Below are 56,671 nucleotides of genomic sequence, written 5' to 3' on the forward strand. Positions count from 1 at the left end.
ACGGTTCGCCCTCCGCTGACCCGTGTGAACTGCTCACCCGCGGGCGGTTGAGAAGTACTCACGGGCGCGAAGCGCAAATGAAAGCGACACCGGACCGGCCGATCCGCGTGATCACCACACTGAGCGAACGGCTTCCACGCAGCTTCAGCTTGGGCCGCAGCACCGCGGGGTCGACGTCGACGCCGCGCACCAGGATTTCCGCCGCACCGCAATCGTGACGGGCCAGTTCCTGCCGCAGCGATTTCTCCGAATACTTCACCTGGTCGAGGATGCGAAAGCCCCGCACACCGTCAGGAACGGAATCGCCGGTGAGATAGGCGATCCGGGGATCGAGCTGCCACAGCCCGTGCCTGGCGGCGTAGTGCCGCACCAGTCCCGCACGCACGACGGCGCCGTCCGGGTCGACGATCCATTCCCCCGGAGCGCGTTCGGGGATGTCGTCGTCCTCGGCGTCCGTGACCGTCCAGGCGGATCCGTCGGAGCCGAGCACACTCGCCCGCCGCGTGACACCGTCGCCGGACAGCCCCGGCGACCACAGGCAGGCCTCGCGCACACCGCCGTCGAGGGACACCACCTCCACCTCGCCGTCCCAGCCGAGCCGGTCGAAATCGAGTCCGGGGGCGCACTTCACGGCCAGATCGCGTCCGCGGTACGCATCGATCAGATCGGGCAGCGGCGGTTCCAGCGCGGCGGGATCGTGCGTGCGCCTGCCGCCGGACCGTCGCGCCGGATCCGCGAGGACGACGGTGCCGCGGGTGCACGGGACGAGCGCGTCGGCGCGCACCACCGTCGCGCCGGGAACGTTGTGCCGCGCCATCAGGAGCCGGACGGGGTCGAGGTCGCTGCCGATCACCGTCGCCGCCGTCCCGACCACCGCGTCGAGTTCCGCACCGATGGAACAGGTGACGTCGTGGACGTTCCGGTCCGTCAGCCGCGTCGCCCGGTGCGCGGCGACCGCACGCGGGGTCGCCTGTTGCAGTGCGTCGTCGGTGAAGAACCAGGTTTCGGTGCCGGGCAGTTTGGCGGCCGCCTTCCGCCGCAGCAGGACGGTCTCCACCAGCAACGCCACGCGCGCGCCGAAACGCGTACGCGCCCGGCCGATGTCGGCCAGGCGCGTCGACGCGGTCAGGGCGAGCGCGTCCACTTCCGCGAGAGCGCCTGCCCCGTCCGCACTCTGCAGGAACTCCACGTCCCCGGGAGTGAACGCATAGCCCAATTCAGTTGCCGGGCTTCACGCCGGTGATCATGACGTTGTAGAAGAAGCCCCGCGGCACCACGTGCCGGAGAAGCTTCTCGTCGACCCAGCTGAGCGTCTTCCATCCGGTGAACGCGAAACGTCCCCAGCCCCAGCCCAGCTTCTCCGGGGGCACCGCGGCCTCGAACGTGCGGACCGGCCAGCCGAGCAGAGCGGCGGCGAATTCCTCGGTGGCCGCGTGCACCTGGTCGGCGCCTGCCGATTTCGCGATCTTCTCGAGGTCGCTCGGATCGAACGTGTGGAGGTCGACGACGGCCTCGAGCGCGGCGGCGCGGGAGGACTCGTCCAGTTCCGCCTGCGGGCGACGCCAGTCGGCGAGGAACGGCAGCTTGGTGATCCGGGTGGTGGCCTCCCACGTCGCGCGGCCGAGCCAGCGGGCGTAGAAGTTCCCGATCGTGGTCGGCTCGCCGGCGAACACGAAGCGACCGCCCGGCTTGAGGACGCGCAGAACCTCGCGCAGCGACTGCTCGACGTCCGGGATGTGGTGCAGGACCGCGTGTCCCACGACGAGGTCGAACGTGTCGTCCTCGTACGGGATGGTCTCGGCGTCGGCGACGCGGCCGTCGACGGACAAACCGAGGCCCTCGGCGTTGCGGAGCGCGACCTTCACCATGCCGGGCGACAGGTCCGTGACCGAACCGGTCTTCGCGACCCCGCCCTGCATCAGGTTGAGGAGGAAGAATCCGGTGCCGCAGCCCAGTTCGAGCGCCCGCTCGTAGGGCAGCGGCTGATCGCCCGCAACGGCGTCGAAACGTCCGCGCGCGTAGTCGATGCACCGCTCGTCGTACGAGATCGACCACTTCTCGTCGTACGTCTCGGCTTCCCAGTCGTGGTAGAGCACCTGGGCCAGTTTGGTGTCCTTCAGCGCAGCCTCGACCTCTTCGGCGGTGGCGTGCGGATGAGGAGCTGGGTCGTCATGGGCGCTTGCAGTCATGCGGCAAATCCTACTCGCTGGTAAGAGTGAACAGGTTCTAGTTTCGGGCTTCAGACTACTCGCCCGTGAACTGAGCCTTACCCGGGCCGTTCTCGATGAACGATTCCATCCCGATCTTCCGGTCCCGGGTGGCGAACAGCGCGGTGAACAGCTGACGCTCCACCGCCAGGCCGGTGCCCAGGTCGACGTCCAGCCCGCGGTCGACGGCAGCCTTGGCCGCGGCCAGTGCGCGGCCCGCGCCCTTCGTGAACTGCGATGCCCAGGTGCGCGCCGCCTCGTACACGTCGTCCGGTGCCACGACCTCGTCGACCAGGCCGATCGCCAGCGCCTCCTCGGCGTCGACGAACCGGCCGGTGAACAGCAGATCCTTGGCCTTGGATGGTCCGATCAGCCGGGCGAGGCGCTGGGTGCCGCCGCCTCCGGGAATGATGCCGAGCAGGATCTCCGGCACGCCGAGCTTGGCGTTGTCTCCCACGATGCGCCGATCCGCAGACAGCGCGACCTCCAGGCCGCCGCCGAGCGCGTACCCCGTGATGGCGGCGACGGTCGGCTTCGGGATCTCGGAGACCGCCGCGAGGTCGGACTGCAGGTCGCCGATCACGTCGGACATCTGCCCGAACTCCATCTCGGACATTTCCTTCACGTCCGCGCCCGCAGCGAAGACCTTCTCGCCGCCGTAGACGATGACGGCCTTCACGTCGGAGTCGACGGTCGCCGCCCGCGCCGCGGCCCGCAACTCCTGCTGAACCTGACGGTTCAGCGCATTCATCGGGGGGCGCGCGAGCCGGATCGTGCCGATGCCTTCGGATACCTCGAGGGTGACAAACTCAGCCATGAGGCAAAAGGCTACTTGTCTGCCTCCGACCCGGTTTCGCGGCCCGTCCCGTCGCGATCAGCCGCGCGACGCCCACGGATGCGGACCGGCTTCGTAGTAGCCGTCCTGTCCCGGGAACTCGACGCGAAGCTGCTCCTCGCCGGTGATCAGCGTCGGCAGGATCACCGGAATCTCCGGCTCCGCGGCCAGCACGTCCGCGACCGAGCCGAACGCGCTGAGCGCCGTGAGCTGACTCCACGTCGGAGGCAGCAGGATGCTTCCGCCGCCCTGCCAGTGCGCGAGCGCCGCGGCCGGACTCTGCCACTGCACCTCCTCGGCCTCGGACGTCGCGCCGTCCGCGATCTGGCCCTGCGGCGCGGCGGCCACGAAGAACCTCGTGTCGTAACGGCGGCCCTCACCGACCGGGGTGATCCAGTTGGCCCAGGGCCGCAGCAGATCGGCCCGCAGGACGAGGCTCTCGCGTTTCAGGAAGTCGCTGAACGACAGTTCGCGCGACTCGAGCTGCGTACGGGCCTGCGCGTACCGCGACGTGTCCGCCACGACCGTGTCCGCGCTCGGTCCCGCGAGGAGCACGCCGCACTCCTCGAACGTCTCGCGCACCGCCGCGCACACGAGCGCCTTCGCGTGCGCCGCGTCGGTGGAGAACCGCCCGGCCCACCAGTCGACGGACGGGCCCGCCCAGTCGACCTCGGCCTCGGCGTCGGACGGATCGACGCCGCCGCCGGGGAACACCGTCATGCCGCCGGCGAACGCCATCCCCTTCACCCGCCGGAGGAGGAACACCTCGATGCCGGACGCCGCGGCACCTGCCGCGGCGTCACGGATGAGAATGACGGTGGACGCGTCCTTGGGCGCCACGTCGGTACTGTCGCGGGGCGTCTGCTCTTGCTTCGAGACCATGCCTCGGAACCTACGCCGCCGGGTGACGCGCGTCGCAGTCGGTCCCCTGCGCGGGTCGCGCCGACCAGTCCGGTCCTCAGCCTCTCCGGTGCGCGCCGGGGGCGCGGGTCCGCCGCGCGAAGAACCGGCCGTCCACCTTGTCCAGGCTGATGGACTGGCTGAACGCCTCGCTGAGGTTCTCGGCCGTGATGACCTGGTCCAGGAGACCCTGCGAGACCACCGCCCCCTCCTTGAGGAGCATGGCGTGGGTGAATCCCGGCGGGATCTCCTCGACGTGGTGGGTGATGAGGACCGTCGCGGGGGCGTCGGGGTCGGCGGCGAGGTCGGTAAGACGCGCGACGAGTTCCTCGCGCCCACCGAGGTCGAGCCCGGCGGCGGGCTCGTCGAGCAGCAGCAGTTCCGGGTCGGTCATCAGCGCACGGGCGATGAGGACGCGCTTGCGCTCACCCTCGGACAGCGTGCCGTAGGTCCGCTTGGCGAGATGTTCGGCGCCGAGGCTCTCGAGCATCTCGACGGCACGGTCGGTGTCCATGTCGTCGTAGCGCTCACGCCACCGCCCGAGCACCGCGTAGCCGGCGGAGACGACGAGATCGCTCACGACCTCCTCGGACGGCACCCGGTTCGCGAGGGCCGAGGAGGACAGTCCGATCCGCGGCCGCAGTTCGTTGATGTCGACGCGGCCGAGCCGCTCACCGAGGAGGTAGGCGCTTCCGCTCGTGGGATGCAGTTCGGCGGCCGCGATGCGGAGCAACGACGTCTTCCCTGCCCCGTTCGGCCCGAGGACGACCCATCGTTCGTCGAGTTCCACCTTCCAGGTGACCGGGCCCACCAGAGTGTTGCCCCCGCGGCGGAGGAGAACGTCGTCGAATTCGATGAGGAGATCAGGATCAGGTTCATGCACGGACCCATCTTCCCGCACATCTTCCGGGCATTCACGGCAGGATCAGTTGCGTGTCGCCTCACATCGATCCGTACCCCGGCGAGATGTCGTCCCTCCCGCCGAGTCTGCGGCTGCCCGGGTCGCCGTTTCCCCTGGGAGCGAAAGTGCGTGGCACCGGAACGCAGTTCGCCGTCCACGCCCCCGACGCCGAACTGGTACAGGTGTGCCTGATTTCGGAGGGGGGCGACGAGACCCGGATCGACCTGGTCCAGCGGACGTACGGCATCTGGCACGGCGTCGTCGAGGGTGTCGGTGCTGGGCAGCGCTACGGCTACCGCGCGCACGGTCGCTGGGATCCCGCGTGCGGCGTTCGCCTCAACCCCGCCAAACTACTTCTGGATCCGTGGGCCACACGCATCACCGGCGAACTCGGCGACCACGAGGCGCTGCTCTCCCACGACGGCGACCCGTTCGGCGGCCCGTCGCTCATCGACAGCCTCGGCCACACACCACTGTCGGTGGTGACGGCCGACCACGCCCGCACGAGCGGACCACGCATCGAAAGGCCGTGGGAGGAAACCGTTGTCTACGAACTCCACGTGGGGTCGTTCACCGCACGGCACCCCGACGTGCCGCCGCGGTACCGCGGAACGTATCTGGGTCTCGCCGAACCGGCCGTCGTCGGTCATCTCGTGCGCCTCGGCGTGACCGCGGTCGAACTGCTCCCGGTGCAGGCGTACGTCTCCGAGGCCACCGTCCGCTCGCGGGGGATGCGCAATCACTGGGGATACTCCACCGCAGCGTTCTTCGCCCCCCACCCGGGGTACGCGGTGGTGCCCGGCGAGGAGATCGCCGAGTTCCACACCATGGTCGACGCGCTCCACGCCGCGGGGATCGAGGTCGTTCTGGACGTGGTCTACAACCACACCTGCGAACAGAGCGTCGACGGCATCAGCCTCAGCTGGCGCGGCCTCGACGCGCCCGGCTACTACCTCCTCGACGCTGAGGGCCGCGACATCGATCTCACCGGTTGCGGGAACACCGTCGACGCGCAGTCGCCCGTCGTCGTCCGGATGATCGGTGACAGCCTGCGTTACTGGGCGCACGAGATGGGTGTCGACGGTTTCCGGTTCGACCTCGCGTCCGCGCTCGGCCGGCCCGGCGGCGGCCGATTCGATTCCCGCGCTGCGATCTTCTCCGCGATCACCGCGGATCCCGTTCTCTCGCGCTGCAAACTGATCGCCGAACCGTGGGACGCCACACCCGACGGATACCGGGTCGGGCACTTCGGCTCGCAGTGGTCCGAGTGGAACGACAAGTACCGCAACACCGTTCGGCAGTTCTGGAACGGCGGCACCGGGGTACGCGAACTCGCCTCCCGGGTGGCGGGCTCGGAGGACGTCTTCGGCACCCGGCGCCCCTGGGCTTCCGTCAATTTCGTCACCGCCCACGACGGGTTCACCGCAGCGGACCTCGTGTCGTACACCCGCAAACGCAACGAAGCCAACGGCGAGGACAATCGGGACGGCGCCGATTTCAACGACTCCGTCGACCACGGCGTCGAAGGCCCCACCGACGACCCGGCGGTCACCGAGGCGCGGTCCCGGCACGTCCGCGCGCTGCTGGCCACCCTCGCGCTGTCCACCGGCACACCGATGTTCACCGCCGGCGACGAATTCGGTCACACCCTGGGCGGCAACAACAACGCGTACTGCGTTCCCGACGGCACTCCGCGCGAAGATTCCTGGCCCCTCGACTGGAGCGCCGGGGATCCGGCGCTCGTCGCGTTCGTCACCCGCGCCCTCGATCTCCGGCGCGCCTCCCCCGCCCTGCGTCAGCCGGAATTCTTCGAGGGCAGGCGCACACCCACCGGCCATCCCGACCTGGTGTGGTTCGGCGCGGACGGCGCGGAGATGGACGATTCGGCGTGGCACGACGACTCCCGGCGCACCCTCCAGGCGTGGATCGACGGTTCCGACATCCGCTCCCACACCGAGGACGGGCACCAGCTCACCGACGACAGCTGGCTTCTCGTCTTCCACTCGGGCGGGCCTGCCGCGATCACCCTGGGGTGTCCCGAATGGTTCTACGGGACGGTGCTCGCCGAGTTCGACTCGGCCTCACCGGACGGTGCACCGGAACCGGGCGGCCCGATCTCCGGCGACGCCACGATCCCGGTGTCCGGTCCCGCACTGCTCGCCTTCCGCGCGGTCGGGTAGATGCCGCCGACACGCATCATCAACTGGATGAGCGGGCCGATGCCCAGCGCGTAGACGACGGTGCCCACCCCGACGGTGCCACCGAGCACCCAGCCGGTGGCCAGCACGGTCACCTCGATCGACGTCCGGATCACCCGCACCGACAGCCCGGTCCGCGCGACCAGCCCGGTCATGAGGCCGTCCCGCGGGCCCGGGCCCATCCCCGCACCGATGTACAGCACGGTGGCGAGCGCGTTGAGGACGACACCACCGAGCATCACCGCGATCCGCACGGCGAGAGAGTCGGCAGGTTCGAGCCACGCCAGCGACGTGTCCACCGACACCGCGACGACCACCACGTTGGCGACCGTGCCGAATCCTGGTTTCTGGCGGATCGGAATCCAGAGTGCGAGCACCACAACGCCGGTCAACGCGGTCACGGCGCCGAAACTGAGTGGCGTGCGGCCGGCGACGCCCTGATGGAACACGTCCCACGGGTCGAGGCCGAGGCCGGCGGTGATCATCATGGCCATCGAGAAGCCGTACAGCCACAGTCCGGCGAACAGTGCGATCAGGCGTCGAGCGAGCATGACCACCAGTCTGTCGTGAACCAGGGCGGTACCCCATAGCCATGACGGCGTCACTGGACTGTCGACGCGTCGGCCGCTGCTCTCAGGGGCAGGCGATCACGGTCATGGATCCGGGTGCCACCTCGGTGAAGCCGGCGTCGCGCACCGCGATCGCCCTGCCCCGCACCACCTCGATGGTCAGCGTCTCCCACAATCCGACGTCGGCGTCACGCACGGCGCAGCGGTAGCCGGTGGCCGCCCAGGCGCGGGCCTGTTCGGTGGTCATCGCGCCGGCGAGCAGCATCGACGCGTGACCGACCTGCGCGGCGGCCTTCCCGACAGTCATGTCCAGAACGGAGTTGATCCACAGCACCGGAACGCCGTCCGGGATCTCCCCGGGATCGTCGTGGTCGAGGTCGGTGCCGCCGATCTGCAGCTTTCTGATGCGGGGATCGAGCGCGCCCACGGCAACGGGCACGAGCGCGCGGGCCTGCGCACCGTCGACGTCGACGGTGATCCCGTCGACCTCCTGCGCCGCCCGCCAGCCGGCGCCCCGCGCCCGCCGCGACACCTTGCGGATCCGGGACCCCACCCACGCCTGGTAGTCCGCCTGCCACGGTCCGGGCGCGCCCGTTTCGTCGGGGCCGACGCGCGGGTCGAGGCACAATGCCACCGTCGCGGTTGCGGCTGCCTCCAGCAGGGCAGTGCGCGGCGGGGGGTCGGCCTTCGGGATGTGCAGCACGATCGGCATGGCGAGGACCTGCGCCGGGTCGTCCGGATCCGGCCGGCCGCCGTATCCGGCCGCGAGGACGGCGTGACGCGCCGCCCACCCGGAATCGGCGCCGGCCTCCCCGGCGACCGCGTCGCGGCACGATTCCGTCACGGCAGCGGGACTCGTCGCACCACGCCGTCCACCGCGTCGGCGGCCTCGACCTCGTCGCGGGTGACCCCGAGGATGAACAGCACGGCGTCGAGGAAGGGGTGCGACAGCGCGGTGTCCGCGACCTCCCGTAGCGCGGGCTTGGCGTTGAACGCGATTCCCAGGCCGGCCGCGTTGAGCATGTCGATGTCGTTGGCGCCGTCGCCGACCGCCACCGTCTGTTCCATCGGGACGCCGACCTGACCGGCGAACTTGCGCAGCGCGGTCGCCTTCGCCGCCCGGTCGACAATGTCGCCGATCACCCGGCCGGTGAGCTTGCCGTCCACGATCTCGAGCGTGTTTGCCTGCACGAAGTCGAGTTCCAATTCGTGGGCCAGCCCCTCGATGACCTGCCGGAAACCGCCGGACACCACACCGCAGTGGAAGCCGAGCCTGCGGAGCGTCCGGATGGTGGTGCGGGCGCCCGGTGTCAGCTCGAGACCGTCCGCGACGTCGTCGATCACGGACGCGTCGAGCCCGGCGAGGGTTGCGACCCGCTGGTGCAGGGATTCGGTGAAGTCGATCTCCCCACGCATCGCGGACTCGGTGACGGCACGCACCTCGTCCTCGACTCCCGCCCGGGCGGCGAGCATCTCGATGACCTCACCCTGGACGAGCGTCGAGTCGACGTCGAACACGATGAGCCGCTTGGCGCGACGGGCGAGGCCTCCGCGTTCGACCGCGATGTCGACGTTCTCCCGCACGGCCACCTCGGCCAGCACGGTGCGCAGACTCTTGTCCGCCTCCGCCGTGCCGGGAGCGCTCACCAGGAGTTCGAGGCCCGTCACCGGGTAGTCGGCGACTCCGCGGATCGAGTCGATGTTGACCCCGAGGGTCGCCATCTCCCGGGCCACCGAACGCAGCGCGCGAGCCGACACGGGGCTGCCGAGGACGACCACGGCGTGCGTGGACAGCGACTGCCTGCCCGGATCCGCACCGATCTCGACGTCCACCGACATCCCGACGGTGGCCATCGCCTCCTCGAGCTCCTCCTGCAGCGCTTCCCCGTTCTCGGGGCACGCCACGAGGACACCGAGGGTCAGTCGCCCACGAATCACCACCTGCTCCACGTCGAGAAGGCTCACGTCGTGGCGGGAGAGCGACCCGAAGAGCACCGAGGTGACGCCGGGTCGGTCGGGGCCCGTCACGGTCACCAGGACAGTGGTGTCAGCTGCACCCACCGATGTACTCCGATCATGTTGCTCGCGCGGCTTGTCCGGCACCCATTGTGCCAAGTCAAAGGCCCCGCCCGTTGCCGGGGCGGGGCCTTTCTCACACTGATGTGTCAGCGACCGGTGTCGGTGCCGGGGTCGCCTTCGTCGCCGACGGTCAGCGGCTCGTGACGTTCCTTCTCGAGCACGGTGCTGGCGTGCTTGCCACCGTGGCCCGGTCCGACGTGCGCCTCGGCCTTCATCCGCTCGACCATGTGCGGGTAGTGCAACTCGAACGCGGGACGCTCGGAGCGGATGCGCGGCAGCTCGGTGAAGTTGTGCCGCGGCGGCGGGCAGCTGGTGGCCCACTCGAGGGAGTTGCCGTAACCCCACGGGTCGTCGACGGTGACGACCTCGCCGTACCGGTAGCTCTTGAAGACGTTCCAGATGAACGGCAGCGTCGACGCACCGAGGACGAACGCGAAGATCGTCGAGAACGAGTTCAGGAACGTGAACCCGTCCGAGGGCAGGTAGTCGGCGTAGCGACGGGGCATGCCTTCGTTACCCAGCCAGTGCTGGACGAGGAACGTGCCGTGGAAGCCGATGAACGTGGTCCAGAAGTGCCACTTGCCGAGACGCTCGTCCATCATGCGACCGGTCATCTTCGGGAACCAGAAGTAGATGCCGGCGTAGGTGGCGAACACGACGGTGCCGAAGACCACGTAGTGGAAGTGGGCGACCACGAAGTAGGTGTCCGTGACGTGGAAGTCCAGCGGCGGGCTCGCGAGGATGACGCCCGACAGACCACCGAAGAGGAACGTGATGAGGAAGCCGATCGAGAACAGCATCGGCGACTCGAACGTCAACTGGCCCTTCCACATGGTGCCGATCCAGTTGAAGATCTTCACACCCGTCGGGACGGCGATCAGGAACGTCATGAACGAGAAGTACGGGAGCAGCACGGCGCCGGTGGCGTACATGTGGTGAGCCCACACCGCGATGGAGAGCGCGGCGATCGCCAGGGTCGCGTAGACCAGGCCGCTGTAACCGAACACCGGCTTACGGCTGAAGACCGGGAAGATCTCCGAGACGATGCCGAAGAACGGCAGCGCGATGATGTACACCTCGGGGTGACCGAAGAACCAGAACAGGTGCTGCCACAGCAGCACACCACCCGTGGCCGGGTCGAAGATGTGGCCACCGAGGTGACGGTCGACGAACAGACCCATGAATGCGGCGGTCAGCAGCGGGAACGCCAGCAGAATCAGGATGCTGGTGATGAAGATGTTCCACGTGAAGATCGGCATCCGGAACATCGTCATGCCGGGGGCACGCAGGCAGATGACGGTGGTGATCATGTTGACACCACCGAGGATGGTGCCGAGGCCGGCGACCGCGAGGCCCATGACCCAGAGGTCGGCGCCGACGCCCGGGGAGTGCAGCGCACTCGTCAGGGGCGTGTAGGCGGTCCAGCCGAAGTCTGCGGCTCCACCGGGGGTGATGAAGCCCGCGGTCGTGATGATCGCGCCGAACACGTACAGCCAGTAGCTGAACGCGTTGAGTCGCGGGAACGCCACGTCGGGGGCGCCGATCTGCAGCGGCAGGATGTAGTTGGCGAACCCGAACACGATCGGCGTCGCGTACAGCAGCAGCATGATCGTGCCGTGCATGGTGAACAGCTGGTTGAACTGCTCGTTCGACAAGAACTGCATACCGGGCACAGCGAGCTCGGCGCGCATCATCAGGGCCATGAGACCACCGATGAGGAAGAACGCGATCGAGGTCGTCAAGTACATGATTCCGAGCACCTTGGGGTCGGTGGTCGTAATCATTTTGAAGATGAACGAGCCCTTGGGTCCCTGCCGCGGCGGGTAAGGCCTGGCTGCAGCTATCGCGGGGACTGGCTGGGGCGCTACGGCAGTCACTGATCCTCCTGAATGCGCGTCCGACCCCGGGCTGCGAGGCGAACGGTCTCTGGCTTGCGCTCATCGAATCGTAGACCGTGCCCTCTGCGGCCTCCGACTGGGTCCTACCCACTGTCGTACTTACCCGGACTCAGAGCAAACCGGGGCGCGGTCGACCTGCGGTTTGTTCCACCGGGGAGCACCGGGGAGTGCTCACTGTCACGCGGTCCGGCGTGTCGCGTGGGGGGCGGTCGAGGCGGTCCCGCGGAGGCTCCGGCACGCCGGAACCGGGCTGTTAAGGTTTCGCTCACCTAACTTCTATCAGGAGCTCCATGTGAACGTTCTCTCCCGCCGCCGGGTCGTCGCCGGCGCGGTCGCGCTGGCCGCGGCAGCCACCCTCTCGATCACGTCCTGCTCCAGCGGCGACGACTCCGCCGCCGCCGGCACCACGTCGTCGACCGGACAGTTCCCCCGCACCGTCGACCACTTCCGCGGCAGCACCGAAATCCCGGCCGCACCGCAGCGCATCGTGGCACTCGACAACAGCTTCACCGACGCCGTCCTCCTCCTCGAGGCGCCCCTGGTCGGGTACGTCGACTACCGCGAACCGGGCCTGCCCGACTACCTCGGCACCACCCGCGACGAGTACGCGGCGGATGCGAAGTCCGTGGGCAAGGTCAGCAGCGCGAGCCTCGAGCAGATCGCCGCGCTGCAACCCGACCTGATCATCTCCGCCGAGGTGCGCGACGGAAAGAACTACGAGCAACTGTCGGCGATCGCGCCGACCGTCTTCACCGAGACGACCGGGCCCACGTGGAAGGACAACATCCGGCTCGTCGGCAAGGCACTCGGCAAGGAGGACCTCGCGGAGCAGAAGATCGGCGCCTACGAAGAGCGGGCCGCCGCCGTCGGTGCCGAGATCAACGGGACGGCGTCGAATCCGGTGATCTCGGTCGTCCGGTTCGCGGGCGAGCCGACGGCACGCCTCTACCGCACCACCTCGTTCAGCGGGATCGTCGTCGCGGACGCCGGGCTGGCACGTCCGCAGAGCCAGGGCCCCGATCCTGCCGACCCGGACAACATCATGCAGGCCGTCAGCCCCGAACTGATCAGTGAAGCGGAGGCCGACGTCATCTTCGTCAGCACCTGGCAGGACCCGGCAGGCAAGAGCGCCGAAGCGGCGAAGCCGTTCCTGGAGAGCCCGCTGTGGCAGACGCTGAAGGGACGCAAGGTCGACGTCGACGACGCCCGCTGGATGACGCCGGTCAGCGTTCAGGGCGCGCACCTGATCCTCGACGACCTGTCGGACACGTTCGGGGTGGACAAGCACAGCGGCTAACCTGAACGCGCCCGCACACACAGGAAGTCGCCGAATTGTCCCCTCGTAGGTTTTCCGCCCGCCGCGCGTCCACCGGTCTGGTCGCTGCCGTCGCCGCGCTCACGCTGGCCGGCTGCTCTCAACCGTCCGACGACGATCCCGCAGCGTCCATCGTCCGGACCACCACGCAGATCGCCGGGGCCGGCGTGGTCGGCATCGAGCGGGACACCACGACGGCCTGCGCCGAGCCGGCCCCGGTCGACGCCTCACTCGCGGCCGGCTCGACGCACCGGGTGGTCCACACGAAGGGTGAGAGCGACGTCCCGTCCGATCCGCAGCGGATCGTGGTCCTCGACAGCGCCGCGCTGGACGCGGTGTGCGCCCTCGGCCTGTGGGAGAACGTGGTGGGCGCGGCAACCCTCGACGGCGATTCGCCGCAGCCCGGCTACCTCGGCACCGGCGTCTCCGAGATTCCGAGCGTCGGATCCGTCGACGCCCCGGACGTCAACAGGATCGCGCAGGCGGACCCGGACCTGATCCTCGGATCGAGTCCGGCGTCCGACCAGCTGTACGGCGCGCTCTCCCCCATCGCGCCCACCGTGTTCGTCGGCTCCGACCCCGTGTACTGGAAAGCGCAGTTCCTCCTCGCCGGCAACGCACTGGGCCGGGCCGACGCGGCGACCGCGGCACTCGAGCAGTACCAGCAGGACGCGAAGCAACTCGGCATCGACATCGATGCCGCGCAGACCCAGGCGTCCGTCGTCCGTTTCGACGCCGACAGCATCGAGGTCGAGGGTCCGGCCACATTCGCGGGCCAGGTCCTCACGGACGCCGGGGTGCGGCGGCCCGCCTATCAGAACCTCGACGGCGCCGTCACCGAACCGATCTCCGAAGCCGACATCGACCAGGCCGAGGGCGACCTGATCTACGCCGTCCTGGACGGCGAGGACGGCACCGCGCACGCGGAGGACGTCATGTCCGGGGAAGCCTGGGAAGATCTCGAGGCGGCCTCCGACAAGCGGGTCTTCGCCGTCGAGGGCGACGTGTGGGGCGGAAACGGCGTCGTCGCCGCGCGCGCAATGCTCACCGACCTGCGGAACACGCTGAACGGCTACGTCGGCTAGGAGGCTCGATGCCCGTACCCGAGTTCGTCACCGCCCTGCGCAGCCACGTCGGCACCGCACCGCTGTGGCTGTCCGGGGTCAGCGTCGTGGTGCGCGACGACGGCGGGCGGGTGCTGCTGACCCGGCGCGTCGACAACGGCAAGTGGGCGGTCGTGTCCGGCATCCTCGAACCCGGGGAGGAACCCGGCCCGGCCGCGCTCCGGGAGATCCGTGAGGAAACCGGTGTGGACGCCGAACTGGTCCGGATCACGAGCGTCGACGTCACCGACCCGGTCACCTACCCCAACGGCGACGTCGCCCAGTACCTCGACGTGTGTTTCCTCGCCCGGTACGTCGGCGGGGAGGCCGCCGTGACGGACGACGAGAACCACGACGTGGCCTGGTTCTCCCCCGAGTCGCTGCCGGACGACCTCACCCCGTCGTCGCGGCTGCGCCTCGACAAGGCGCTGCAGGACGTCCCCGAGGCGTGGTTCCGCCGCTGAACGCACTTCGCCCGATGCCGCACCGGTGCAGCAGAACCGGACCGGTGTGACATCGGGCGACGCGAAAAGTTCGTTCTAGAAATCCCAGTCTTCGTCCTCGGTGTTGACGGCCTTGCCGATGACGTACGAGCTGCCCGAGCCGGAGAAGAAGTCGTGGTTCTCGTCGGCGTTGGGTGAGAGCGCCGACAGGATCGCCGGGTTGACGTCCGTCTCGTCCTTCGGGAACAGACCCTCGTAGCCGAGGTTCATCAGCGCCTTGTTGGCGTTGTACCGCAGGAACTTCTTGACGTCCTCGGTGAGGCCCACCTCGTCGTAGAGGTCCTGGGTGTAGTCGACCTCGTTGTCGTAGAGCTCGAAGAGCAACTCGAACGTGTAGTTCTTGAGGTCGTCGCGCTCGGCCTCGGTGAGCTGCTCGAGACCCTTCTGGTACTTGTAGCCGATGTAGTACCCGTGCACAGCCTCGTCACGGATGATGAGGCGGATGAGGTCGGCGGTGTTGGTGAGCTTCGCCCGCGACGACCAGTACATCGGCAGGTAGAAGCCGGAGTAGAACAGGAAGCTCTCGAGCAGGGTGGACGCCACCTTGCGCTTGAGCGGCTCGTCGCCCTGGTAGTAGTCCATGACGATCTCGGCCTTGCGCTGCAGGTTCGGGTTCTCCTCGGACCAGCGGAAGGCGTCGTCGATGTCGCGGGTGGAGCACAGCGTCGAGAAGATCGAGCTGTAGCTCTTCGCGTGCACCGACTCCATGAACGCGATGTTGGTGTACACCGCCTCTTCGTGCGGGGTGATGGCGTCGGGGATGAGGCTGACGGCGCCCACGGTGCCCTGAATGGTGTCGAGGAGCGTCAGCCCCGTGAACACCCGCATCGTGAGCTGCTTCTCCTGCGCCGTGAGCGTGCCCCACGACGGGATGTCGTTGGACACCGGCACCTTTTCGGGCAGCCAGAAGTTGCCGACGAGACGGTCCCACACCTCGGCGTCCTTCTCGTCCTGGACGCGGTTCCAGTTGATCGCGGATACGCGACTCACCAGCTTGACCATTGATTCCTCACTTCGTTCGGCTGTGAGTACTTGTTAACCGCCGGCGGTTAACAAGTACTCACGGGCGGCGGAGCCGCACTACAGCATGCAGGAGACGCAGTTTTCGACCTCGGTACCCTCCAACGCGAGCTGACGCAGCCGGATGTAGTACAGCGTCTTGATGCCCTTGCGCCACGCGTAGATCTGCGCCTTGTTGATGTCGCGGGTGGTGGCGGTGTCCTTGAAGAACAGCGTCAGCGACAGCCCCTGGTCGACGTGCTGCGTCGCGGCGGCATAGGTGTCGATGATCTTCTCGTACCCGATCTCGTAGGCATCCTGGTAGTACTCCAGGTTGTCGTTGGTCAGGTACGGCGCCGGGTAGTAGACGCGGCCGATCTTGCCTTCCTTGCGGATCTCGATCTTCGACGCCACCGGGTGGATGGAGCTGGTGGAGTTGTTGATGTAGGAGATCGATCCGGTCGGCGGCACCGCCTGCAGGTTCTGGTTGTAGATGCCGTGCTTCTGCACCGACGCCTTCAGCTCACGCCAGTCGTCCTGGGTCGGGATGTGCAGGCCCGCATCGGCGAACAGCTGCCGCACCCGCTCGGTCTCCGGCTCCCACACCCGGTCGGTGTACTTGTCGAAGAACTCTCCGGACGCGTACTTGGACTCCGGGAAGCCCGCGAAGTACGTGCCGCGCTCCTTGGCGATCTCGTTGGACGCCCGGATCGCGTGGAACACCACGGTGTAGAAGTAGATGTTCGTGAAATCGATGCCCTCGTCGGAGCCGTAGTGGATCCGCTCGCGCGCCAGGTATCCGTGCAGGTTCATCTGCCCGAGTCCGATGGCGTGACCCTCGTCGTTCGCCTTCCGGATCGACGGGACGGAGTCGATGGAGGTCTGATCGGCGACCGCGGTCAGCGCACGGATCGACGTCTCGATGGTCTGCGCGAAGTCCGGCGAGTCCATCGTCTTCGCGATGTTCAGCGAACCGAGGTTGCAGGAGATGTCCTTGCCGATGTGGCTGTAGGACAGGTCGTCGTTGAACAGCGACGGCGTGGAGACCTGCAGGATCTCCGAGCACAGGTTCGAGTGGGTGACCTTGCCCGCGATCGGGTTGGCGCGGTTCACGGTGTCCTCGTACATGATGTATGGGTAACCGGACTCGAACTGCAGCTCGGCGACGGTCTGGAAGAACTCGCGTGCCTTGATCTTCGACTTGCGGATGCGCTTGTCGTCGACCATCTCGTAGTACTTCTCGGTGACGTTGATGTCCGCGAACGGCTTGCCGTAGATGCGCTCCACGTCGTACGGCGAGAAGAGGTACATGTCCTCGTTCTTCTTCGCCAGCTCGAACGTGATGTCCGGGATGACGACGCCGAGAGACAGCGTCTTGATGCGGATCTTCTCGTCCGCGTTCTCGCGCTTGGTGTCGAGGAAGCGGTAGATGTCCGGGTGGTGCGCGTGCAAATACACTGCGCCTGCGCCCTGACGCGCACCGAGCTGGTTGGCGTAGGAGAAGGAGTCCTCGAGCAGCTTCATGATCGGGATGACCCCGGAGCTCTGGTTCTCGATCTTCTTGATCGGTGCACCGTGCTCACGAACGTTGCTGAGCAGCAACGCAACTCCGCCGCCGCGCTTGGACAGCTGCAGTGCGGAGTTGATGGAGCGGCCGATCGACTCCATGTTGTCCTCGATGCGCAGCAGGAAGCAGGACACGGGCTCGCCGCGCTGCTTCTTGCCCGAGTTGAGGAAGGTCGGGGTGGCCGGCTGGAAGCGGCCGGCGATGATCTCGTCGACGAGCTTGGTCGCCAGGTCCTCGTCGCCCGCGGCCAGCGTCAGGGCGACCATGCAGACACGGTCCTCGAAACGCTCCAGGTACCGCTTACCGTCGAACGTCTTGAGCGTGTACGAGGTGTAGTACTTGAACGCGCCCAGGAACGTCGGGAAACGGAACTTCTTCGAGTAGGCGTGGTCGATCAGCGTCTTGACGAAGTTGCGGGTGTACTGGTCGAGGACCTCACGCCCGTAGTAGTTCTCCTTGACCAGGTAGTCCAGCTTCTCGTCCTGGTTGTGGAAGAAGACGGTGTTCTGGTTGACGTGCTGGAGGAAGTACTGGTTCGCGGCCTCGCGGTCCTTGTCGAACTGGATCTCACCGTTGGGCCCGTACAGGTTGAGCATCGCGTTGAGCGCGTGGTAATCGAGACCGTTCGTCGAGTCTCCACCGCGCGCGTCGCGCTCTACGCTCCCCGCGTCGATGGTGTCTGTGATGGTCGGCGCCACTTCTCGTGCTCCTCGTCGTCTAAGTGATCCCAGAATTCACCCAGACCGGCCTTCACCCGCTCGACGTCCTCGGCTGTGCCCATGAGTTCGAAGCGGTAGAGGTAGGGAACGTGGCATTTCTGAGAGATGATATTTCCTGCAAAGCAATAGGATTCACCGAAATTGGTGTTTCCCGCCGCGATCACTGCTCGGATCAGCGACCTGTTGTGTGTGTTGTTGAGAAATCGGATGACCGGCTTCGGGACGTAACTGGTGTCGCGGCCCATGGCCGTCGTCCCCCCGCCGTAAGTCGGGAGGATCAGCACATAGGGTTCGTGCACCTCGAAGGTGCCCTCGCGGTCATGAATGGGTATGCGCGTCGCAGGCAGCCCGAGCCGCTGGACGAATCGGTGCGTGTTCTCCGAGGCGCTGGAGAAGTACACCAGCGATGTCATCGGTTTCCACCATCTGGACTAGTACTACCGTTTACTTCCGTCCGGGAATCGGCTCGTCCTCCGCCTCGGGCGGTGCGATCGCCTCGCTTCAAGCAGCGTTTGCCGAGAGGGTCTTGATGCGGTCGGGGCGGAAGCCCGACCAGTGCTCGTCACCGGCCACGATCACGGGCGCCTGCAGATATCCCAGTGCCATGACGTAGTCCCGGGCTTCGGGGTCTTCGGTGATGTCGACGACGGAGTATTCGATACCCGCCTTGTCGAGGGCCCGGTAGGTGGCATTGCACTGAACGCAAGCGGGCTTGGTGTAGACGGTGATGCTCATGAAGTCCCTCTTTCCACTGCCGAATGGAGCTGACGAAGTGTGTGTTCAGCGCACTGAGACTTCCCCTGATCGAGATGGCGGTGACCCCCGATGGAGATGCTCACCGAGTCGGTTCTCGTTGTGGTCTCTCAGTGCTCAAGACACTACACCTAGTGGCCGACAGAAACACTTAACCCGAGATGTTGTGAGTCACATTGATGAAATTCCCTGGTCGTCATCCCGCAGACCACAAATTTCGTGCTCGCTCCGGCGTGTCGCACATCACATTTTCGGCGTGACGCGGGACACCCCTGAATTCGCGCTCGTGCACTGGAGGCTCGCGGGAGCTTACGTCACCTCCGACGACACGCCCGCATCGGCGGCGCGGGCGCCGGGAGAGCCCCGTGCGGAGCGGCCGGACACCGCTCCGGCGGGCGATGCAGGCCCCTTCCGGGACCCGTCCCCCGCAGCACCCGGAACCCCCGCTCCACCGCCTGCCGCGTCCGGGCCACACCGGGCGCCGCACCCGACCGGCCCCCCGCTTGCCGGCCGGTAACTGCAGGCCCCGACTCCCCCTCCCGGTACCTTGAGCGCATGTCCGACGACTCCCTGGGCGACCCCGGCTGGTCGGCGCCCGTAGCGCGCACGAGGCGAGTGACGCCGAACATGCAAAGGATCACCCTCGCGGGCGGGGATCTGACCCGATTCGCGTCCAGCGGGACGCCCGACGAGCGCCTGCTCCTCGCGTTCCCGCCGGACGGCGCGGAGAAGCGCAGTTACACCGTGCGCCGCTGGGACCCGGACGCCCTGGAGATGGACATCGACTTCGCCGTCCACGCGGGCGGGACCGCGGCGCACTGGGCCGCGGGCGCGCGCCCGGGCGAGATGGTCGGGTTCTCCACCGCCTCGGGGTGGTACGCGCCGCCCGCGGACGCCGAATGGCAGCTCCTCGTCGCCGACATGACGGCACTGCCCGCCGTCGGACGCATCCTGGAGGAACTACCCGGATCGGCGCGGGTGCACGTGATCGCGGAGGTCACCACCCCGGCGGATCGGCAGCAGTTCGCGACCGGTGCCGCGCTGACCGTGACGTGGCTGGACGGAAGCGGCAACGGCGCCGGGGACAGCCTGCTGGCCGAGGCTGCCCGGGACCTGCCGCTCCCGGATTCACCGGGATACGTGTGGTTCGCGGGCGAGGCGACGGTGTCGCGGGTGGTGCGACGCTGGTTGCGCCACGACCTTCACTGGCCGGCGGACCGCTACGACGTCATCGGCTACTGGCGCGACAACAAGGAGGAGTGGGTCGCGCGGTACGAGACGGTGCGCGAACAGATAGAAGCCGCCAGGAACTCTGCCCTGGCGGCCGGTGAAGACTTCGACGCGGTGCGGGACGCCGTCGACGCAGCCCTGGATCGGACCGGACTGTAGCGGCGACGGCGTTCCGCGCGCGGATCGTCAGGCGTCGACGAGTTCCTTCGTGGCGTCGACCAGGCTGGCGACGACGCCCGCGACCTGCTGCGCGACCTCGGCGTTCTCGCGGGGATGCCGGTCACCGAACTTGTCGATGGTGCCGCCGATGGCGAGGGTGACGTCCTCGAGGACCTTGCCGCCTGCGATGCGGACGGCCTTGCGGGTGTCCTCGTGCGCCCACTGCGCACCGTTGCCGCTGGGCGAGGCGCTGATGACGGCGACGGGCTTGTCCTTGACGGCGCCGGTGCCGTACGGCCGGGAGATCCAGTCGATGGCGTTCTTGAGGACGGCGGGAATGGTGCCGTTGTACTCGGGCGTGAGCAGCAGGAGCGCGTCGGCGCGGCCTGCGGCGTCACGCAGCGCCTCGACGGCGGGAATGGAACCGGCGACGTCGATGTCTTCGTTGTAGAAGGGGACCTCACCGAGTCCGTCGAACACGGTCACCTCGGCACCCTCGGGTGCCACGGCGATCGCGGTCTCGGCGAGCTGACGGTTGACGGAGGCGGCGCGGAGGCTGCCGACGAGAACGAGAACGTTGGTCTGTGACATGTCGATAATCCTTCGATGGTGCGTAGGGCGGCTCGTGAACATGTATAGCAACTAAACGGACCGCGGTCCACTTATGTTCCCGCCGCGGTAGGATGCGGAGTGTGACCAGCCCCCTCCTGCCCCAGATCGGGGTCGACCCCCCGGAACGCGGAGACGCCGCACGTAACCGGCGTCTTCTGCTCGATGCGGCCGCGCTGCTGGTGGCCGAACGCGGTGTCGACGCCGTCACGATGGACGCCGTCGCCTGCAGGGCCGGTGTGGGCAAGGGCACAGTGTTCCGCCGGTTCGGCAGCCGGTCGGGACTCATGCACGCACTCCTCGACCACACCGAACGAGAACTTCAGCAGTCCTTCATGTTCGGCCCGCCGCCCCTCGGGCCGGGCGCCGACCCGATCGACCGGCTGATCGCCTTCGGGCACGCACGCATCGCGATCGTCGAGGTGCAGGGCGAGGTCCAGCGCGCGGCCGAGAACTCTCTCGAGTTCCGTTTCGCCGCCCCCGCACGGGCGGTGTCGGTGCGCCACGTCGTCTCCCTTCTCCGCGCGGCCGGCGTGCAGGGCGATCACGAACTGCTCGCCTGCTCGCTGCTCGCCCCCCTCGAGGCCACACTCGTACTGCACGAACTGCGCGACCTCGGGATGTCCGTCGAACGGCTCGGGGATGCCTGGGAGGACCTGATCCGGCGCGTCACCCGATGTTGATCCCGGATCCGGACATTTTGTCTAGCCTCGGGGAATGCGCACCACCACCGCCGTTCTCGGCCTTCTGACGTTCGCCTCGCTCACCGCCTGCGGCGGGGACGCGCAGCCCGAGCCCCAGGACCCGACCGGCCGCACGTTCGTCTCCACCTCCGTCGAGGGCGACCCCATTCCCGGCGGTGGGCCGCTCGTGCTCGGGTTCACCGACCCCGGCCGACTGTCCGTCGACGCCGGATGCAATCAGGGCAGCGCCGACGTCGACCTGTCCGACGGGAAGATCGTGACGGGACCGCTCGCCATGACGCTGATGGCGTGCCCCGGCGAGGCGGCAGGCGCCGACACCTGGGTGGCGGCTCTGCTGGACGCGCAACCGAACTGGACCCTCGGTGGCGACACGCTCACCCTCACCACACCCACCGCTTCGGTGACGCTCACGGACGAGAAGGTCGCCCGGCCGGACCGGCCCGTCGTCGGGACCACCTGGACGGTGACCGCGCTGATCAGCCCGGACGCGGTCACCACGACAGCGGCGCTGGAGCGGACCGCGCCGCAGTTGCTGATCGCAGCCGACGGTTCGGCGTCCGGTTTCACCGGCTGCAACCGGATGACCGGGACCGCGGACGTGCAGCAGAGTTCGATCACGTTCGGGTCCTGGGCCACCACCCGGATGGCGTGTCCGCCGGACGTGTCGGAGGTGGAGCGCGCGGTGCTCGCGGCGTTGACCGGGGAGACGGGCTACAGCGTCCGTTCGGATGCGATGCGCATGGTCAACGCGGACGGCACCGGGCTGGAACTCCGGGCGAGCTAGAGAGCGGCCAGCCAGCGCCCGAGCTCGCGAGCGCTCGCGTCGATCCGGGCGGGCCAGTCCAGTGCCGAGTCGTCCGCCGTGTCGGAGACGTGCTTGACCAGCCGGCACCGGGCACCGGCGCGGGCGCTGGCATAGGCGACGGCGAAACCCTCCATGTCGACGAGGTCGGCTCTGCGGGCGAGTTCGTCACGCACGCCGGCGTCGGACACGAACAGATCCCCGGTCGCGAGCACGGAACCGTCGCCGTCGGGCAGGGCCAGAAGATCGGCCACGTCGTGCCCGAGCGCCCGGATGGCGTCGCCGCTGATGTCGTGGTTCAGCACGGTCGACGGCGTGAACAGCCCGCTGTGATGCTCGTGCAGCGCGCCCGCGGTGCCGATGTTGACGACGAGCGGCCGGTCGGTTCGCGGATAGTCGGCGAGCGCGGACGCCACGGCCACGGCGGCGCTCACCTTGCCGATCCCGGTGATCAGGACCTCGAACTCGGACGGGACGTGCACCGCCTCCGCCTTGGTCGCGCTGACCACCAGAACGTCCGATCTACTCATGCGCGGAACCGTACCCTGCGCCCGTCAGGGGCACTCGCTAGAGTTCTGGCATGGCGAATCTACGTGCGCAGATCCTCGAGGAACTCGGTGCCCGGCCCACCATCGACGCGGCCGACGAGATCCGCAAACGTGTTCAGTTCCTGAAGGACTACCTGCTGTCGACCCCGGCCAAGGGTTTCGTCCTGGGTATCAGCGGCGGTCAGGACAGCACCCTCACCGGGCGCCTCGCCCAGCTCGCGGCGAGCGAACTGCGCGAGGAGGGCCACGACGCCGAGTTCGTCGCCGTCCGGCTGCCCTACGGCACCCAGGCCGACGAATCCGACGCGCAGATCTCCCTCGACTTCATCAAGCCCGACCGGTCGGTGGTCGTCAACGTGAAGCCCGGCGCGGACGCGACCGCGAAGGAGTCGTCCGAGGCGCTGCGCGACATCATCGGCGACGGCGGCGAACTCCGCGACTTCGTCCGCGGCAACATCAAGGCCCGCGAGCGCATGGTGATCCAGTATTCGATCGCCGGTCAGCTCGGGTATCTCGTCGTCGGCACCGACCATGCCGCCGAGGCGATCACCGGTTTCTTCACCAAGTTCGGCGACGGCGGTGTGGACGTCACTCCCCTGACGGGGTTGTCCAAGCGTCAGGGCGCCGCGCTGCTCCGCGAACTCGGCGCGCCCGAGAGCACGTGGAAGAAGGTTCCCACCGCCGACCTCGAGGACGACCGTCCCGCCCTTCCCGACGAGGAGGCGCTGGGCCTGACGTACGCGCAGATCGACGACTACCTCGAGGGCAAGGACGTCCCGGACGCCGTGGCCGAGAAGCTCGAGGCGATGTTCCGCAGCACCCGGCACAAGCGCACGGTCCCGGTGACCCCGCTCGACACGTGGTGGCGGTGACCCGGTGGTCCAGGCGCTGGTCGCGGGCGGTACCGGCACTGCAGGCCGGCAGGTGGTCAAGGAGTTCCTCGCCCGCGGTCACTCCGTCCGGGTCCTGACCCGGCACGGTGGTGCGCCCGGCAGCGAGATCGCGCATTTCCACGGTGATCTCGTCACCGGCGACGGCCTCGCCGAGGCACTCGCCGGTGTCGACGTCGTGGTCGACACCACCGACGGCAAGACGAAGGGCACCCGGGCGGTGCTGGAGAAGGGCGCCGAGAACCTGCTCGCCACCGCGGACGGCGCGGGCGTCCGACGCGCCGTCCTCCTCTCCATCGTCAACGTCGATCTGGCCGAATTCGCCTATTACCAGGCGAAGCGCACCCAGGAGCGGGTCTACGACAGTGCCGCGATCGAGACGGTGATCGTGCGGGCGACCCAGTTCCACGACTTCATTCCCATGATCGCGAAGCCGGCAAGCCGGGCGGGACTGATCCCGGCCTTCTCGAAGACGAGCTTTCAGACCATCGACACGAGGGACGTCGCGACCGCCCTGGTCGACGCCGCCCTGGCCACCGACGCGCCGGAGGGGCCGATCACCATCGGCGGCCCGGAGGTGCGCACGGCCCGCGATCTGACGACGGCGTGGAAGAAGGCCACCGGGACGCACGGGTTCGTCGTGAACGTGCCGCTTCCCGGCGCGCTGGGGCAGTTCCTGCGGAGCGGATCGAACCTGGTGCCCGACAACCGGTTCGGAACGATCACCTTCGACCGGTGGCTGGCCGAGTCCATCCACTGAACGGCCCGGCGGACAGCGGGCTAGCCGCCGGCAAACGGCGGCAGCACGTCCACCTGCGCCCCGGCGGTGCGCGTCAGATCGCGGGTCAACTCGGAGTCCACCAGGAAGGCGGAGACCGACAGCACCTGCTGCATGCCGGGACCGTACTTAGTGAGGAGAAGGTCCTTCACCTGACCGAGATTTGCGGTGGCCGGGAGGTCGAGGGTCTCCTTCGTGCAGCCCGCCGCGTCGGCGGCGGCCGCGAAGTACCGAACCGAAATGCCCGTCACGTCAACCACCGATTGCTCCCATACTGCGTTGCGGCGGGGCGAAGCCGTCCGCGTTGATTCCGTGGCCTGCCCACTTGTTCCACATCGCGCCGCGCCACAACTGCGCCAGATCCTCGTCGCCCGCACCCGACCGCAGCGCCGACCGCAGGTCGACCTCCTGATCGCTGAACAGGCACGACCGTACCGTTCCCTCGGCGGTGAGGCGGGTGCGGTCGCAGTCGGAGCAGAACGACCTGGTGACCGACGCGATGATTCCGACCGTGCCCGGTCCGCCGTCGACGAGCCACTCCTCGGCGGGCGCCGACGGGTCTTCCCTCCCGTGTTCGGTGAGCGTGAACCGCTCGCCGAGGACGGCCAGCAACCGGTCGGCGGTGACCATGTTGTCGCGTGCCCACTCGTGATCGGCGTCGAGCGGCATCTCCTCGATGAACCGCAGCGTGACGCCCTCGCTCAGGCACCATTCCAGGAGATCGGCCGCTCCGCTCAGCGTTTCGGGCATCAGCACCGCATTGATCTTCATCGGCGCCAGTCCGGCTCGGGCTGCGGCACGGATACCCGCCATCACCGACGGCAGACGGTCGCGTCGGGTCAGTCTCGCGAAGTGCTCGCGGTCGACCGAATCGAGGGAAACGTTGACCCGTGTCAGCCCGGCGCGGGCGAGCCCGGCCGCGCGGTGCTCGAGACCGACGGCGTTGGTGGTCATCGCGAGCGGAATCCCCGGCACCCGCTCGGCGCATCCGGCGATCATCCGCTCGAGATCCACCCGCATCAGCGGTTCGCCCCCGGTGAACCGGACCTCGCCGACACCGAGCCGGTGAACGGCGATGTCGACGAGCCTGACGATCTCGTCCGCGGTGAGGAGATTCTGCGCCGGAATGGCGGGCAGGCCCTCCTCGGGCATGCAGTACGTGCAGCGCAGCGAACACTTCTCGGTGATCGACACCCGCAGATCCCGCGCGACGCGGCCGAACCGGTCGACCAGCTGATCGACGTCCGGTCTGCCGTCGAGCGAGACCGACGACCGGACGGTCGGGATCCCCATCTCCACCGTCGTCATCGCGTTGCCTTTCGCTGCATCTGTCCAGTATGCCGCGCGGGGGTGAGCGTTGTCCGATGCGGTGTGCGTCACTCGGCCGGGAGGTGCCTAGGATTGGTGACCATGGCCGGAGGAATATCGTGACCGCACGCTCCGTGGAGCAGCACGCCCAGCACGTCGCCGAACTCCTCGCGCCGCTGCACGGGCGCCCGGCCGAGGAGCTCCCGCTGGGCGAGGCACTCGGGCGCGCCCTCGCCGCCGACGTGCACTCCCCCGTCGACCTGCCGTTGTTCCGGAATTCGCAGATGGACGGATACGCGGTCGACGCCGCCTCCGTCGCGTCCATCCCGGCCGTGCTGCCGGTGCGGGGCGTGATCGCCGCGGGACCGGCAGGCACCACCGTCCACACTCCCGGAACCGCCTACCGGATCATGACCGGTGCGCCGATCCCCGAAGGCGCCGACGCGATCGTCCCGGTCGAGGACACCGAGGCCGCGGACGGACAGGTCCGCATCGAACGTTCGCGCACTGCCGGTGAGTTCGTGCGCGAGCGCGGCAGCGACGTCCGGGAGGGCATGCTCCTGCTGTCCGCGGGCAGTGTCCTCGCCGCCCGGCACATCGCCGTCCTCGCCGCCGTCGGCTTGCAGCGGGTCCCCGTGCGCCCGCGCCCGCGCATCGCCGTGATCACCACGGGCGCCGAACTGGTGGACGCCGGAACGACACTGCACCCCGGAGAGATCTACGACTCCAACGGAATCGCCCTCGCGTCGAGCGCCAGGGCCAACGGCGCCGAGGTCGTGTCGATCGCGCGCAGCGGCGACGACCCGGCCGAATTCCGGACCCTGCTCGCGGAGGCGACCACCACCGCCGACCTCGTCCTCACGTCCGGCGGGGTGTCGATGGGCGACTTCGAGGTGGTCAAGGAGACGCTCTCACCGCTCGGCGCGCACTTCGGGCACGTCGCGATGCAACCGGGCGGACCGCAGGGCACCGCCGTCGTCGACGGCACGCCCGTCCTCAACTTCCCGGGGAACCCGGTCAGCACCCTCGTCTCCTTCGAGGTGTTCGCACGTCCCGAGATCCGGCGCGCCGCCGGGCTCCCGCCGACGGAACCCGAGGAACTGCCACTCGCCGCGGCCGTCACCTCCATACCCGGCAAGCGGCAGTTCCTCCGGGCGCGCCGCACCGACGCCGGAGTCGAACTCGTGTCCGGCCCCGGCTCCCATCTCGTCGCCGCGATGGCGTGGGCGGACGTCCTCCTCGACGTTCCCGCCGACGTCACCGCGCTCGACGCCGGACAACTCGTGAAGGTGATCCCCCTATGAGCGACCTGACGCACCTCGACAGCGAGGGCCGCGCGCGCATGGTCGACGTGAGCGCGAAGGCAGACACGACCCGAACCGCGGTGGCCGCCGGGCAATTGGTCACCACCCCCGCGGTGATCGAACTGGTCCGGGCCGACGACCTGCCCAAGGCCGACGTTCTCGCGACGGCCCGGATCGCCGGGATCTCCGGGGCGAAGAAGACATCCGAGCTGATTCCGCTCTGCCATCAGCTCGCGCTGTCGTCGGTGAAGCTGGAGTTCGGGTTCACCGACACTGCGATCACGATCGAGGCCACCGCGAAGACGAAGGGCCCGACCGGCGTCGAGATGGAGGCCCTCACCGCCGTGGCAGTGGCCGGATTGACGTTGCACGACATGGTGAAGGCCGTCGACCCCGCCGCGACACTGGACGGTGTCCGGCTGCTCACCAAGGACGGCGGCAAACGCGGGCACTGGACGCGCGAGCAGCAGAGCACCGGAACGCCCACGGTGACAGCACGATCCGCGGCCGTACTGGTCGCCTCGACCGGCGGGGCCAAGGGCACGCGGGAAGACACGACCGGCCCGGTGATCGCCGCGTGGCTCGAGGAACGTGGCTTCACCACCCGGGGTCCGCTCGTCTACGCGGACGCGGACATCGCGTCCGGACTCGCCGACGCCCTGTCCGGGAGCCCGGCACTGATCATCAGCACCGGCGGCACCGGGGTCTCCCCCACGGACGCGACCCCGGAGGCCACCCGCGCCGTGCTCGACCGCGAACTGCCCGGCGTGGCCGACGCCATCCGGAACCGCGGCACGGACGTGACCCCGCACGCCTCGCTGAGCCGCGGACTCGCCGGTGTGGCGAACGGCACAGTCGTGGTGAATCTCCCCGGCTCGCCGGGCGGGGTCAGGGACGGATTGTCCGTCCTCGACCCCATCGTCGATCATCTTCTCGCTCAGGTCGCCGGTGGAGGTGCGCACGATGCCTGACATTCTCGCCCAGATCTCGGACCAGCCGCTCGATCCCGCCGTCGTCGTGTTCACCGGCGTCGTCCGCAATCACGATGGCGGACAATCCGTCTCGGCACTCGAATACCAGTCGCACCCGGACGCCGAACGCTTCCTCCGCACCGTCTGCGAGGAGGTCGCGGCCTCGTCCGGACTCCCCGTCGCGGCCATCCACCGGGTCGGATCCCTCACCGTCGGCGACCTCGCGGTGGTCGCCGCGGTCGCCGCTCCCCACCGCGCCGAGGCCTTCTCCGCGTGCGCCGAACTGGTGGAGCGCATCAAGCACGAGGTACCCATCTGGAAGCGGCAGAAATTCGCCGACGGGGCATCGGAATGGGTCGGTCTGTGACTCCTCGGTCGGACCGGCCGGCCGCCACCAGGTAGACTCGCCACCACTAGATGACCACGACGGTCATCCAGCGTCGTAGAACGCATTCAGTTCGGTCACCCGAATCCTGTTGGATGTGCACCACCGCATCCGCTCTTCTTACGGCGAAGAAGCTTGCCGACCGGCAACGCCGCCAACCTGTGCTCGAGCTCCGACGGAGACCTTCCGTATCGGCCCTCCGGGCACAACCCTGTGCTCGAAAGGCCTGACCACTTGTCTGACACGAATACCCCCGACACGACGTTCGCCGCGCTCGGTGTCCGCGAACCGCTGGTGAAAGCACTCGCCGACAAGGGGATCACCTCCCCGTTCCCCATCCAGGTCGACACCCTCCCCGACACACTGTCGGGACGCGACGTGCTCGGCCGCGGCAAGACGGGCAGCGGCAAGACGCTGGCATTCTCCATTCCGATGGTGTCCCGCCTCGCGGGTGAACTGTCCGGCGGAAAGCGCCGCCCGGGCCGCCCGGTGGGCCTGATCCTCGCCCCCACCCGCGAGCTCGCCACGCAGATCACCGCAACCCTGGAACCGCTCGCCGCCGCGTACGACCTGCGAGTCACCACGATCTTCGGTGGTGTCTCCCAGAACCGTCAGGTGAACGCCCTCAAGGCGGGCGTCGACATCGTCGTCGCGTGCCCCGGACGACTCGAAGACCTGATGAAGCAGAAGTTCGTGAGTCTCGACGCCGTCGAGATCACCGTGCTCGACGAGGCCGATCACATGGCCGACCTCGGCTTCCTGCCCGTCGTCACCCGCATCCTCACTGCGACCCCCCAGCAGGGGCAGCGGCTGCTGTTCTCCGCCACCCTGGACAACGGCGTCGACAAGCTCGTGAAGCGGTTCCTGAAGAACGAGGTGCTGCACTCGGTGGACGAGGCGAACTCGCCCGTCGCGGCCATGACGCACCACGTGTTCGACGTGGACGGCGTCGAGGCCAAGCGCAAGCTGGTCGAGCGGCTGGCATCGGGCACCGGACGCCGCATCCTGTTCATGCGCACCAAGCACCAGGCCCGCAAGCTGGCCCGTCAGCTCACCGAGGCCGGAATCCCTTCGGTCGATCTGCACGGCAACCTGTCGCAGGCGGCCCGCGACCGCAACCTCGCCTCGTTCTCGGCCGGTGAGGCCCGCGTGCTGGTGGCCACCGACGTCGCGGCCCGCGGCGTGCACGTCGACGACGTCGAGTTGGTCGTCCACGTCGATCCGCCCGCCGAGCACAAGGCCTACCTGCACCGTTCCGGCCGCACCGCACGCGCGGGCAGCGCAGGCGACGTCGTCACGGTCGTGCTGCCCGAGCAGCGCAAGGACCTGGCCGTCCTCATGCGCAAGGCCGCGATCAAGGTGACCCCGGTCCGCAGCACCGCGGACTCCGCACACGTGCTCGACCTGGTCGGCGACATCGCACCGCACGTCGCGCCGGCCCCGAAGGCGGCACCGGCGTCGAACGGCGGCGGACGCAATCAGCGGCCGGGCGGCGCCCAGGGCGGACGCGGCGGTCAGGGAGGTCAGGGCGGGCGCGCACACGGTCAGGGCGGCGGCGCACGTCGCTCCCGCTCGGGTGGAGCCGGACGCCCCCGCGCAGCCTCGTCCGCCGGCGGCGGAACCCGCACGGCGTCCGCCGGCGGTTCACGCCGCCGTCAGGGCTAGAACTTCTCGAGGTGGACGGCGTCGGCCAACGGCCGGCGCCCCCGCCACCCGAAGCGCTCGAGGTCCGGCACCTGCTGGAACTCGGCGACCCTCCCCACGCACAGCCACGCGATGGGTCGCACCGGCTCGGGGATGCCCAGCAGTTCGGTGAGATAGGGCTCGTCGTAGAACGACACCCAGCCGACGCCCACATTCTCGGCGGCCGCGGCGAGCCACAGATTCTGGATCGCAAGCACCGCGGAGAACAGGCCCGTGTCGTCGACCGTGTGCCTGCCGAGGATGTGTTCGCCGCCGCGGCTCCGGTCGTACGTCACGACCACCCCCATGCCGCTCTCGCAGATCCCTTCGATCTTGATGGGGTCGAACGTCTTCTTCCGGTCTTCGGGCAGCGACTCCGCGAACCGCCTGCGGGCGCCGGCCACGTGGTCGGCGAACGTGGTCAGCGTGCCGGTGTCGCGTACGACGACGAAATCCCACGGCTGGGTGTTGCCCACGCTGGGCGCGCAGTGCGCGGCGCCCAGGATGCGGTCGAGAACCTCCTCCGCGATCGGCTCCCCGGTGAACTCGGCCCGCACGTCGCGGCGGCGGCGGATCGCGTCGTACACCGACAGCGCCGGCTCGGGATTCGTATCGGGACTACACGCAGACTCGGTCACGCGGTCACGGTATAGCGGTGCACACCCAGCATCGCGCCGGGGTCCGCATCTTCGCCCTCCGCCACGACGCAGCCCGCGAGCCGGGTCCGCACGTGCTCGGATTCGATGTCGGCACCGATGAGCACCAGCTGGGTCGCCCGCTCCTCGCCGGGCTCCCAGCGCGTCGACGTGAATCTGATGTGCGGGCCGACGGTCTGCACCTCGAACTTCCGGGACTGCCCCGGCACCGCGAAATGCACGAACCCCTTGATCCGGTAGATCCCGACCGGTCGCGCCTCGAGGAACTCCACGAGCCGCCGCGGATCGATCGGCTCGCCCGAGGCGAAATCGACTGCCTCGTACGACGAATGCAGGTGGTCGTGGTCTTCGCAGTGGTCGTGCTGATCCAGCAGGAGCTGGTCGAGGGTGAGCTGCTCCCCCGGCGCCGGTTCACGCCCCGGTTCCCGGTCGAACAGCAGGGTGGGCTCGATCCGGCCGTGCGCGGTGGTGAGGACGGGCGCGCGGTCGTTGTAGCCGCGGATCATCGCCTGCACGGCGGCGCGCCGGTCGTCGTCGATGCGGTCCGTCTTGTTGAGGATCACGAGGTCGGCGAGCGTAACGTGCTTGCCGAGGTCCGGGTGCTGTTCGGACATGTCCTCGAACTGCTCGCCGTCGACCATCACGACGAGACCGCCGTACATCACGTGCGGGTTGGTGCTTCCGAGGACGAGACGAATCATGTTGCGCGGCTCGGCAAGCCCGCTCGCCTCGACGATGATCACATCGATCTGCGACGCGGGATGCGCAAGGCGGTCCAGCATCTCGTCCATGTCGCTGACGTCCACGGCGCAGCACATGCAGCCGTTGCTCAGCGACACCATCGAATCGACCTGACCGGCCACCATCATCGAATCGATGTTCACGGCGCCGAAGTCGTTGACGATGACGCCGACCCGGACGCCACGGTTGTTGCGCAGCACGTGGTTGAGCAGGGTGGTTTTTCCCGAACCGAGGAATCCGGCGACGATGACGACGGGAATCCGCTTCTTCGCCAACGCTGCGACCTCCGTGGGACCTCGACGAGCTACCGGGCGCCCATCCTAGCGGACAGACGGCTCGACCTCGAGGTCACGGACCCGGCGCGCGGGCGACCCCGCGTAGAGCCCGTTCGGCTCGCAGTCGCGGGTGACCACGGCGCCCGCCCCGACGACGCACCCCTCGCCCACCGTCACTCCCGGAAGGATGATCGCGCCCGCGCCGATCCAGCACCCGTCGCCGATCACGATCGGACGGTCGACCACACGCCCGCCTCGGCCCGAGCTCGGACCGATCTCGTGAGTGCTCGTGACGAACTGGACGCGGTGCCCGACGGCGACCTGTCTGCCGAGCGTGATGGTCGCGGTGCCGTCGAACAGGACGCCGCGGTTGACGAAGGTCCCCAGCCCCATCGTGACGTCCTTGCTGCCGAAATAGCAGCCCGAATAGATTCCGGCTCCCCACACTTTCGCTCCCGCGGCCATCAGCAGCAGAACCCGCAGCCACACGGGGACGAACGCGGAGGCCTGGACGATGGTGACGAACCGCATCTCGTCACCCTATCCTCGCGGAGCAAGTTCGCGACCCAGGTTTGCTATTCATTAACTGATTCACCGCACGAAACTGGACGGTGCGGCGTACCATGTGGGCGCCATCGAAGAAGCACGAGGGGGAACAGTGAGAAAACTGGATAGCGACGGATTCGCTGCGCTGATGGAGTCGATTCCCCACGCGATCAGCGTTCACGACCGCGAACGAAACGTCGTGTTCAGCAACCCCGCCTGCGCGACCCTGATCGGCTACGACGCCGACGAATTCGCGGACCTCGATCACGAGCAACTGTTCCACCCCGACGACGCCGCATTGTGGGGCACCATGCTCGCCCGGGTACTGAGCCAGGAAAGCCCGAGCGCGACAGCACATCTGCGCATCCGGCACCGGGAGGGTCACTGGATCTGGGTGCTCGTCGCGGCGTCCACGTTCACCGCGGGCACCGAGAGACTGGTCGCCCTCGTGCTCCAGGACGTGTCCGACACGATCTGGGGCAACCCCACGGCGGCGAGGCAGCCGATCCGATAACCGTCCACTCACCGGTCGTCGCCGGAACCGCAGCAGCACGGCGGAGTCCGAACGGTGGCGCCGCATCGCCGGCAGAAATGGGTGCGGTGCCCACCGTTACTGGACGTCGCGCACCCGCACACCTCCCACCCCACCAGGCACGTATTCGCGGCCAGGGCGTGCCCGTTCGGACAGCACCCCGGCGCGGTCTCGGTGCGGGCGGCCACACGTCGAATCTACCCGGAGATCGAACAGATGTGCGAATTTCTGCCCGAAGCGTCACATGTAGTTGCCGGGCGAACCGTCCTCCTGGCCGTCCTCCCGTTCCACCAGGAACCAACTCCCGGGGGCGTAGATCAGCTCCCGCGCGGCGCGGACGATGACGAGCGCCCCGGACTCGTGGATGCTGTAGCTGTCGTCGTCGCCGAAGTCGGTGACGGCGAACTCCGCCAATTGGTCGAATGAGCGATGCGTCACAGTGAATGTCATGACGCCAGTGTCCCACCGGGACAAGAAAGATGAATGAGGAAAGCCCCCCAGCCGCATCGTCTGCGGATGAGAGGCTTCCCTCGAAAGTGGAGCTAAGGGGACTCGAACCCCTGACCCCCACACTGCCAGTGTGGTGCGCTACCAGCTGCGCCATAGCCCCGTATTCGGTTGTTCTCCGCACTCGGAATGACTTCCTCCGTGCTCGAAGAAAGTTACACCATTGCCGGCCGGGCCAACAAATCGCCTGGTCAGAGGCGCTTCGCGCCCGTGCGTGGTTAAGGAGTCCAGACACTCGTCAACCGCGCACGGGCGGCGGAGCCGCCTACAGCTGCGACACCCAGTTCTCGTTGGACAGCGCATCGATCACGGTGCCGTCCTTGACCACGGCAGGCGTGCCGCTGGCACCGCTCGCGGCGAGGGCCTGACGGCCCGCCTCGGCGTGCGCCCGGGCCTGCTCGACCTTCGCCCCGGTGGTGATGCACTGGGCGGCAGCGTCGGACGCTCCCGCGTCGCGGGCGATCTGCGCGAGTTCCTCGTTGGTGTGATCGGAGCTGCCGTTCTCCTTCGGCTGGTTCGCCGGGGAGAACAACGCCGCATGGAATGCCGAATACGCCACGGCATCACCGGTTTCGGCGACGCACTCGGACGCAGCGACGGCGCGGGTGGAGTAGTCGCCGGTGGCCGAGAGCCGGTCGAGGAAGTTCAGGACGTGGTAGCGGACGGCCACCTTGCCGTCGTCGATGGCCTGCGCAAGTTCCTGACCGTTCTTGTTCTCGAGTTCGGCGCAGTACGGGCACATGGGATCTTCGAACAGGTCGACCGTGGCGGCGGCGTCCGGCCGGCCGAGGAGAACGACACCGTCATCCTGCAACGCCACCTGGACCTCGGAGTTCTGGACCCCGCCGTAACCGTCGTTGCGCGGCTTGCTGCGGTTGCTCTGCCAGATCACACCACCGATGACGAGTACGGCGATGACCAGTACGGCGAGCCCACCGAGAATGTAGGTGGACCGGCTGGATTCCGGCTGCGGGTTGTACTTGTTCTTCGAGCTCACGTGGATGCAGTCCTTCGACGTCGGATCGATTTACCGAATGCTTACTCTGCCACCGTCTGCTGAGGGGTCACTGAGAAAGTGGTGCGGGAACGGAGCCCCAGCGCGAACGGGGAACGGGGAAACACGATCAGCCACACGGCCAGTGCGAGGAAGCCCACATCCCGGAGGATTTCCCGGGTGTAGTCCCAGCCGTTCACGTCGGCCGCACCTCCGCCGCCGAAGCATCCGCAGTCGATGGACAGCCCGCGGGCCCAGACCGAGACGATCACGCCGATCAGGATGAGCAGGAGCACCGCGGACACCGAGGCCGTGGCACGAACGGCGAGCCCGATCAGCAGGAGCAGACCGAGCGCGATCTCGAAGAACGGCAGCGTGTTGGCGACCGGCCGGACGAGGTCCTCGGGCAGTAGTTGGTATGCACGGACGGCGATGATCGTCTGGGCGGGGTCGGCGACCTTGAGTGCGCCGGAGACCAGCCAGACGCCGGCGAGTGACAACCGGGCGAGCAATGAGACGACCTTGATCCACACCCGGACGAGCGTACCGAAGACGCCGGTCAGACCGCCTCGACCGACACCTTGGGCGCCGGCTTGTTCGGGACCAGCAGCCAGCCGACCGCGGCGAGGAGCATGACCCCTCCGGTGACCCCGAACGCGACCGCGTACGACAGGTGCTGGGCGAGCAGACCGGCGCCGACCGGGCCGAGAACCCCGCCCACGTCGGCGACCATCTGGAAGGCGGCCAGCACGGGGCCACCGCGGGATTTCGCGCCCACGACGTCGGCGACCGCGGCCTGCTGCGCGGGGCTCATCACTCCGGACCCGATGCCTGCGATGCCGGACAGCACGAGGAACACCAGCAGGTTCTCGCTGAGACCCATCCCGACGGTGCTGGCGCCGCACACCAGCAGTCCGAGGAGGACGAACAGCTTGCGTCCGTAGACGTCCGACAATCGCCCGGACACGATGAGGACGAGGGCATTGCCGACGGCGAACACGGTGAGGGCGATGCCGGCGAGGGCGGCGTCGCGGTGCAGCGCCTCGACGACGAACAGCGGCACCATTGCCACTCGCACCCCGAAGATCACCCCACCGAACGCGAAATTGGAGCCGAGCGCCGCGCGGTAGACGGGCTGCCCGAGCGCCTCCCGCAGGGTCATCGTGGCACCGGCGGCGGTGGCGTCCGGCGCCGTCAGATGCGAACCCCGCAGGCTCACGAACACGACGGCGGCCGCGACGACGAGGGCGATCGCGTAGATGACGAACGGAACCCGCAGCCCGAATCCGACGAGCAACCCGCCGACGAGGGGTCCGGAGATCGATCCCATCAGGAAACTGGTCGCGTAGAGCCCGGACACGCGGCCGCGGCTGTCCACCGGTGCGATGCGGATCACCAGGCCCATCGCCGACACCGTGAACATCGTCGAGCCGATGCCCCCGAGTGCACGGAAGACGAGCAACTGCCAGTAGTCCCCCGCGACCGCGCAGGCCGCGGTCGAGGCCGCGACGATCAGGAGCCCGGTGATGTAGACGGGCCGCTCCCCCAGTTTCTGCACGAGCCGGCCGCTGACGGGGGCGAAGACCAGACGCATGAACGCGAACGACGAGATCACGACCGTGGCCGCCGTCACGCTCACGTCGAAGCTGCGGGCGAACTGTGGGAGAGCGGGTGCGACGATCCCGAATCCGAGTGCGATGACGAAGCTGGCCGAGACCAGTACCCAGATTTCCGAAGGGAGCCGCGGGCTGCGCCCGGCGGGCAGCCCGGCTGCGCGAGTGTTCATAGTTGAATCCGATGGTAGGTGCCCCCGCTTCCGCGGCGGCACCTACCCCGCCGAACACCTACTTCAGGACGTCGGCCACCAGTTCCTTGGCCGCCGCCTGCACCTGCGCGAGATGATCCGGGCCCTGGAACGATTCGGCGTAGATCTTGTAGACGTCCTCGGTGCCCGACGGCCGCGCCGCGAACCACGCGGATCCGGTGGTGACCTTCAGGCCGCCGAGGGCCGCCCCGTTGCCCGGGGCGCTCGTCAGCGTCGCGGTGATCGGCTCACCCGCCAGTTCGGTGGCCGACACCTGTTCGGGCGACAGTTTCGCCAGCACCGCCTTCTGCTCGCGGGTGGCGGGGGCGTCGATGCGGGCGTAGGCGGGACTGCCGAACTGCTCCGTCAGTTCCCGGTACCGGACCGACGGTGTCTTTCCCGTCACCGCCGTCATCTCCGAGGCCAGCAGGGCCAGGATGATCCCGTCCTTGTCCGTGGTCCACACTCCGCCGTCGTGACGCAGGAACGACGCCCCCGCGCTCTCCTCGCCGCCGAAACCGAGCGAGCCCTCGAGCAGCCCGGGGACGAACCACTTGAAACCCACCGGGACCTCGAGCAGTTCACGGCCGAGGCTTCCGACGACCCGGTCGATCATCGACGAACTGACCAGCGTCTTGCCCACCTTCACACCCGAGCCCCACCCTTGTCGGTGCGAGAACAGGTAGTCGATGGCGACCGCGAGGTAGTGGTTGGGATTCATCAGTCCCCCGTCGGGAGTGACGATTCCGTGCCGGTCCGCGTCGGCGTCGTTGCCGGTGGAGATGTCGAACCGGTCCCGGGCTCCGATCAGCGAGGCCATGGCGTTCGGCGACGAACAGTCCATGCGGATCTTGCCGTCGGTGTCGAGGGTCATGAACCGCCAGGTGGCGTCGACGAGCGGGTTGACGACCTCGAGGTCGAGACGGTGGATGTCGGCGATCGCACCCCAGTAGTCGACGCTCGCGCCGCCCAGCGGGTCGGCGCCGATCCGCACCCCGGCGCTGCGGATGGCGTCGAGGTCGAGAACGCTCGGCAGGTCGTCGATGTAGAAGCGGAGGAAGTCGTACCGCTCGGCCCGCGCGATCGCCCGGGCCGCCGGGATTCTCCGCACCCCCGAGAGGTCCCGCCGGAGTAGCTCGTTCGCCCGGTCGGCGATGATCGTCGTCGCCTCGGAGCCGGCGGGGCCACCGTGCGGCGGGTTGTACTTGAAGCCGCCGTCGCGGGGCGGGTTGTGCGACGGCGTCACGACGATGCCGTCGGCCTTCGACTCCGGGCCACTGCTGTTGTAGCGGAGAATCGCGTGACTGACCGCGGGAGTCGGGGTGTACCGGTCCCGCGAATCGATCAGCACCGTCACGTCGTTCGCGGCCAGCACCTCGAGCGCCGACGTCCACGCCGGCTCGGACAGGGCGTGCGTGTCGCGCCCGAGAAACAGGGGTCCGTCGATGCCCTGGGAGGCCCGGTACTCGACGATGGCCTGGGTGGTGGCCAGGATGTGTGCCTCGTTGAACGCGGTGTCCAGGCTCGATCCCCGGTGCCCGGACGTCCCGAACAGCACCTGCTGCAACGGATTCTCGGGGTCGGGCACGCCGCTGTAGTACGCGGTCACCAGGTGCGCGATGTCTACGAGATCCTCCGGCAGTGCCACCTGACCCGCCCTGTCGTGCGCCACGAGACCTCCTGGAAACGTTTCGGGATCGAACTCGGCTCCAACCCATCCTGCACCCTCGCGCCGGAGTGTGCGCTCAAGACGTCAATCGGAATCCGAGCCAGGCCACGGCCAGACCGGCCGCCACACTCACGACCACGTAGACGAGGGACGTGAGCGCCAACCGGATCCGCAGCAGTCCCACCGATTCCACGGCGAACGTCGAGTAGGTGGTCAGTCCGCCGCAGAATCCGGTGCCCAGCAACGCGAACGTCTGCGCGGACATCGACGCCCCCGACAGCAGACCGAGGATCAGGCATCCTGCGACGTTCACGAGGAAGGTGGCCACCGGAAAACTGCGGTACGAGTCGACGTACCGGCCGGCGAGGTAGCGCGTCGTCGCACCGAGCGCGCCGCCGAACGCCACGAGCAGAACGGTCATGGAGCCGCCTTTCGGGCCAGGCGGTGCCGGTGACCGGCGAGCATCCCCAGCCGCGCCGCGAGCAGGGCAGGAATGAGGGTGGCCACCACGTAGAACGCCGCGGTGACGGCGTCCTCCCGTACGGCGTCGACGGCGAACGTCGAGAACGTGGTGAAACCGCCGAGGACGCCGACCCCCAGGAACAGTCGCCACAACCGGTCCGGTCCGACCGTCTCCGCGAGGTAGCCGAGCAACAGTGACCCGACGACGTTGATCAGGAGGACGGTCCAGATGCCCGGCCACGCCTCGGACAGCAGGAATCTCGCGGACGCACCGAGCGCACCGCCCAGCGCGACCACGGCCACCGGTTTCGTCAGGGACACGGCACACATCGTGTCACGGCGGCCGTGCGGGATTGTCGAACTCCGGTGCGGGCACAAAAAAATCCGGGCCGGATCACCTGGTGGTGTCCGGCCCGGACCTTGGTGGAGCTGCCGGGAATTGAACCCGGGTCCTCCGCAGCAAAGCTAGGGCTTCTCCGTGTGCAGTTTGCTATGTCTCTACTTGGATCTCCCGGTCTCGCAAACAAGCCAGGATGACGATCCCAGTCGCTGTTGGTTGTCCCATTCGACTCCGCGACCGAGTCGAACGGTAAAGCCCTCTAGCTGATGCCAGTACCCGGACCGAGGGCGAACCCGGACTGACAGACACGCAGTCGCTACTTAGGCAGCGAGTGCGTAGTCGCGCTGATTGGAATCGGCGCTTATATGTTTGCAGCGACGCTTACGGTGGTCTCTTGCCTGCACCGACACGCTTCCCCTACCTCAACGTACGCAGTCGAAACCGTTCAGCCCCGTACGTGCCCCACGAGTCTCGCGGGGCCACCTAGTGTAACGCGAACCCCGCCCGGATTCATCCCGGTTTTCCCCGGGCGTGTCGACGGGCGTATTTCAGCTGGCCACGGCGATCATTCCGACGGCCGCGAGGGCGAGGAGCATCCCCGCCTGCTGCATCCTGCTCACCCGTTCACCGAGCATCACCATCGCCAGCAGCACGGTGGCCGCGGGATACAGCGACCCGATCACGCTGACGAGCGACAGCAGGCCACCCTGGAACGCGTACATCATCGCCGCGTTGGCCAGGACGTCCAGGAAACTCACGTACACGGCGAGTCTGAGGGGTTCGCCGTGGGGTGGCACGAAGTGGCCTGCGGCCAGGGCGACGAGCCACACCACCGCGGTCGCCGCGGCGCGGGACACGGCGAGCGCCCACATGCCGCCCTCCTCGCCGATCTGGTGCAGCGAGACGAAGGACAGCGCGAACGCTATGCCGGATCCGACGGTGAGCAGCGCCACCGTGCGGGTGAAGCGCAGCACCCTGCCGCCTGCCACCTCGCCCGCGGTCTCGTCGGGCGATTCCCGGCTGACGAGGACGACGGCGACGAGGGCCACCACGATCCCGATGTACGCGACAGGCCCGGGCCGCTCGCCGAACGCGAGCCCGATCAACACCGGAATACCGGCGACCAGCACGGCCGTCAGCGGCGACACCACCGACATCGGTCCCGACGCCAACGCGAGGTAGAACCACCAGACCGCCACGCCGCCTGCCACTCCCGCCACCGCACCCCACACGAGGGAGGACGAGGTGAGGGTGCCTCCGGCGAACGGGGCGACCAGGAGCACGATCAGCAGGGACAGCGGATACGACACGATGACGACGCGCAGCGCCGCCACCCTGCGGGACGCGACGCCCCCGACGAAATCGCTCACGCCATAACCGATCGCGGCCACGAGCGCGAGCAGGATAGAAGTCAGCGCATGCCCTTGACTCGGCGTCCGAGTTCGCGGGTCACCTCACGCTCGGCGGTCCGCCTGGCCACTTCCTGGCGCTTGTCGTAGTCCTGCTTGCCCTTGGCGAGCGCGAGCTCCACCTTGACCTTGCCGTCGGAGAAGTACATCGACAGGGGAACCAGCGTCTGGTTGCCCTCGCGGGTCTTGCCGACGAGGTGCTCGATCTCCCGCTTGTGCAGCAGCAACTTCCGGGTGCGCCGCGGGGAGTGGTTGGTCCACGTGCCCTGCGTGTACTCGGGGATGTGCAGGGAGCGCAGCCACACCTCCCCGTCGTCGACGGTGGCGAACGCGTCGACGAGCGACGCCTTGCCCTCGCGCAGACTCTTCACCTCGGTACCGACGAGGGCGATCCCCGCCTCGTAGACGTCGAGAATGGTGTAGTTGTGACGCGCCTTGCGGTTGGTCGCAATGACCTTGCGGCCCTTTTCCTTCACGTTCCGGGCCTTTCAGTCCGCGATGTCCGAGGTGAACAGTTCGTGCCCTCCAGCATAGGAGAAGGGGCAAACCGATTATTCGCGGACGTACAAGCGCAGGGTCACGTATGCGGTGACCGCCGCCATTCCGACGCCCACCAGCACCAGCACCGGCGACACGAACAGCACGTCGCTGTTGGAGATCCGGGCCACGATGTTGGCCTCGTACACGTCCGCGAGCACGTCGTCGATGAACATGTTCTTCGCGGTGAACAGGCCGACGATGGCCAGGACGGCGCCGACCAGCGCGGCGACCACCGCCTCGAGCAGGAACGGCAACTGTGTGTACCAGCGGGTGGCACCGACCAACCGCATGATGCCGACCTCGGTGCGACGGGTGAAGGCCGCGATCTGAACCATGTTCGCGATCAGGAGAATTGCCGCCACGGCCTGCACGATCGCGATCGCGAACGCCGCGTTGCGCACCCCGTTGAGGACGCTGAAGAGCCGCTCGACCAGTTCGCGCTGGTTGAGGACGCTCTCGACGCCGGGGCGGGTGCCGAAGTTCTCGTTGATCACACCGAACCGCTCGGGGTCGCTGAGTTTGACCTTGAACGAGGCGGGGAAGCTGTCGGGGCTGACGAGCGCGGCGAGTTCGGGCTGGTCCTTGAACACCCGCTCCGTCGCGTCCTTCACCGCGTCGTCCCGGTTGAGGTACTCCACCGACACCACCGACGGCGTGTCCTCCAGTTCCGTGCGCAGCGACTTGCAGATCTCCCCCTCACAGCCCGGGTCCGAGGTGGAGATGTCGTCGGTGAGGAAGATCTGCACCTCGACGCGGTCCAGGAAGATCTGCTGGGTCTTGCCGGCCATCTGCACCACCAGCAACCCGCTGCCGAACAGGCCGAGGGAGATCGCGGTGGTGAGGATCATCGCGATGGTCATGGTGACGTTGCGACGGAGTCCGGTCAGGACCTCACTGAAAATGAAACTGGCACGCATCGGGGAATCAGAGTCCTTCGTAGGAGACTTGGGGACAGTACGGAAGCGCGGAGTGCAGGGAGGGCGGCTAACGCCCCACGCCGTACACACCCCGAGCCTCGTCGCGCACCACTCTGCCGAGGTCCAGTTCCACCACGCGTCGGCGCATCGAGTCGACGATGTGGTGGTCGTGGGTCGCCATCACCACCGTCGTCCCGGTGCGGTTGATCCGTTCGAGCAGCAGCATGATGTCCTGGCTGGTCTCCGGGTCGAGGTTGCCGGTGGGCTCGTCACACAGCAGCACCAGCGGCCGGTTCACGAACGCCCGCGCGATCGCGACGCGCTGCTGCTCACCACCGGACAGTTCGGTGGGGAGCCGGTCGGCCTTCCCCGACAGCCCGACCATCTCGAGCACCTCGGGGACGGTCCGGGAGATCATCGCCCGCGGCTTCCCGATCACCTCGAGCGCGAACGCGACGTTCTCGGACACGGTCTTCTTCTGCAGGAGCCGGAAGTCCTGGAAGACGACGCCCATACTCTGCCGCAGCTTCGGCACACGCCGGGCGGACAGCTTGTTGACGTGGAAATCCGCGATGTGGATGTCGCCCGACGTCGGTGACTCCTCCTTGAGGAGCAGGCGCATGAACGTCGACTTTCCCGAGCCCGACGGGCCGATCAGGAAGACGAACTCGCCCTTGTCCACCTCGACGCTCACCTTGTCCAGGGCGGGCCTCGTGGAGGTCTTGTACGACTTCGACACATTCTCGACGCTGATCACGAGGAGCCAGTCTAGACGTTATCGAACAGTGACCAAATGGAGCGACGCGCGCGTCATCGCCCCGTCTGCGGTGTCGCCGACGTCGTCGGGACGGAAGACGTGGTCGGCGGCGTCGTCGTCGGCGGTGGCGGGAACGGATTGGGAATCCCGAACGGCAGCGTCGGCGTCGACGTCACCTGACTGGTCCCGGTGGGCGCCGTCCGCTCCGGCGTCGGCTCGGGTGTCGTCTCGGTGGTCGTCGCCGTCTCCGTCGTCGACTCGACCGTCGTCTCGTACTCCGACGTCGGCGGCGTGGTCTCCTGGATCGGCGCCTCCCGGGTGGGGACGACGGCTGGGGCGACCGGCCCCTGGACCATCTCTTCGGCGGGGTTGAGGTACGTGTACAGCGTGTACAGCACCACCCACAGGATGCACAGCACCAGCGTCGACGTCCGCACCCGGCCACCGAGGATCTTGGCGGGAAGGAACGAGGAGTTCAGAATCCGGTCCAGTCCGCGCCGGGGTTCGTCGGTCATCCCTCGCCCTCCGCTGCCCGGACCGTCTGGAGGTCCGGTTCGACGGTGATGCCCTGCCGTCTCATCGCGGTGGCGATGCGCACGCGCAGTGCGCGCCCGACCTGGAACTGTTTACCCGGCAAGGTCCGCGCCACGACGCGGACACTGACCTCGTCGACCGTCAGACTCTCCACTCCCATCACCGTCGGCTCGTCGAGCAGTAGCTTCTTCAGTCCCCGATCCGCAAAGGCCTCCACACCGACCTGGTGGAGCACCTCGTTGACACGGTTGATGTCGGAGGTGGCCGGGACGGGAACGTCGATCACGGCACGCGCCCAGTCCTTGGACAGGTTGATCGCCTTCACGATCTGGCCGTTGGGAACGGTGATGACCTCACCGTCCGAGTTCCGCATCCGGGTGACCCGGAGCGTGACGTCCTCGATCACACCCTCGGCGTCCTCCGAAGACCCCGTCACCGCGAGTTGCACCGTGTCACCGAACCCGTACTGGCGTTCGGTGATGATGAAGAAGCCGGCGAGAATGTCCTGCACGACGCGCTGCGCACCGAAACCGAGCGCCGCACCGAGCACGGTGGCCGGGGCCACCAGGCTGCCGATCGGCAGGCTCAGCTGGTCGAGAACCTTCATCGTCGCGATGACGTAGATGATGGTGATGATCACCCACGTGATCACCTGCGCCACGGAGTGCCGGTGCTTGGTCGCCTCGGACCGCACGAGGGCGTCGCCCTGCATGTAGTTGCTGTCGATCCGGTCGGTCACCTTGCGGCCGCCCCAATTGACGAACCGCGCCATCAGGATGGCTCCGAGGACGGTGAGGGACACCGCGAGCCCCGTCGACGAGAGCCAGTCGAGGAGGTTCTGGGTGGGAGCGAACACTGCCGCCGCCGCTTCCATGGAGATCAGGACGCCTGATTCTCGCGCATCCGCCACCGGATGCCGGATTCGAGGAAACCGTCGATGTCACCGTCGAGCACCGCCGACGGGTTGTTGACCTCGTACTCGGTGCGCAGATCCTTGACCATCTGGTACGGGTGCAGCACGTACGACCGCATCTGGTTGCCCCAGGAACTACCGCCGTCGCCCTTGAGCGCGTCCATCTCGGCGCGCTCCTCCTTGCGCTTGACCTCGAGCAGCTTGGCCTGCAGGACGCGCATCGCCGACACCTTGTTCTGCAGCTGCGACTTCTCGTTCTGACACGTCACGACGATGCCGGTCGGGATGTGCGTCAACCGGACCGCGGAGTCGGTGGTGTTCACGGACTGCCCGCCGGGACCCGACGAGCGGTACACGTCGACGCGGACGTCGTTCTCGTTGACGTCGATGTGGTCGGTGGTCTCGACCACGGGCAGGACCTCGACCTCGGCGAACGACGTCTGGCGGCGACCCTGGTTGTCGAACGGGCTGATCCGGACCAGCCGGTGTGTGCCCATCTCGACGGAGAGCGTCCCGTAGCTGTACGGCGCCTTGACCGCGAACGTCGCGCTCTTGATGCCGGCCTCTTCCGCGTAGGACGTGTCGTAGACCTCGACACCGTAACCGTGCTTCTCGGCCCAGCGGATGTACATGCGCATCAGCATCTCGGCCCAGTCGGCGGCGTCGATGCCACCGGCGCCGGAGCGGATGTTGACCAGCGCGTCACGCTCGTCGTATTCACCGGAGAGCATCGTCTTGACTTCCATCGCCGCGATGTCCTCGCGCAGGCTGTGCCGCTCGGCGTCGGCGTCCGCGACGGCCTCCGCGCCCTCGTCCTCGGCGAGTTCGTAGAGCACCGGCATGTCGTCGAGCCGCGAGCGCAGTTCCTCGACGCGGCGCAGTTCGGCCTGGGAGTGCGACAGCTGGCTGGTGACCTGCTGGGCATGCTCCTGGTCGTTCCACAGCTCCGGATCGGCGGCCTGGTGTTCGAGCTCGTCGATGCGGCGGCGCAACTCCTCCACGTCCAGCACCGATTCGACGGTGCGGAGGGTGGTGTCGAGCTCGCTGAGGTCTGCGGATACGTCGGGATGCACGGTTCCCAAGGTTACCGGGTGCGGACAGGTGCCCTGTCACCCCTTCGTTCCGGCCGAAGTCACCCCTTCCGATCACGGGGCGTGAAAGCCTTGCGGACCCCGGAAGCACCTTGTTGCATGCACGGGTACGCACTTGTTCGTGCCGCCATCCCGGACGGAGTCGACGATGACCGTGACCGACCAGTACCTGAAGAACAACGAGGAGTACGCCGCCGGATTCACCGGGCCGCTCCCGCTGCCCCCGAGCAAGCACGTCGCGGTCCTCGCCTGCATGGACGCCCGTCTGGACGTCTACCGGATCCTCGGCCTCCAGGACGGTGAGGCGCACGTCATCCGCAACGCGGGCGGGGTGGTGACGGACGACGAGATCCGCTCGCTCGCGATCAGCCAGCGGCTGCTCGGCACCACCGAGATCATCCTCATCCACCACACGGACTGCGGGATGCTCACGTTCACCGACGACGATTTCAAGAAGTCCATCCAGGACGAGGTCGGAATCAAGCCGGCCTGGTCGGCCGAGGCGTTCCGCGACCTCGACGAGGACGTCCGACAGTCGCTGCGCCGCATCCAGGCCAGCCCCTTCGTCACGGCGACCACGTCCCTGCGCGGGTTCGTCTTCGACGTCGCCACCGGCAAGCTCGCCGAGGTGAAGATCGACTGACCTCGGGCCGGCGCGGTACGAGTAATCTGTGCGACCGTGACCGACCTCGACGCCGACCTGCAGCTCGCCCTCCGAATCGCCGACGAGGCGGACGCGATCACGAAAGCCCGTTTCGGGGCACTCGACCTGTCGGTGGACGACAAACCCGATCTCACCCCGGTCACGGACGCGGATCTCGCGGTGGAACGGGCGGTCCGGGCGACGCTGGAATCCGAGCGGCCCGCCGACGCCGTCCTCGGTGAGGAGTTCGGCGGCGACGCGCAGTTCTCGGGACGGCAGTGGGTGGTCGACCCGATCGACGGCACCAAGAACTTCGTGCGGGGCGTCCCCGTCTGGGCCACGCTGATCGCGCTGCTCGAGGACGGCGTTCCCACCGTCGGCGTCGTGAGCGCCCCGGCACTCGCGCGCCGCTGGTGGGCGGCATCGGGTCACGGCGCCTGGTCGACGTTCGACGGCTCCGAGCCCACTCGGATCACCGTCTCGGCCGTAGACCGGCTGGGTTCGGCCAGCCTCACGTTCTCGAGCCTGTCCGGGTGGAAGGAACTCGGTATCCGCGAGCAGTTCCTCGCCCTCACCGATGATGTGTGGCGGGTCCGCGGATTCGGTGACTTCTTCTCCTACTGCCTGCTCGCCGAGGGCGCCGTCGACATCGCCGCCGAGCCCGAGGTGTCGTTGTGGGATCTCGCACCTCTCGACGTCCTGGTGCGCGAGGCCGGTGGCCGGTTCACCAACCTCGCCGGCGCCGACGGCCCGCACGGCGGTAGCGCGCTGGCGACCAACACCTTGCTGCACGACGAGGCGCTGTCCCGACTGCGCTGACGCAGTACTACAGGCAGCAGTCCTCATACACCCCCGCCCTCCTCGGCTCCCGAGGAGGGCGGTTCTCGCATGCCTGCTGCCTGCACCCCCCGAGAATCGGGCTCGAACCCGATCGGTGGGAGCTCGCGGGCACCGGAACTTACTCGATAGTAGACACTCACCTTACTGCTGAGTAAGATACTTGGTGTCCACGCCCGAACACCGAGAAACAGCTGGTGATCATGAGCAAGCAAGACACTGTTGCCCCCAACGGCAGAGCGAAGCGGAACCCCCGCGACACGTCCGCCGTCGGACTGAATCCCGTCAAGCGCGACGCCATGGGTGCCGCGATGCGCGTGCTGACCAAGATCACCGGATCCGATCTGGCCGAGAAGTACAACCTGCGCCAGACGATCGACCGGGTGACCTACGAAGGCACCAAGACCGGCTTCAAGACACTCGGCGCCGCGACCCGCGGATTCCAGAAGGTGTCCGGCGGCGGCACACCGAAACGCCTCCCCGACAACCCGACCGCCAAAGCCGGCTACTTCGACCTCACGCCGAGCGACGAGCAGCAGATGATCGTCGAGACCGTGCGCGAGTTCGCCGCCGAGATCCTGCGGCCCGCCGGGCACGACGCCGACGCTGCCGCCTCCGCACCGGCGGATCTCGTGAAGCGCGCCGCCGAACTCGGCATCACCCTCATCAACGTCCCCGAGGAACTCGACGGGGCCGCCAGCGAGCGCGGCGCCGTCACCAACTCCCTCGTCGCCGAGGCCCTCGCCCACGGCGACATGGGGCTCGCGCTGCCAATCCTCGCGCCGAGCGGCGTCGCCGTCGCCCTCACCCAATGGGGCACCGACTCCCAGCAGAAGACCTACCTGCCGTCGTTCACGGGCGAGCAGGTCCCGAATGCGGCCGTCGTCGTCAACGAGCCCCGCGCACTGTTCGATCCGTTCGCATTGCAGACCAAGGCGGTCCGCTCCCCCAGCGGCTACAAGCTCAACGGCGTCAAGAGCCTCGTTCCCGCCGCCGCCTCCTCGGAGCTGTTCATCGTGGCGGCCGAACTCGACGGCAAGCCGTCCTTCTTCATCATCGAGGCCGACACCAAGGGACTCGTCGTGGAGGCGGACCCGAGCATGGGCCTGCGCGCCGCGGGGCTCGGCCGGCTCAACCTCACCGACGTCGCCGTGCCCGAGTCGGGTCTGCTCGGCGCCGCCGACGCCGACGCGCGGAAGGCCGAGTACGCCGACGCGATCCGGCTGGCCCGCCTCGGCTGGGCGTCACTCGCGGTCGGCACCGGGCAAGCCGTTCTCGACTACGTGATCCCCTACGTCAACGAGCGGGTCGCGTTCGGTGAGCCGATCAGCAACCGTCAGGCGGTCGCGTTCATGGTCGCGAACATCGGCATCGAACTCGACGGCCTGCGCCTGGTCACGTTGCGCGGCGCCTCCCGCGCCGAGCAGGGGCTCTCCTTCGCACGCGAATCGGCCCTCGCCCGAAAGCTGGCGTCCGAGAAGGGCATGCAGATCGGTCTCGACGGCGTCCAGCTGCTCGGTGGCCACGGTTACACCAAGGAACATCCCGTGGAGCGCTGGTACCGCGATCTGCGCGCCATCGGCGTCGCCGAGGGCATCGTCCTGATCTGAGCGGCCGGATTCGAACTAAGGAAAAGTCATGATCAACCTCGAACTTCCCAAGAAGCTCAAAGCCTCCGCGAACCAGGCGCACCAGGTTGCGGCAGAAATCTTCCGGCCGATCTCCCGCAAGTACGATCTCGCGGAGCACGCCTACCCCAAGGAACTCGACACCATGGCCGCCATGGTGGAGGGCCTCAACGACTCCGGAAAGGGGGCGGCGGGAGCCGCCCTCGGACGCGGCGACGAACCGAAGGTCATCGGGAACGTCAACGGCGGCAACATGTCGTCGCTGATGAATGTCATCGAAACCTGCTGGGGCGACGTGGGTCTCACACTGGCGATCCCGTACCAGGGTCTCGGCAACTCGGCGATCGCGGCGGTCGCCACCGACGAGCAGCTCGAGCGTTTCGGCAAGGTGTGGGCGTCGATGGCGATCACCGAACCCGGTTTCGGTTCCGACTCCGCCGCCGTCACCACCACCGCGGTCCTCGACGGCGACGAATACGTCCTCAACGGTGAGAAAATCTTCGTCACCGCCGGCGAGCGTTCCACCCACATCGTCGTGTGGGCCACCGTCGACAAGACCAAGGGCCGCGCCGCGATCAAGTCGTTCGTCGTCCCGCGCGACGCCCCGGGCCTGAGCGTCGCCCGCCTCGAGCACAAGCTGGGCGTCAAGGCGTCGGACACCGCAGTGCTGCTGCTGCAGGATTGCCGGATCCCGAAGGACAACCTGCTCGGCACGCCGGAGGTCAACGTCGAGAAGGGCTTTGCCGGCGTCATGCAGACGTTCGACAACACCCGTCCGATCGTCGCCGGCATGGCGGTCGGCCTGGGCCGCGCCGCGCTCGAGGAACTGCGCAGCATCCTCTCCGACGCCGGTGTGGAGATCTCGTACGACACCCCCGCGTACAACCAGCACGCCGCCGCCGCCGAGTTCCTGCAACTCGAGGCCGACTGGGAAGCCGCCTACCTGCTCGCTCTGCGGGCAACGTGGATGGCGGACAACAAGAAGCCGAACTCACTCGAGGCGTCGATGTCGAAGGCGAAGGCCGGCCGCACCGGAACCGCCATCTCCCTCAAGGCCGTCGAGCTCGCCGGCACGTTGGGATACTCGGAGCGCCCGCTGCTCGAGAAGTGGGCACGCGACTCGAAGATCCTCGACATCTTCGAGGGCACACAGCAGATCCAGCAGCTGATCGTGGCCCGCCGTCTGCTCGGGAAGTCGTCGGCCGAGCTGAAGTAGCACCCGCGCACGGCCCATCCCGTCCGGGAACGGGATTCACTCGAGGTCGCGCCACCGGACCAGTACCTCGTGCACCGCTTCGGCGCCCTGCAGAGGGTTCGGTGGCGCGGGCAGGTCCGCGGGATACAGCAGGAACGGCGTGTTCTGAGGTCCACCGAGCCCGCCGTGCGATCCGACCTGGTCTTCGAATGCGGCGACCTCCCGGGTGTCCGGCCAGTACCGCCCGCCCACCATCAGGTCGGCGACGTTGTCGAACGTGTCCGTGCGGCGGACGCGGTCGAGGGCGCCGGGCCCGAAATCGGTGAGCGGATCGACACCGTCGACCGCACCGGTGGCGACGTCGATGCTGCCGCCAGGCCCGAGCACGACCGAGCCGCCGTCGTCGCGGGCCACGAGCACGAACCCGATGCCGGGATGTGTGGCGAGCGCCGGAATCAGGTCCGGGTAGCGGGCGTCGATCCATTCGCGGGTGGCCCGGCCCGGCAGCTGCGGGAAGCTGACCAGACCGAGATTGCCCGACGCGAGGACCACCGGATTCTCGCCCGGGGTGACGGCGACGTCGGGAGCCGCTTCCGACCTGAGGCTGGCCTCGGCATAGCCGAGGCCCTCGGCGCCGCGCCCACGGCTGCCGAGCGTGACGGAGGCACCCCCGCGGCGACCCGGTGCATGGCAGGCGTCGAGCACGATGTCCTCGAGGCCCTTGCCGTAGCGGTCGCGGAACGTGGCCCCCTGACTCTGCCCGTGATCCGACAGCACGACGATGCGGTAGGGCCTGCCCGCCTGGGCGGCGACAGCGGCGATCAACCCGATCTCGGCGTCGAGTGTGCGCAGGACCTTACGCGTCTCGGGGCGTTCGACACCGGAATGGTGGGCGACCTCGTCGTACCCGACCAGGTCGACGTACACGGGGCTGCGGCCCGCGATGAGATCGCCGACGACCGCGGCGACGACGACGTCCGTCTCGACGACCGTCGTGAACGCACGGACCAGCGGATACAGCCCACCCCGCCGGACGCGCGGAACGACGTCGGCGCGGCGTTGCCGGTACGCCTGCACGTTTTCCCGCAGCACCTCGGCGACGAGCCGGACCGCGGTGCGCACGGCGCTCGCCGGGTCGACGAAATAGTCGGCGTATCCGGTTGCCCTGCCCCCCATCCGGGCGCCTCGCATCCGGCTGACCACGAGGACGTTGTCGTCGGCGCCGCCGGTGACCAGGTTGCCGCGGCTGGCTCCCCCGGTGAGGAGACCGGGCCGGTGCGCGCGCTCGAGTTCGCGGGCGGCGTTGTCGGCGGGATTGCTGAAGACGGCGACGGTGCCGCGGGTCTTGTCGTACCACCGGAACGCGGGCACGTTGTGGTTGTCACCGTGCAGGATCCCGAGCTGGCTCGCACCGGTCTGACTGCTCCAATCCGTGTGCCAGGACGCCAGGACGTGGGAACCCCGGTGCACGAGCCCGGCGAGGTGCGGCGTGACGCCGTCGCGGATCGCGCGTTGCAGCACCGCGTGGCCGAGTCCGTCGATCTGGATGCAGAGCAGCCCGGGCTCCCCCGGCGCCGCGTCCGCACCCCCGCGACGTCGCAGCCGGGACCGGTTGCGGCGCACCAGCATCAAACGGTACGTGTCGTCACGCCTGGCCGCGATGGCTCCGGCGACACCGGAACCGACGACGGACATCACCAGGGCCAGCACCAGCACGTCGGCGACCCGTTCCGTGGTGGCGACCGGGACGACCCGCACGGCGAGCACCATGATCAGCCAGTTTCCGGCGAACACGCCCAGGAACAGCAGCGCGGGACCGACCCACAGCATCGCGCGCACGAGCAACGGCCACAGGGTGACCGACAGCAGTCCGTACACGAGGGCGAGGAACAATGCTGCCGGGATGGTGTCGAAGGGACCGCCCGCAGGTGTCGGCTGCAGCCGGACCCCCGGCAGGATCAGGTCGGTCAGGACCAGTGCGACGGCGGAGACGAGCCACAGCACGAGAAATTCGGTGATCGTCCTGGCCGCCGAGCCCAGAGAGCGCATCGCAGACCTCCCTTTTGGGGGATCGTAAGGTCTGACAGGGAGTGGCGCGGCGGAACTCACCGCAGCAGCGTCACCGCGACGAGCGAACGGGACCGCCATGACCGAGAACGCAGGGGTGCTCATCCGGTGGCGAGGGCATGCGACGGTCGAGATCACGGACACCGGCACGACGATCCTGACGGACCCGGTGCTGACGGCACGGGTGGCTCACCTGCGGCGTCGCCGCGGCCCCGACCCGATGGCCGACCCGGTGCGGCCCGACGCCGTGCTGCTGTCCCATCTGCACGCCGACCACACCCACCTGCCCTCGCTCACCCTGATCGACAACGACGTTCCGATCGTCGTTCCCCGCGGCGCGGTGAACGCGTTTGCGGGACTGCGGGTGTTCGGCGACCGGCTGATCGAGTTGTCGCCCGGTCAGGACGTGCGACTCGGTTCGGTGACGGTGCGCGCGGTACCCGCCGTGCACGACGGCAGGCGGTGGCGCCGGGGCCCGCAGCGGGCGCAGGCGCTGGGTTACGTCGTCGACGGCGCGGCGTCCACGTATTTCGCCGGGGACACCGCGTTCGACCCCGCGATGGCGGAGTGGGTTCCGCGCTGCGACGTCGCACTGCTGCCGGTCGGAGGGTGGGGGCCGAATCTCGGACCGGGACACATGGATCCGGAATCGGCCGCCGCCGCGGCGAGGTCCGTGGCCGCCGCGGTGTCGATCCCGATCCACTTCGGCACGCTCTGGCCGATCGGAATGGACGCGGTCCGGCCCCGCCGATTCCACGGCCCCGGTGGCGAGTTCGTCCGTCACGCGGACGCGGACGGCCTGAAGGCAGTCGAACTGGAGCCGGGCGAGGCATTGCGGTGACTGTCGGTTACGACCGGCACCGGTGCCGCTGTCCTCTACCCTGACTGGTGACACGGTCCCGCCTATCCGAAGGGTTCGACATGTCAGTGCAGCACGTTCTCACCAAGCTGACCGACGCCGTGGGAGCTGTGCGGGTGATGAACCGCGCAGGCCTCGTTCCGTTTCCCCGCGTCGACCAGGGCGTCCGATCGATTCTGGCGGTGCGGAAGTACGGTCCGTTCGCAGGACCCGTCCACGCGAACGCCGAGGCAGGCCTGGACGCGGTGGCCATCGTCGACGAGCGCGGCCCCCTCACCTACGCCGACATCGAGGAACAGTCCAACGCCCTGGTGCGTGCGTGGCAGGCCGACGGCATCACTGCGGGTTCCGTCATGGGATGCATGTGCCGCAATCATCGTGGCCTGGTGCTCACGATGCTCGCCGCTGCCAAGAACGGCACCAAGCTGGTGCTGATGAACACCGGTTTCGCCCGGCCGCAACTCGTCGACGTCGCTGCCCGCGAGCAGGTGCAGGCCTTCGTGTACGACGACGAATTCCACCAGGTCGCCGAGGCCCTCCCGGACGAGGTGCTCGTCTATCGTTCGTGGGCGGACGAGAATTCGTCGTCCCGGGTCCGCACGCTCGACGAGGCGATGCAGGGCCGGGACCGCGCTCCACTGCCCGCACCGTCCGCGCTGGGCGGATTCGTCCTCCTCACCAGTGGCACCACCGGCACGCCGAAGGGCGCTCCCCGCGGACACACGTCGCCGCTCGCGTCGGCACAGTTCCTCGACCGGGTTCCACTGCGGCGCGGCCAGACGATGATGATGGCTGCCCCCGCCTTCCACGGGACGGGAGTTTCCCAGTTCGCGCTCGCGCTGGCGCTGGGACAGACCGTGGTGATGCATCGGAAGTTCGATCCGGAGAACACGATTCGCCTGGTCGAGAAGCACCGGTGCGACACGCTCGTCGTCGTCCCCACCATGTTGCAGCGCATCATCGATCTCGGACCGGAGACCTTGGCGAAGTACGACACGTCGAGCCTGAAGATCATCTTCGCGGCCGGGTCCGCGCTCTCCCCCGACCTCTGCAAGCGCACCACCGCCGCGTTCGGCACGGTGCTCCACAACCTGTACGGCTCCACCGAGGTCGCCGTCGCCACCGTCGCGACACCCGCCGACCTCGAACTGGCGCCGGGTACCGCGGGCCGGGCTCCCGTCACGTGCCACGTGGAGCTGTACGACGAGTCGAGTCGACGGATCACCGAACCCGGCACCGTCGGACGCATCTTCGTCGCCAGCGGTCTCAGCTTCTCCGGATACACCGACGGTCGCGACAAGGAGCGCATCAACGGTCTGCTGTCGACCGGCGACGTCGGGCACTTCGACCGCAACGGCCTGCTCTTCGTGGACGGCCGCGACGACGACATGATCGTCTCCGGCGGCGAGAACGTGTACCCGCTCGAAGTCGAGAACCTGCTCGCCGACCGCGAGGACGTGCTCGAGGCGGCCGTGATCGGTGTCGAGGACTCCGAGTTCGGCCATCGACTCAGGGCTTTCGTCGTGCCCGCCCCCGGGTCCGCGAAGGACGCCGAGGAAATGAAGGCTCACGTCAAGTCGAACCTGGCGCGGTACAAAGTGCCCCGCGAGATCATCTTCATCGAGGAACTCCCCCGCAACGCGACGGGCAAGTTGCTGCGCCGCGTCCTGATCGAGATGGACGTCTCGGAGAGCTGATCCACCGGCCTGCGCCCCGCTCGGCGCTCCGTCGCCGGCCACGGAACTGAATACGGAACAAAAAAGAACCGGTGCCCTGGATTCCAGGACACCGGTTCTTCGGTGGTAGCGGGGACAGGATTTGAACCTGCGACCTCTGGGTTATGAGCCCAGCGAGCTACCGAGCTGCTCCACCCCGCGCTGCATGAACAAAGTTACACGAGCGAACGAACGGATTGCAAATCGCCCGAAAAGAGGCCGACTAGCAACCTTTCAGCACCACCCGAGTCACATCCGTTACCTAAAAGTTATGACCTGCGTCACACTTTCGGGAAAATCTGTAACGTTTTCGGAACCCGCAACTCGTGGGTCGACCTGCGGAAACGCTGTGCGTTCATCCCAGTATTTGGACGCCCGTCACAGAAAATCGGCCCGTGACCATTCCGTGATCGCCGCGTACGTTCGTTGCCAGCCCGAAACCAACGGGCAACGCCGACCCGCCGCAGCTCGACCTGCCCCAGCGGGATCCGGAATCCCGACACCTCGAGGGGCAGGACGAGGACAGATCGATCACCGGGTCGGCACACCAGCCGTCATCCACACGACCACCTCGTCGGCAGGCGCGGAGAGGAATCAACCACATGTTCAATTCCAGCATCGTCAAGCGGACCATGGGCGCAGTCGCACTCACCGGAGCAGTCATCGGAGTGCCGCTCGGCGTGAGCACCGGCACCGCTTCGGCCGCTTCCGGAGACTGGGACGCTGTCGCGGCGTGCGAGAGCAGCGGCAACTGGGGCGCCGACACCGGAAACGGCTTCTCGGGCGGCTTGCAGTTCACCGACAGCACCTGGGCCGCGAACGGCGGCTCCGGCTCGCCTGCGAACGCATCGCGCGAGGAGCAGATTCGCGTTGCCGAGAACGTCCTGGCGACCCAGGGACCCGGCGCCTGGCCGGTCTGCGGACAGTACCTCTGATCCGCACCCCACACCTGCCCGAGTGCCCTGCGCGCAGCACGACCGCGCGCAGGGCACTCGCGCGTTGCAGGACATCGGCTTACATCATCACGAGCCGTTTCCCCGCCATTTCCGCGTGAGCCGCTCCACAAATTCGTCGTGATCCCCGTCACATAACAGCAGTGTAACGAATCAACTCCGAAACGATATCGACAGCATCTGACCTGCGGAAACAGGCCGAGTTCCCACTCGGCACCGGACAGCTGTCCACCAATTTCGCCAGGTGAACTGCGGGCGAAGCTCCCGTACGGTCGCTCTCGGCCCGAAACAACCGGGCGAAAGCCGGCCCGCCGCTGCTAGCTCTGCCCCGCGGGTTCGGAATCCCCGAAACCTTCGAGGGGCAGGGACGCGGCACAGAAATCGCAGCCCGGTGCGACGACGCGAACGTCGTCGCCCGCAGGCCGGCCACGCCAGCAAGCGCGGAGAGGATTGACCCCGCATGACCCATCACAGCATCAGCAAGCGTGCCCTCGGCTGGATCGCCGTCACCGGAGCCGTCGTCGCCGTCCCGCTCGGACTGAGCGCAGGCACCGCCTCCGCCGCCTCCCACAACTGGGACGGCGTCGCAGCGTGCGAGAGCGGCGGCAACTGGGGAATCAACACCGGAAACGGCTACTACGGCGGCCTGCAGTTCTCGCAGAGCACCTGGGAGGCCAACGGCGGTAGCGGCTCGGCATCGAACGCCAGCAAGGCCGAGCAGGTCCGGGTCGCCGAGAATGTTCTCGCGACGCAGGGCCAGGGTGCCTGGCCGGTGTGCGGTCAGTACCTCACCACCGGTGGCGGCGACGTCGCCGAGGCCCCCGCGCCCGCGCCGGCGCCCACCCCGGCCCCCGCCCCCGCGGCACCGGCACAGGTCCAGGCGCCCGCCCCGGTCCAGCCCGCCGCGCAGCAGGCCCTGGACGCCGCACGTCAGGTCGCCGAGCAGAACGGCTACGGACAGCAGTTCCAGCAGCTGGTGGACGCCAACCCGCAGCTGGTCGACGCACTGCGCTGATCTTCCGCTCGCATACGACGAGGCCCTGTCATCCGGTTCGGATGACAGGGCCTCGTTCGTTCTCCCGGTGAAACGCCTCTACTTCGGGATCGCCTCGTACGCGGCGACCGCCTTCTGCACCCGGGCGAGGGCCGCGCCGTATGCCGCGAAGTCACCGCTGCGCTGCGCCGATGTCAACGCGTCGAGCGACGCGTCCAGCTCCGCCACCGCCGCCGAGACGTCCGTACCGGACGGCGGGGTCGCCGGTGCGGTGGGCGCCGGCTGTGCCGCACCCTGGTCGATGGGCGGCGTCGTACCCGTGTCCGGAGGTGTCCCCTCCTCGGCGCTGGGCGCCGTCGCCACCGAGCCCGTGCCGGCACCGAACACCTGGTCGAGCGCCTGTGCCAGAGTCGGGGCGTACCCGACGCGCACACTGTTACTCGGCGGCGGCTCGCGGTAGCTCACCAGCACTCGGGACAGCTGCGGGAACGTCGACGTGTTCGGGCCCGTCGAACTTCGCTCCGTATACATCGGTTCGACGTACAGGATTCCGCCGTTCGCGATCGGCAGTGTCAGCAGGTTGCCGTACTGAATCTTGTTCGATCTCTCGAGCAGCGTTCGCTCCGACGCCACGCGCGGATCCGAGATCATCGAGTTCTGCGTCTGCTGCGGACCCTGGGTCTGGGTGTCCGTCGGCAATTGGAGCACCGTGAACTTGCCATAGTTCTCCGGGTCCGATTTCACCGACAGGTAGGCGGACAGGAACTCGCGGCTGTACCCCACCATCGCACTGGTCAGGTTGAAGGACGGTTTCCCGGTCTCGGGATCACCGACCAGCACGTAATACGGCGGCTGGTTCGCGCTCGTGTCGATCGTGGGATCGCTCGGCACCGACCAGAACGCGTTGTTGGTGAAGAACTCCTTCGGATCGTCCACGTGGTACTTGGCGAGCATCTCGCGCTGCACCTTGAACAGGTCCTCGGGATAACGGAAGTGCGCGCGCAATTCGTCCGGAATCGAGTCCGCAGGCTGCACGGCGTCGGGGAACACACCCATCCAGGCATCGAGCACGGGATCGTTCTGGTCCACCTGGTAGAGCTTCACGGTGCCGTCGTACGCGTCGACGGTGGCCTTCACCGAGTTGCGGATGTAGGACACCTCCTTGCGGGGCAGGAG

At 68.1% G+C, this 56,671-nt stretch carries 56 protein-coding genes, 2 tRNA genes, 1 other RNA gene and 2 pseudogenes (1 of these 61 cut by a window edge); 22 read left to right on the forward strand and 39 right to left on the reverse strand.

From position 1 onward, the window contains the following. Window positions 1-58: 58 nt before the first annotated feature. From ACFTZB_RS05775 to ACFTZB_RS05795, 5 genes are all read right to left on the reverse strand, one after another. On the reverse strand, window positions 59-1,216 hold the full coding sequence (locus ACFTZB_RS05775; protein ID WP_378430525.1) for a class I SAM-dependent methyltransferase: 1,158 nt from the start codon (window positions 1,214-1,216) through the stop codon (window positions 59-61). 1 nt (window position 1,217) lies between these two features. Beyond that, entirely contained in the window at window positions 1,218-2,189 is a 972-nt protein-coding gene (locus ACFTZB_RS05780; RefSeq protein ID WP_378430526.1) for a class I SAM-dependent methyltransferase, read from the reverse strand. Between the two features lie 55 nt (window positions 2,190-2,244). Continuing rightward, entirely contained in the window at window positions 2,245-3,024 is a 780-nt protein-coding gene (locus ACFTZB_RS05785; RefSeq protein WP_124392720.1) for an enoyl-CoA hydratase/isomerase family protein, read from the reverse strand. A 57-nt stretch (window positions 3,025-3,081) separates the two neighbouring features. Continuing rightward, a complete protein-coding gene (locus ACFTZB_RS05790) occupies window positions 3,082-3,924 on the reverse strand; it encodes an NUDIX hydrolase (protein ID WP_378430527.1) in 843 nt (280 codons plus the stop codon). A 76-nt stretch (window positions 3,925-4,000) separates the two neighbouring features. Beyond that, the gene (locus ACFTZB_RS05795) at window positions 4,001-4,825 is read right to left on the reverse strand and encodes an ABC transporter ATP-binding protein (RefSeq protein ID WP_378430528.1); all 825 of its coding nucleotides are present in this window, start codon (window positions 4,823-4,825) and stop codon (window positions 4,001-4,003) included. A gap of 83 nt (window positions 4,826-4,908) precedes the next feature. Here ACFTZB_RS05795 and glgX point away from each other — a divergent pair. Then, window positions 4,909-6,870, forward strand: a pseudogene (gene glgX / locus ACFTZB_RS05800) (glycogen debranching protein GlgX); the annotation flags it as partial. 20 nt (window positions 6,871-6,890) lie between these two features. Here glgX and ACFTZB_RS05805 read toward each other — a convergent pair. From ACFTZB_RS05805 to ctaD, 4 genes are all read right to left on the reverse strand, one after another. Next, complete coding sequence (locus ACFTZB_RS05805) at window positions 6,891-7,592, reverse strand: YitT family protein (RefSeq protein WP_378430529.1); 702 nt, start codon at window positions 7,590-7,592, stop codon at window positions 6,891-6,893. Window positions 7,593-7,674: 82 nt separating this feature from the next. Then, the gene (locus tag ACFTZB_RS05810; RefSeq protein ID WP_378430530.1) at window positions 7,675-8,454 is read right to left on the reverse strand and encodes an aminoacyl-tRNA hydrolase; all 780 of its coding nucleotides are present in this window, start codon (window positions 8,452-8,454) and stop codon (window positions 7,675-7,677) included. Continuing rightward, window positions 8,451-9,671, reverse strand: a complete 1,221-nt coding sequence (gene serB / locus ACFTZB_RS05815; RefSeq protein ID WP_015890195.1) for a phosphoserine phosphatase SerB — start codon at window positions 9,669-9,671, stop codon at window positions 8,451-8,453. Before serB ends, ACFTZB_RS05810 begins: the two co-directional genes overlap by 4 nt. Window positions 9,672-9,775: 104 nt before the next feature. Next, entirely contained in the window at window positions 9,776-11,566 is a 1,791-nt protein-coding gene (ctaD, locus tag ACFTZB_RS05820; protein ID WP_005240299.1) for a cytochrome c oxidase subunit I, read from the reverse strand. Window positions 11,567-11,879: 313 nt separating this feature from the next. On the opposite strand from ctaD, the gene ACFTZB_RS05825 reads away from it, so the two are divergent. The 3 genes from ACFTZB_RS05825 to ACFTZB_RS05835 are packed head-to-tail and all read left to right on the forward strand — an operon-like array spanning window position 11,880 to window position 14,469. Then, window positions 11,880-12,884, forward strand: coding sequence for an ABC transporter substrate-binding protein (locus tag ACFTZB_RS05825; protein WP_378430531.1), 1,005 nt, complete (start codon window positions 11,880-11,882; stop codon window positions 12,882-12,884). Between the two features lie 35 nt (window positions 12,885-12,919). After that, on the forward strand, window positions 12,920-13,987 hold the full coding sequence (locus ACFTZB_RS05830) for an iron-siderophore ABC transporter substrate-binding protein (RefSeq protein WP_378430532.1): 1,068 nt from the start codon (window positions 12,920-12,922) through the stop codon (window positions 13,985-13,987). An 8-nt stretch (window positions 13,988-13,995) separates the two neighbouring features. Beyond that, window positions 13,996-14,469 (forward strand): NUDIX domain-containing protein, encoded by a 474-nt coding sequence (locus ACFTZB_RS05835; RefSeq protein WP_378430533.1) that lies wholly within the window; start codon window positions 13,996-13,998, stop codon window positions 14,467-14,469. A 75-nt stretch (window positions 14,470-14,544) separates the two neighbouring features. Here the strand turns inward: ACFTZB_RS05835 and nrdF are convergent, their stop codons facing one another. The 4 genes from nrdF to ACFTZB_RS05855 form a co-directional block, all read right to left on the reverse strand. Continuing rightward, window positions 14,545-15,510, reverse strand: a complete 966-nt coding sequence (gene nrdF, locus ACFTZB_RS05840; RefSeq protein ID WP_015890191.1) for a class 1b ribonucleoside-diphosphate reductase subunit beta — start codon at window positions 15,508-15,510, stop codon at window positions 14,545-14,547. 78 nt (window positions 15,511-15,588) lie between these two features. After that, the gene (nrdE, locus tag ACFTZB_RS05845; RefSeq protein ID WP_378430534.1) at window positions 15,589-17,772 is read right to left on the reverse strand and encodes a class 1b ribonucleoside-diphosphate reductase subunit alpha; all 2,184 of its coding nucleotides are present in this window, start codon (window positions 17,770-17,772) and stop codon (window positions 15,589-15,591) included. Continuing rightward, the gene (nrdI, locus tag ACFTZB_RS05850; RefSeq protein ID WP_087556616.1) at window positions 17,730-18,206 is read right to left on the reverse strand and encodes a class Ib ribonucleoside-diphosphate reductase assembly flavoprotein NrdI; all 477 of its coding nucleotides are present in this window, start codon (window positions 18,204-18,206) and stop codon (window positions 17,730-17,732) included. The genes nrdE and nrdI overlap by 43 nt, the downstream gene beginning before the upstream one ends. 88 nt (window positions 18,207-18,294) lie before the next feature. Further along, on the reverse strand, window positions 18,295-18,528 hold the full coding sequence (locus tag ACFTZB_RS05855) for a redoxin NrdH (protein ID WP_005240286.1): 234 nt from the start codon (window positions 18,526-18,528) through the stop codon (window positions 18,295-18,297). A 573-nt stretch (window positions 18,529-19,101) separates the two neighbouring features. Between ACFTZB_RS05855 and ACFTZB_RS05860 the strand changes: the two genes are divergently transcribed. Further along, on the forward strand, window positions 19,102-19,935 hold the full coding sequence (locus tag ACFTZB_RS05860; protein WP_378430535.1) for a siderophore-interacting protein: 834 nt from the start codon (window positions 19,102-19,104) through the stop codon (window positions 19,933-19,935). Between the two features lie 27 nt (window positions 19,936-19,962). Here ACFTZB_RS05860 and ACFTZB_RS05865 read toward each other — a convergent pair whose 3' ends face one another. Continuing rightward, complete coding sequence (locus ACFTZB_RS05865) at window positions 19,963-20,526, reverse strand: NAD(P)H-dependent oxidoreductase (RefSeq protein ID WP_378430536.1); 564 nt, start codon at window positions 20,524-20,526, stop codon at window positions 19,963-19,965. A 101-nt stretch (window positions 20,527-20,627) separates the two neighbouring features. Here ACFTZB_RS05865 and ACFTZB_RS05870 point away from each other — a divergent pair, with 101 nt between their 5' ends. Further along, entirely contained in the window at window positions 20,628-21,227 is a 600-nt protein-coding gene (locus tag ACFTZB_RS05870) for a TetR/AcrR family transcriptional regulator (protein WP_043826917.1), read from the forward strand. 34 nt (window positions 21,228-21,261) lie between these two features. Then, entirely contained in the window at window positions 21,262-22,032 is a 771-nt protein-coding gene (locus tag ACFTZB_RS05875; protein ID WP_378430537.1) for an META domain-containing protein, read from the forward strand. On the opposite strand, the gene ACFTZB_RS05880 is transcribed toward ACFTZB_RS05875, so the two are convergent. Then, window positions 22,029-22,580, reverse strand: coding sequence for a nucleosidase (locus ACFTZB_RS05880; protein ID WP_378430538.1), 552 nt, complete (start codon window positions 22,578-22,580; stop codon window positions 22,029-22,031). The two genes, ACFTZB_RS05875 and ACFTZB_RS05880, sit on opposite strands and share 4 nt — an antisense overlap. Before the next feature lie 50 nt (window positions 22,581-22,630). Between ACFTZB_RS05880 and nadE the strand changes: the two genes are divergently transcribed. Both nadE and ACFTZB_RS05890 read left to right on the forward strand, forming a co-directional pair. Beyond that, on the forward strand, window positions 22,631-23,470 hold the full coding sequence (gene nadE / locus ACFTZB_RS05885; RefSeq protein ID WP_378430539.1) for an ammonia-dependent NAD(+) synthetase: 840 nt from the start codon (window positions 22,631-22,633) through the stop codon (window positions 23,468-23,470). A 4-nt stretch (window positions 23,471-23,474) separates the two neighbouring features. Beyond that, window positions 23,475-24,248 (forward strand): SDR family oxidoreductase, encoded by a 774-nt coding sequence (locus tag ACFTZB_RS05890; RefSeq protein ID WP_378430540.1) that lies wholly within the window; start codon window positions 23,475-23,477, stop codon window positions 24,246-24,248. A 20-nt stretch (window positions 24,249-24,268) separates the two neighbouring features. On the opposite strand, the gene ACFTZB_RS05895 is transcribed toward ACFTZB_RS05890, so the two are convergent. Together ACFTZB_RS05895 and moaA are read right to left on the reverse strand one after the other, a co-directional pair. Continuing rightward, a complete protein-coding gene (locus tag ACFTZB_RS05895) occupies window positions 24,269-24,526 on the reverse strand; it encodes a MoaD/ThiS family protein (RefSeq protein ID WP_206005332.1) in 258 nt (85 codons plus the stop codon). Continuing rightward, the gene (gene moaA / locus ACFTZB_RS05900; protein WP_378430541.1) at window positions 24,519-25,574 is read right to left on the reverse strand and encodes a GTP 3',8-cyclase MoaA; all 1,056 of its coding nucleotides are present in this window, start codon (window positions 25,572-25,574) and stop codon (window positions 24,519-24,521) included. Before moaA ends, ACFTZB_RS05895 begins: the two co-directional genes overlap by 8 nt. 119 nt (window positions 25,575-25,693) lie before the next feature. On the opposite strand from moaA, the gene glp reads away from it, so the two are divergent. From glp to ACFTZB_RS05920, 4 genes are all read left to right on the forward strand, one after another. Beyond that, on the forward strand, window positions 25,694-26,878 hold the full coding sequence (gene glp / locus ACFTZB_RS05905) for a gephyrin-like molybdotransferase Glp (RefSeq protein WP_378430542.1): 1,185 nt from the start codon (window positions 25,694-25,696) through the stop codon (window positions 26,876-26,878). After that, window positions 26,875-27,849 carry a bifunctional molybdenum cofactor biosynthesis protein MoaC/MoaB gene (gene moaCB / locus ACFTZB_RS05910; protein WP_378430543.1) on the forward strand — a complete coding sequence of 325 codons (975 nt, stop codon included), beginning with the start codon at window positions 26,875-26,877 and terminating at the stop codon, window positions 27,847-27,849. Before glp ends, moaCB begins: the two co-directional genes overlap by 4 nt. Next, window positions 27,842-28,216, forward strand: coding sequence for a molybdenum cofactor biosynthesis protein MoaE (locus tag ACFTZB_RS05915; protein ID WP_378430544.1), 375 nt, complete (start codon window positions 27,842-27,844; stop codon window positions 28,214-28,216). The genes moaCB and ACFTZB_RS05915 overlap by 8 nt, the downstream gene beginning before the upstream one ends. Before the next feature lie 252 nt (window positions 28,217-28,468). Beyond that, window positions 28,469-29,899, forward strand: a complete 1,431-nt coding sequence (locus ACFTZB_RS05920; RefSeq protein ID WP_378430545.1) for a DEAD/DEAH box helicase — start codon at window positions 28,469-28,471, stop codon at window positions 29,897-29,899. Here the strand turns inward: ACFTZB_RS05920 and bluB are convergent. From bluB to ACFTZB_RS05935, 3 genes are read right to left on the reverse strand one after another with little or no spacing between them, the layout of a single operon-like run. Then, window positions 29,896-30,555, reverse strand: a complete 660-nt coding sequence (gene bluB, locus ACFTZB_RS05925; RefSeq protein WP_072937701.1) for a 5,6-dimethylbenzimidazole synthase — start codon at window positions 30,553-30,555, stop codon at window positions 29,896-29,898. The two genes, ACFTZB_RS05920 and bluB, sit on opposite strands and share 4 nt — an antisense overlap. Then, window positions 30,552-31,589: a CobW family GTP-binding protein gene (locus ACFTZB_RS05930; protein ID WP_378430546.1), complete on the reverse strand. Its 1,038-nt coding sequence runs from the start codon at window positions 31,587-31,589 to the stop codon at window positions 30,552-30,554. The genes bluB and ACFTZB_RS05930 overlap by 4 nt, the downstream gene beginning before the upstream one ends. Before the next feature lie 45 nt (window positions 31,590-31,634). Further along, window positions 31,635-32,120 (reverse strand): acyltransferase, encoded by a 486-nt coding sequence (locus tag ACFTZB_RS05935; protein ID WP_378430547.1) that lies wholly within the window; start codon window positions 32,118-32,120, stop codon window positions 31,635-31,637. Window positions 32,121-32,247: 127 nt separating this feature from the next. Here ACFTZB_RS05935 and ACFTZB_RS05940 point away from each other — a divergent pair, with 127 nt between their 5' ends. After that, a complete protein-coding gene (locus ACFTZB_RS05940) occupies window positions 32,248-32,649 on the forward strand; it encodes a PAS domain S-box protein (RefSeq protein WP_378430548.1) in 402 nt (133 codons plus the stop codon). Window positions 32,650-32,907: 258 nt separating this feature from the next. On the opposite strand, the gene ACFTZB_RS05945 is transcribed toward ACFTZB_RS05940, so the two are convergent. The 16 genes from ACFTZB_RS05945 to prfB form a co-directional block, all read right to left on the reverse strand. Further along, a complete protein-coding gene (locus ACFTZB_RS05945; protein ID WP_011598322.1) occupies window positions 32,908-33,117 on the reverse strand; it encodes a hypothetical protein in 210 nt (69 codons plus the stop codon). Between the two features lie 87 nt (window positions 33,118-33,204). Beyond that, window positions 33,205-33,277: transfer RNA gene (locus ACFTZB_RS05950), tRNA-Ala, on the reverse strand. 162 nt (window positions 33,278-33,439) lie between these two features. Further along, window positions 33,440-34,171, reverse strand: a complete 732-nt coding sequence (locus ACFTZB_RS05955; RefSeq protein WP_378430549.1) for a DsbA family protein — start codon at window positions 34,169-34,171, stop codon at window positions 33,440-33,442. 41 nt (window positions 34,172-34,212) lie between these two features. Further along, entirely contained in the window at window positions 34,213-34,701 is a 489-nt protein-coding gene (locus ACFTZB_RS05960) for a MauE/DoxX family redox-associated membrane protein (protein ID WP_378430550.1), read from the reverse strand. A gap of 26 nt (window positions 34,702-34,727) precedes the next feature. Beyond that, on the reverse strand, window positions 34,728-35,954 hold the full coding sequence (locus tag ACFTZB_RS05965; RefSeq protein WP_378430551.1) for an MFS transporter: 1,227 nt from the start codon (window positions 35,952-35,954) through the stop codon (window positions 34,728-34,730). 58 nt (window positions 35,955-36,012) lie between these two features. Beyond that, window positions 36,013-37,644 (reverse strand): phosphoglucomutase (alpha-D-glucose-1,6-bisphosphate-dependent), encoded by a 1,632-nt coding sequence (gene pgm / locus ACFTZB_RS05970; protein WP_378430552.1) that lies wholly within the window; start codon window positions 37,642-37,644, stop codon window positions 36,013-36,015. A 73-nt stretch (window positions 37,645-37,717) separates the two neighbouring features. After that, on the reverse strand, window positions 37,718-38,062 hold the full coding sequence (gene crcB / locus ACFTZB_RS05975) for a fluoride efflux transporter CrcB (protein ID WP_378430553.1): 345 nt from the start codon (window positions 38,060-38,062) through the stop codon (window positions 37,718-37,720). Continuing rightward, complete coding sequence (locus ACFTZB_RS05980; RefSeq protein ID WP_378430554.1) at window positions 38,059-38,433, reverse strand: fluoride efflux transporter FluC; 375 nt, start codon at window positions 38,431-38,433, stop codon at window positions 38,059-38,061. Before ACFTZB_RS05980 ends, crcB begins: the two co-directional genes overlap by 4 nt. Before the next feature lie 91 nt (window positions 38,434-38,524). After that, window positions 38,525-38,896: a transfer-messenger RNA gene (gene ssrA, locus ACFTZB_RS05985) on the reverse strand. A 95-nt stretch (window positions 38,897-38,991) separates the two neighbouring features. Next, window positions 38,992-39,846 (reverse strand): EamA family transporter, encoded by an 855-nt coding sequence (locus tag ACFTZB_RS05990; RefSeq protein ID WP_378430567.1) that lies wholly within the window; start codon window positions 39,844-39,846, stop codon window positions 38,992-38,994. An 8-nt stretch (window positions 39,847-39,854) separates the two neighbouring features. Beyond that, complete coding sequence (gene smpB, locus ACFTZB_RS05995; protein ID WP_378430555.1) at window positions 39,855-40,328, reverse strand: SsrA-binding protein SmpB; 474 nt, start codon at window positions 40,326-40,328, stop codon at window positions 39,855-39,857. Between the two features lie 75 nt (window positions 40,329-40,403). Further along, window positions 40,404-41,309 (reverse strand): permease-like cell division protein FtsX, encoded by a 906-nt coding sequence (gene ftsX, locus ACFTZB_RS06000; protein ID WP_072937689.1) that lies wholly within the window; start codon window positions 41,307-41,309, stop codon window positions 40,404-40,406. A 67-nt stretch (window positions 41,310-41,376) separates the two neighbouring features. Beyond that, window positions 41,377-42,066, reverse strand: coding sequence for a cell division ATP-binding protein FtsE (gene ftsE, locus ACFTZB_RS06005; protein WP_005240222.1), 690 nt, complete (start codon window positions 42,064-42,066; stop codon window positions 41,377-41,379). 53 nt (window positions 42,067-42,119) lie between these two features. After that, a complete protein-coding gene (locus ACFTZB_RS06010; protein ID WP_378430556.1) occupies window positions 42,120-42,581 on the reverse strand; it encodes a hypothetical protein in 462 nt (153 codons plus the stop codon). Continuing rightward, window positions 42,578-43,474 (reverse strand): mechanosensitive ion channel family protein, encoded by an 897-nt coding sequence (locus ACFTZB_RS06015; protein ID WP_378430568.1) that lies wholly within the window; start codon window positions 43,472-43,474, stop codon window positions 42,578-42,580. The genes ACFTZB_RS06010 and ACFTZB_RS06015 overlap by 4 nt, the downstream gene beginning before the upstream one ends. A gap of 5 nt (window positions 43,475-43,479) precedes the next feature. Next, window positions 43,480-44,586: a peptide chain release factor 2 gene (gene prfB / locus ACFTZB_RS06020; protein WP_378430557.1), complete on the reverse strand. Its 1,107-nt coding sequence runs from the start codon at window positions 44,584-44,586 to the stop codon at window positions 43,480-43,482. 166 nt (window positions 44,587-44,752) lie between these two features. On the opposite strand from prfB, the gene ACFTZB_RS06025 reads away from it, so the two are divergent. The 4 genes from ACFTZB_RS06025 to ACFTZB_RS06040 all read left to right on the forward strand — a co-directional run bounded on the left by ACFTZB_RS06025 (window position 44,753) and on the right by ACFTZB_RS06040 (window position 48,928). Then, window positions 44,753-45,247 carry a beta-class carbonic anhydrase gene (locus ACFTZB_RS06025; RefSeq protein ID WP_378430558.1) on the forward strand — a complete coding sequence of 165 codons (495 nt, stop codon included), beginning with the start codon at window positions 44,753-44,755 and terminating at the stop codon, window positions 45,245-45,247. A 36-nt stretch (window positions 45,248-45,283) separates the two neighbouring features. Next, window positions 45,284-46,066 (forward strand): histidinol-phosphatase, encoded by a 783-nt coding sequence (gene hisN / locus ACFTZB_RS06030; RefSeq protein ID WP_378430559.1) that lies wholly within the window; start codon window positions 45,284-45,286, stop codon window positions 46,064-46,066. A 215-nt stretch (window positions 46,067-46,281) separates the two neighbouring features. Next, window positions 46,282-47,694: an acyl-CoA dehydrogenase family protein gene (locus ACFTZB_RS06035; RefSeq protein ID WP_378430560.1), complete on the forward strand. Its 1,413-nt coding sequence runs from the start codon at window positions 46,282-46,284 to the stop codon at window positions 47,692-47,694. A 28-nt stretch (window positions 47,695-47,722) separates the two neighbouring features. Continuing rightward, window positions 47,723-48,928, forward strand: a complete 1,206-nt coding sequence (locus ACFTZB_RS06040; RefSeq protein WP_378430561.1) for an acyl-CoA dehydrogenase family protein — start codon at window positions 47,723-47,725, stop codon at window positions 48,926-48,928. 36 nt (window positions 48,929-48,964) lie between these two features. Here ACFTZB_RS06040 and ACFTZB_RS06045 read toward each other — a convergent pair whose 3' ends face one another. After that, the gene (locus tag ACFTZB_RS06045; protein ID WP_378430562.1) at window positions 48,965-50,956 is read right to left on the reverse strand and encodes an alkaline phosphatase family protein; all 1,992 of its coding nucleotides are present in this window, start codon (window positions 50,954-50,956) and stop codon (window positions 48,965-48,967) included. A gap of 97 nt (window positions 50,957-51,053) precedes the next feature. On the opposite strand from ACFTZB_RS06045, the gene ACFTZB_RS06050 reads away from it, so the two are divergent. Together ACFTZB_RS06050 and ACFTZB_RS06055 are read left to right on the forward strand one after the other, a co-directional pair. Beyond that, window positions 51,054-51,815, forward strand: coding sequence for an MBL fold metallo-hydrolase (locus ACFTZB_RS06050; protein WP_378430563.1), 762 nt, complete (start codon window positions 51,054-51,056; stop codon window positions 51,813-51,815). A gap of 80 nt (window positions 51,816-51,895) precedes the next feature. Beyond that, a complete protein-coding gene (locus ACFTZB_RS06055; RefSeq protein ID WP_378430564.1) occupies window positions 51,896-53,530 on the forward strand; it encodes an acyl-CoA synthetase in 1,635 nt (544 codons plus the stop codon). Window positions 53,531-53,633: 103 nt separating this feature from the next. Here the strand turns inward: ACFTZB_RS06055 and ACFTZB_RS06060 are convergent. Continuing rightward, window positions 53,634-53,710, reverse strand: a tRNA-Met gene (locus ACFTZB_RS06060). A gap of 440 nt (window positions 53,711-54,150) precedes the next feature. Here ACFTZB_RS06060 and ACFTZB_RS06065 point away from each other — a divergent pair. Together ACFTZB_RS06065 and ACFTZB_RS06070 are read left to right on the forward strand one after the other, a co-directional pair. Next, a pseudogene (locus tag ACFTZB_RS06065) lies at window positions 54,151-54,480 on the forward strand (transglycosylase family protein); the annotation flags it as partial. Window positions 54,481-54,961: 481 nt separating this feature from the next. Next, entirely contained in the window at window positions 54,962-55,516 is a 555-nt protein-coding gene (locus tag ACFTZB_RS06070) for a transglycosylase family protein (RefSeq protein ID WP_378430565.1), read from the forward strand. 78 nt (window positions 55,517-55,594) lie between these two features. Here ACFTZB_RS06070 and ACFTZB_RS06075 read toward each other — a convergent pair whose 3' ends face one another. Next, a protein-coding gene (locus ACFTZB_RS06075) for a UPF0182 family protein (protein WP_378430566.1) crosses the window boundary here: on the reverse strand, window positions 55,595-56,671 show its final stretch. 1,905 nt of this gene lie beyond the right edge of the window; only the last 1,077 of its 2,982 coding nucleotides appear in the window; its start codon lies off the right edge, out of view; it ends in the stop codon at window positions 55,595-55,597.

Source organism: Rhodococcus sp. NPDC057014, from assembly GCF_042673295.1.
In the GTDB taxonomy this organism is placed as follows: Bacteria; Actinomycetota; Actinomycetes; order Mycobacteriales; family Mycobacteriaceae; genus Rhodococcus_F.

Bases quoted from the DNA above. Each gene is read 5' to 3' on its own strand.
- ACFTZB_RS06055 (WP_378430564.1), top strand. From the start codon at position 51,896: ATGTCAGTGCAGCACGTTCTCACCAAGCTGACCGACGCCGTGGGAGCT.
- moaA (WP_378430541.1), bottom strand. From the start codon at position 25,574: ATGACGACGGTGGAGATGGGGATCCCGACCGTCCGGTCGTCGGTCTCG.
- crcB (WP_378430553.1), bottom strand. From the start codon at position 38,062: ATGACCGTTCTGCTCGTGGCGTTCGGCGGCGCGCTCGGTGCGACGACG.
- ACFTZB_RS06040 (WP_378430561.1), top strand. From the start codon at position 47,723: ATGATCAACCTCGAACTTCCCAAGAAGCTCAAAGCCTCCGCGAACCAG.
- ACFTZB_RS06045 (WP_378430562.1), bottom strand. From the start codon at position 50,956: ATGCGCTCTCTGGGCTCGGCGGCCAGGACGATCACCGAATTTCTCGTG.
- ACFTZB_RS05785 (WP_124392720.1), bottom strand. From the start codon at position 3,024: ATGGCTGAGTTTGTCACCCTCGAGGTATCCGAAGGCATCGGCACGATC.
- ACFTZB_RS05935 (WP_378430547.1), bottom strand. From the start codon at position 32,120: ATGCGGTTCGTCACCATCGTCCAGGCCTCCGCGTTCGTCCCCGTGTGG.
- ACFTZB_RS05855 (WP_005240286.1), bottom strand. From the start codon at position 18,528: ATGAGCATCACCGTCTACACCAAGCCCGCTTGCGTTCAGTGCAATGCC.
- ACFTZB_RS05780 (WP_378430526.1), bottom strand. From the start codon at position 2,189: ATGACTGCAAGCGCCCATGACGACCCAGCTCCTCATCCGCACGCCACC.
- ACFTZB_RS05860 (WP_378430535.1), top strand. From the start codon at position 19,102: ATGTCCGACGACTCCCTGGGCGACCCCGGCTGGTCGGCGCCCGTAGCG.
- ACFTZB_RS05805 (WP_378430529.1), bottom strand. From the start codon at position 7,592: ATGCTCGCTCGACGCCTGATCGCACTGTTCGCCGGACTGTGGCTGTAC.
- nadE (WP_378430539.1), top strand. From the start codon at position 22,631: ATGGCGAATCTACGTGCGCAGATCCTCGAGGAACTCGGTGCCCGGCCC.
- ACFTZB_RS05880 (WP_378430538.1), bottom strand. From the start codon at position 22,580: ATGAGTAGATCGGACGTTCTGGTGGTCAGCGCGACCAAGGCGGAGGCG.
- moaCB (WP_378430543.1), top strand. From the start codon at position 26,875: ATGAGCGACCTGACGCACCTCGACAGCGAGGGCCGCGCGCGCATGGTC.
- ACFTZB_RS05875 (WP_378430537.1), top strand. From the start codon at position 21,262: ATGCGCACCACCACCGCCGTTCTCGGCCTTCTGACGTTCGCCTCGCTC.
- ACFTZB_RS05980 (WP_378430554.1), bottom strand. From the start codon at position 38,433: ATGTGTGCCGTGTCCCTGACGAAACCGGTGGCCGTGGTCGCGCTGGGC.
- ACFTZB_RS05790 (WP_378430527.1), bottom strand. From the start codon at position 3,924: ATGGTCTCGAAGCAAGAGCAGACGCCCCGCGACAGTACCGACGTGGCG.
- ACFTZB_RS06070 (WP_378430565.1), top strand. From the start codon at position 54,962: ATGACCCATCACAGCATCAGCAAGCGTGCCCTCGGCTGGATCGCCGTC.
- ftsX (WP_072937689.1), bottom strand. From the start codon at position 41,309: ATGCGTGCCAGTTTCATTTTCAGTGAGGTCCTGACCGGACTCCGTCGC.
- ACFTZB_RS06025 (WP_378430558.1), top strand. From the start codon at position 44,753: ATGACCGTGACCGACCAGTACCTGAAGAACAACGAGGAGTACGCCGCC.
- ACFTZB_RS05915 (WP_378430544.1), top strand. From the start codon at position 27,842: ATGCCTGACATTCTCGCCCAGATCTCGGACCAGCCGCTCGATCCCGCC.
- ACFTZB_RS05835 (WP_378430533.1), top strand. From the start codon at position 13,996: ATGCCCGTACCCGAGTTCGTCACCGCCCTGCGCAGCCACGTCGGCACC.
- ACFTZB_RS06010 (WP_378430556.1), bottom strand. From the start codon at position 42,581: ATGACCGACGAACCCCGGCGCGGACTGGACCGGATTCTGAACTCCTCG.
- ACFTZB_RS05945 (WP_011598322.1), bottom strand. From the start codon at position 33,117: ATGACATTCACTGTGACGCATCGCTCATTCGACCAATTGGCGGAGTTC.
- ACFTZB_RS06015 (WP_378430568.1), bottom strand. From the start codon at position 43,474: ATGGAAGCGGCGGCGGCAGTGTTCGCTCCCACCCAGAACCTCCTCGAC.
- nrdF (WP_015890191.1), bottom strand. From the start codon at position 15,510: ATGGTCAAGCTGGTGAGTCGCGTATCCGCGATCAACTGGAACCGCGTC.
- ACFTZB_RS06050 (WP_378430563.1), top strand. From the start codon at position 51,054: ATGACCGAGAACGCAGGGGTGCTCATCCGGTGGCGAGGGCATGCGACG.
- nrdI (WP_087556616.1), bottom strand. From the start codon at position 18,206: ATGACATCGCTGGTGTACTTCTCCAGCGCCTCGGAGAACACGCACCGA.
- ACFTZB_RS05965 (WP_378430551.1), bottom strand. From the start codon at position 35,954: ATGAACACTCGCGCAGCCGGGCTGCCCGCCGGGCGCAGCCCGCGGCTC.
- ACFTZB_RS05865 (WP_378430536.1), bottom strand. From the start codon at position 20,526: ATGTCACAGACCAACGTTCTCGTTCTCGTCGGCAGCCTCCGCGCCGCC.